Origin of the sequence: Aquisalimonas sp. 2447, assembly GCF_012044895.1 — a bacterium.
Lineage (GTDB): Bacteria > Pseudomonadota > Gammaproteobacteria > Nitrococcales > Aquisalimonadaceae > Aquisalimonas.
The window spans coordinates 1985153-2041758 of sequence record NZ_CP050695.1; the positions used below are offsets into that span (position 1 = coordinate 1985153).

The 56606-nt window shown below is 65.4% G+C and carries 50 protein-coding genes and 1 riboswitch (2 of these 51 running past the window's edge); of the genes, 22 read left to right on the forward strand and 28 right to left on the reverse strand.

Going from position 1 to position 56606, the window contains the following annotated elements; all coding sequences use genetic code 11:
* On the forward strand, positions 1-1115 hold the 3' portion of the coding sequence (locus tag KU884_RS09375; protein ID WP_167782397.1) for an HD-GYP domain-containing protein. 121 nt of this gene lie to the left of the window's left edge; 1115 of the gene's 1236 nt are visible here — the last part of the coding sequence; its start codon lies beyond the left edge, outside the window; it ends in the stop codon at positions 1113-1115.
* Here the strand turns inward: KU884_RS09375 and KU884_RS09380 are convergent.
* Together KU884_RS09380 and KU884_RS09385 are read right to left on the reverse strand one after the other, a co-directional pair.
* Positions 1109-1333, reverse strand: a complete 225-nt coding sequence (locus KU884_RS09380; protein WP_167782398.1) for a SlyX family protein — start codon at positions 1331-1333, stop codon at positions 1109-1111. The two genes, KU884_RS09375 and KU884_RS09380, sit on opposite strands and share 7 nt — an antisense overlap.
* Positions 1330-3237: an ATP-binding cassette domain-containing protein gene (locus tag KU884_RS09385; RefSeq protein WP_167782399.1), complete on the reverse strand. Its 1908-nt coding sequence runs from the start codon at positions 3235-3237 to the stop codon at positions 1330-1332. Before KU884_RS09385 ends, KU884_RS09380 begins: the two co-directional genes overlap by 4 nt.
* Positions 3238-3336: 99 nt before the next feature.
* Here KU884_RS09385 and KU884_RS09390 point away from each other — a divergent pair, with 99 nt between their 5' ends.
* Entirely contained in the window at positions 3337-5367 is a 2031-nt protein-coding gene (locus tag KU884_RS09390; protein ID WP_167782400.1) for an NADPH-dependent 2,4-dienoyl-CoA reductase, read from the forward strand.
* A 29-nt stretch (positions 5368-5396) separates the two neighbouring features.
* Here KU884_RS09390 and KU884_RS09395 read toward each other — a convergent pair whose 3' ends face one another.
* A complete protein-coding gene (locus KU884_RS09395) occupies positions 5397-6053 on the reverse strand; it encodes a cation/multidrug efflux pump (protein ID WP_167782401.1) in 657 nt (218 codons plus the stop codon).
* Between the two features lie 77 nt (positions 6054-6130).
* Between KU884_RS09395 and recQ the strand changes: the two genes are divergently transcribed.
* Positions 6131-7969 carry a DNA helicase RecQ gene (gene recQ / locus KU884_RS09400; RefSeq protein ID WP_167782402.1) on the forward strand — a complete coding sequence of 613 codons (1839 nt, stop codon included), beginning with the start codon at positions 6131-6133 and terminating at the stop codon, positions 7967-7969.
* On the opposite strand, the gene KU884_RS09405 is transcribed toward recQ, so the two are convergent.
* Genes KU884_RS09405 through KU884_RS09420 form a run of 4 tightly spaced genes read right to left on the reverse strand, consistent with a single transcriptional unit; the run spans position 7959 to position 11501 of the window.
* Positions 7959-8576: an ABC-type transport auxiliary lipoprotein family protein gene (locus KU884_RS09405; protein ID WP_167782403.1), complete on the reverse strand. Its 618-nt coding sequence runs from the start codon at positions 8574-8576 to the stop codon at positions 7959-7961. The genes recQ and KU884_RS09405 overlap by 11 nt on opposite strands.
* A gap of 22 nt (positions 8577-8598) precedes the next feature.
* Positions 8599-9540, reverse strand: a complete 942-nt coding sequence (locus KU884_RS09410; protein ID WP_167782404.1) for an MlaD family protein — start codon at positions 9538-9540, stop codon at positions 8599-8601.
* A gap of 9 nt (positions 9541-9549) precedes the next feature.
* Positions 9550-10374 carry an ABC transporter ATP-binding protein gene (locus KU884_RS09415; protein ID WP_167782405.1) on the reverse strand — a complete coding sequence of 275 codons (825 nt, stop codon included), beginning with the start codon at positions 10372-10374 and terminating at the stop codon, positions 9550-9552.
* Entirely contained in the window at positions 10371-11501 is a 1131-nt protein-coding gene (locus KU884_RS09420; protein ID WP_167782406.1) for an ABC transporter permease, read from the reverse strand. The genes KU884_RS09415 and KU884_RS09420 overlap by 4 nt, the downstream gene beginning before the upstream one ends.
* Before the next feature lie 56 nt (positions 11502-11557).
* Between KU884_RS09420 and KU884_RS09425 the strand changes: the two genes are divergently transcribed.
* On the forward strand, positions 11558-12430 hold the full coding sequence (locus KU884_RS09425) for a PHP domain-containing protein (protein WP_167782407.1): 873 nt from the start codon (positions 11558-11560) through the stop codon (positions 12428-12430).
* Positions 12431-12432: 2 nt separating this feature from the next.
* Here the strand turns inward: KU884_RS09425 and KU884_RS09430 are convergent, their stop codons facing one another.
* Positions 12433-12741 (reverse strand): hypothetical protein, encoded by a 309-nt coding sequence (locus KU884_RS09430; protein ID WP_167782408.1) that lies wholly within the window; start codon positions 12739-12741, stop codon positions 12433-12435.
* 183 nt (positions 12742-12924) lie between these two features.
* Here KU884_RS09430 and KU884_RS09435 point away from each other — a divergent pair, with 183 nt between their 5' ends.
* The 4 genes from KU884_RS09435 to KU884_RS09450 all read left to right on the forward strand — a co-directional run bounded on the left by KU884_RS09435 (position 12925) and on the right by KU884_RS09450 (position 15960).
* Positions 12925-14556: a methyl-accepting chemotaxis protein gene (locus tag KU884_RS09435; protein ID WP_167782409.1), complete on the forward strand. Its 1632-nt coding sequence runs from the start codon at positions 12925-12927 to the stop codon at positions 14554-14556.
* 86 nt (positions 14557-14642) lie between these two features.
* Positions 14643-15062, forward strand: coding sequence for a DUF2750 domain-containing protein (locus KU884_RS09440; protein WP_167782410.1), 420 nt, complete (start codon positions 14643-14645; stop codon positions 15060-15062).
* Positions 15049-15486: a PaaI family thioesterase gene (locus KU884_RS09445; protein WP_167782411.1), complete on the forward strand. Its 438-nt coding sequence runs from the start codon at positions 15049-15051 to the stop codon at positions 15484-15486. Before KU884_RS09440 ends, KU884_RS09445 begins: the two co-directional genes overlap by 14 nt.
* Before the next feature lie 21 nt (positions 15487-15507).
* Entirely contained in the window at positions 15508-15960 is a 453-nt protein-coding gene (locus KU884_RS09450) for a PaaI family thioesterase (RefSeq protein WP_167782412.1), read from the forward strand.
* A 12-nt stretch (positions 15961-15972) separates the two neighbouring features.
* On the opposite strand, the gene KU884_RS09455 is transcribed toward KU884_RS09450, so the two are convergent.
* From KU884_RS09455 to KU884_RS09465, 3 genes are read right to left on the reverse strand one after another with little or no spacing between them, the layout of a single operon-like run.
* Positions 15973-16254, reverse strand: coding sequence for a hypothetical protein (locus tag KU884_RS09455; protein WP_167782413.1), 282 nt, complete (start codon positions 16252-16254; stop codon positions 15973-15975).
* 43 nt (positions 16255-16297) lie between these two features.
* Positions 16298-16468, reverse strand: a complete 171-nt coding sequence (locus tag KU884_RS09460) for a hypothetical protein (RefSeq protein ID WP_167782414.1) — start codon at positions 16466-16468, stop codon at positions 16298-16300.
* The gene (locus KU884_RS09465) at positions 16465-17490 is read right to left on the reverse strand and encodes a hypothetical protein (RefSeq protein WP_167782415.1); all 1026 of its coding nucleotides are present in this window, start codon (positions 17488-17490) and stop codon (positions 16465-16467) included. Before KU884_RS09465 ends, KU884_RS09460 begins: the two co-directional genes overlap by 4 nt.
* Before the next feature lie 134 nt (positions 17491-17624).
* Between KU884_RS09465 and KU884_RS09470 the strand changes: the two genes are divergently transcribed.
* Together KU884_RS09470 and KU884_RS09475 are read left to right on the forward strand one after the other, a co-directional pair.
* Positions 17625-18629, forward strand: a complete 1005-nt coding sequence (locus KU884_RS09470; RefSeq protein WP_167782416.1) for a TAXI family TRAP transporter solute-binding subunit — start codon at positions 17625-17627, stop codon at positions 18627-18629.
* Positions 18630-18631: 2 nt separating this feature from the next.
* On the forward strand, positions 18632-21403 hold the full coding sequence (locus KU884_RS09475) for a TRAP transporter permease (protein WP_167782417.1): 2772 nt from the start codon (positions 18632-18634) through the stop codon (positions 21401-21403).
* On the opposite strand, the gene KU884_RS09480 is transcribed toward KU884_RS09475, so the two are convergent.
* On the reverse strand, positions 21374-21625 hold the full coding sequence (locus KU884_RS09480; protein WP_167782418.1) for a hypothetical protein: 252 nt from the start codon (positions 21623-21625) through the stop codon (positions 21374-21376). The genes KU884_RS09475 and KU884_RS09480 overlap by 30 nt on opposite strands.
* Positions 21626-21768: 143 nt before the next feature.
* Complete coding sequence (thiC, locus tag KU884_RS09485; RefSeq protein WP_167782419.1) at positions 21769-23646, reverse strand: phosphomethylpyrimidine synthase ThiC; 1878 nt, start codon at positions 23644-23646, stop codon at positions 21769-21771.
* Positions 23647-23717: 71 nt separating this feature from the next.
* A riboswitch (TPP riboswitch) is annotated at positions 23718-23845 on the reverse strand.
* A 304-nt stretch (positions 23846-24149) separates the two neighbouring features.
* On the opposite strand from thiC, the gene KU884_RS09490 reads away from it, so the two are divergent.
* On the forward strand, positions 24150-25988 hold the full coding sequence (locus tag KU884_RS09490; RefSeq protein WP_167782420.1) for an L-lactate permease: 1839 nt from the start codon (positions 24150-24152) through the stop codon (positions 25986-25988).
* 92 nt (positions 25989-26080) lie between these two features.
* Here KU884_RS09490 and KU884_RS09495 read toward each other — a convergent pair whose 3' ends face one another.
* From KU884_RS09495 to KU884_RS09505, 3 genes are read right to left on the reverse strand one after another with little or no spacing between them, the layout of a single operon-like run.
* Positions 26081-26743, reverse strand: coding sequence for an LUD domain-containing protein (locus KU884_RS09495; RefSeq protein WP_167782421.1), 663 nt, complete (start codon positions 26741-26743; stop codon positions 26081-26083).
* The gene (locus tag KU884_RS09500; RefSeq protein WP_167782422.1) at positions 26736-28169 is read right to left on the reverse strand and encodes a LutB/LldF family L-lactate oxidation iron-sulfur protein; all 1434 of its coding nucleotides are present in this window, start codon (positions 28167-28169) and stop codon (positions 26736-26738) included. Before KU884_RS09500 ends, KU884_RS09495 begins: the two co-directional genes overlap by 8 nt.
* A complete protein-coding gene (locus KU884_RS09505; RefSeq protein ID WP_167782423.1) occupies positions 28169-28957 on the reverse strand; it encodes a (Fe-S)-binding protein in 789 nt (262 codons plus the stop codon). Before KU884_RS09505 ends, KU884_RS09500 begins: the two co-directional genes overlap by 1 nt.
* A gap of 146 nt (positions 28958-29103) precedes the next feature.
* On the opposite strand from KU884_RS09505, the gene KU884_RS09510 reads away from it, so the two are divergent.
* Entirely contained in the window at positions 29104-29436 is a 333-nt protein-coding gene (locus KU884_RS09510; RefSeq protein WP_167782424.1) for a 4a-hydroxytetrahydrobiopterin dehydratase, read from the forward strand.
* A gap of 41 nt (positions 29437-29477) precedes the next feature.
* Here the strand turns inward: KU884_RS09510 and ppk1 are convergent, their stop codons facing one another.
* Positions 29478-31553, reverse strand: coding sequence for a polyphosphate kinase 1 (gene ppk1, locus KU884_RS09515; RefSeq protein WP_167782425.1), 2076 nt, complete (start codon positions 31551-31553; stop codon positions 29478-29480).
* A 189-nt stretch (positions 31554-31742) separates the two neighbouring features.
* Here ppk1 and KU884_RS09520 point away from each other — a divergent pair, with 189 nt between their 5' ends.
* From KU884_RS09520 to KU884_RS09530, 3 genes are all read left to right on the forward strand, one after another.
* Positions 31743-33158 carry a TMEM198/TM7SF3 family protein gene (locus tag KU884_RS09520; RefSeq protein ID WP_167782426.1) on the forward strand — a complete coding sequence of 472 codons (1416 nt, stop codon included), beginning with the start codon at positions 31743-31745 and terminating at the stop codon, positions 33156-33158.
* 74 nt (positions 33159-33232) lie between these two features.
* Positions 33233-33847 carry a TetR/AcrR family transcriptional regulator gene (locus KU884_RS09525; protein ID WP_167782427.1) on the forward strand — a complete coding sequence of 205 codons (615 nt, stop codon included), beginning with the start codon at positions 33233-33235 and terminating at the stop codon, positions 33845-33847.
* A 44-nt stretch (positions 33848-33891) separates the two neighbouring features.
* Complete coding sequence (locus KU884_RS09530) at positions 33892-34464, forward strand: chalcone isomerase family protein (protein WP_167782428.1); 573 nt, start codon at positions 33892-33894, stop codon at positions 34462-34464.
* Positions 34465-34479: 15 nt separating this feature from the next.
* Here KU884_RS09530 and KU884_RS09535 read toward each other — a convergent pair whose 3' ends face one another.
* The 7 genes from KU884_RS09535 to KU884_RS09565 all read right to left on the reverse strand — a co-directional run bounded on the left by KU884_RS09535 (position 34480) and on the right by KU884_RS09565 (position 42672).
* Positions 34480-35097 carry a DsbA family protein gene (locus KU884_RS09535; protein WP_167782429.1) on the reverse strand — a complete coding sequence of 206 codons (618 nt, stop codon included), beginning with the start codon at positions 35095-35097 and terminating at the stop codon, positions 34480-34482.
* A gap of 64 nt (positions 35098-35161) precedes the next feature.
* Positions 35162-36274 carry an OmpA family protein gene (locus KU884_RS09540; protein WP_217351342.1) on the reverse strand — a complete coding sequence of 371 codons (1113 nt, stop codon included), beginning with the start codon at positions 36272-36274 and terminating at the stop codon, positions 35162-35164.
* 163 nt (positions 36275-36437) lie between these two features.
* Positions 36438-39170, reverse strand: coding sequence for an aconitate hydratase AcnA (gene acnA, locus KU884_RS09545; protein WP_167782430.1), 2733 nt, complete (start codon positions 39168-39170; stop codon positions 36438-36440).
* A gap of 219 nt (positions 39171-39389) precedes the next feature.
* Positions 39390-40010, reverse strand: a complete 621-nt coding sequence (gene hflD / locus KU884_RS09550) for a high frequency lysogenization protein HflD (RefSeq protein ID WP_167782431.1) — start codon at positions 40008-40010, stop codon at positions 39390-39392.
* Positions 40010-41122: a tRNA 2-thiouridine(34) synthase MnmA gene (mnmA, locus tag KU884_RS09555; RefSeq protein ID WP_167782432.1), complete on the reverse strand. Its 1113-nt coding sequence runs from the start codon at positions 41120-41122 to the stop codon at positions 40010-40012. Before mnmA ends, hflD begins: the two co-directional genes overlap by 1 nt.
* A gap of 36 nt (positions 41123-41158) precedes the next feature.
* Entirely contained in the window at positions 41159-41611 is a 453-nt protein-coding gene (locus KU884_RS09560) for an NUDIX hydrolase (RefSeq protein WP_167782433.1), read from the reverse strand.
* Between the two features lie 71 nt (positions 41612-41682).
* Positions 41683-42672: a LysR family transcriptional regulator gene (locus KU884_RS09565; protein ID WP_167782434.1), complete on the reverse strand. Its 990-nt coding sequence runs from the start codon at positions 42670-42672 to the stop codon at positions 41683-41685.
* A gap of 550 nt (positions 42673-43222) precedes the next feature.
* Between KU884_RS09565 and aceA the strand changes: the two genes are divergently transcribed.
* The 3 genes from aceA to clpA all read left to right on the forward strand — a co-directional run bounded on the left by aceA (position 43223) and on the right by clpA (position 47595).
* Positions 43223-44500 (forward strand): isocitrate lyase, encoded by a 1278-nt coding sequence (aceA, locus tag KU884_RS09570; protein WP_167782435.1) that lies wholly within the window; start codon positions 43223-43225, stop codon positions 44498-44500.
* A gap of 399 nt (positions 44501-44899) precedes the next feature.
* Positions 44900-45223, forward strand: coding sequence for an ATP-dependent Clp protease adapter ClpS (gene clpS, locus KU884_RS09575; RefSeq protein WP_167782436.1), 324 nt, complete (start codon positions 44900-44902; stop codon positions 45221-45223).
* Positions 45224-45312: 89 nt separating this feature from the next.
* Positions 45313-47595 (forward strand): ATP-dependent Clp protease ATP-binding subunit ClpA, encoded by a 2283-nt coding sequence (clpA, locus tag KU884_RS09580; RefSeq protein WP_167782437.1) that lies wholly within the window; start codon positions 45313-45315, stop codon positions 47593-47595.
* Between the two features lie 159 nt (positions 47596-47754).
* On the opposite strand, the gene infA is transcribed toward clpA, so the two are convergent.
* The 4 genes from infA to KU884_RS09600 form a co-directional block, all read right to left on the reverse strand.
* On the reverse strand, positions 47755-47973 hold the full coding sequence (infA, locus tag KU884_RS09585; RefSeq protein WP_167782438.1) for a translation initiation factor IF-1: 219 nt from the start codon (positions 47971-47973) through the stop codon (positions 47755-47757).
* A gap of 117 nt (positions 47974-48090) precedes the next feature.
* The gene (locus KU884_RS09590) at positions 48091-48822 is read right to left on the reverse strand and encodes an arginyltransferase (RefSeq protein WP_254432009.1); all 732 of its coding nucleotides are present in this window, start codon (positions 48820-48822) and stop codon (positions 48091-48093) included.
* Positions 48819-49547: a leucyl/phenylalanyl-tRNA--protein transferase gene (aat, locus tag KU884_RS09595; protein ID WP_167782439.1), complete on the reverse strand. Its 729-nt coding sequence runs from the start codon at positions 49545-49547 to the stop codon at positions 48819-48821. Before aat ends, KU884_RS09590 begins: the two co-directional genes overlap by 4 nt.
* Positions 49548-49590: 43 nt before the next feature.
* Positions 49591-50730: a GNAT family N-acetyltransferase gene (locus KU884_RS09600; RefSeq protein WP_167782440.1), complete on the reverse strand. Its 1140-nt coding sequence runs from the start codon at positions 50728-50730 to the stop codon at positions 49591-49593.
* A gap of 321 nt (positions 50731-51051) precedes the next feature.
* Here KU884_RS09600 and KU884_RS09605 point away from each other — a divergent pair, with 321 nt between their 5' ends.
* From KU884_RS09605 to serS, 4 genes are all read left to right on the forward strand, one after another.
* On the forward strand, positions 51052-53313 hold the full coding sequence (locus KU884_RS09605) for a DNA translocase FtsK (RefSeq protein WP_305793260.1): 2262 nt from the start codon (positions 51052-51054) through the stop codon (positions 53311-53313).
* A 54-nt stretch (positions 53314-53367) separates the two neighbouring features.
* On the forward strand, positions 53368-53994 hold the full coding sequence (gene lolA, locus KU884_RS09610; protein ID WP_167782442.1) for an outer membrane lipoprotein chaperone LolA: 627 nt from the start codon (positions 53368-53370) through the stop codon (positions 53992-53994).
* Positions 53995-54029: 35 nt separating this feature from the next.
* The gene (locus tag KU884_RS09615; RefSeq protein WP_167784195.1) at positions 54030-55301 is read left to right on the forward strand and encodes a replication-associated recombination protein A; all 1272 of its coding nucleotides are present in this window, start codon (positions 54030-54032) and stop codon (positions 55299-55301) included.
* 86 nt (positions 55302-55387) lie between these two features.
* Positions 55388-56606, forward strand: the 5' portion of a protein-coding gene (gene serS / locus KU884_RS09620) for a serine--tRNA ligase (RefSeq protein WP_167782443.1). The gene runs 56 nt beyond the window's last position; the window shows 1219 of its 1275 coding nt (coding positions 1-1219); its start codon is at positions 55388-55390; its stop codon lies beyond the right edge, outside the window.

Below are 56606 nucleotides of genomic sequence, written 5' to 3' on the forward strand. Positions count from 1 at the left end.
ACCTGCAGACCCTGCGTTCCCTCTGTCGGGAGGTCGTGGTAGACGCCGAGCGCTCGCGGGTTCAGGTGCCGGCCAACGGTGCCGCCCCGCGTCGCGCCGACGCCAAGCGGACCAGCAAACCGGTGTTCCGGGAGGCGGTGCAGGCCGCGGCCAGGACGCGGGGACGGGGACATCGTTTGATCAAGCGCCTGTTCCAGGACATCCGCCTGGGGCATAGTGTTGACACCGCAGAGGCCCGGGCCGTGGTCGCCGAGATGGTGGACAACATCACCCGGGATGCCGATGCCAGCCTCTGGATCACCAATCTCAGGAACCGGGACGAGTACACCTCCCTGCACTGCCTCAACGTCTGCGTACTGACGCTCGCCTACTGCCGCCATCTGGGGTATGAGCGGGAGGAACTGGAGCGTATCGGTCTGGGCGCGCTGCTGCATGACGTGGGCAAGGCGCGCGTGCCCAAGGAAATCCTCAACAAGCCGGGGCGCCTGACCGATGAGGAGTTCGCGGTCATGAAACGCCATACGGTGGATGGCTACGACATGCTGTCGGCGACAGGCACTCTCCCGGATCTGACGCTTCGCATCGTGCGCTCCCATCATGAGCGGGTCGGCGGCCACGGCTATCCGGACGGGCTGGCGGCGCGGGACATACCCGAGCCCGTGCTCGCGGTGGGCATCGCCGATGCCTACGATGCTCTGACCAGCGATCGCCCCTACAAGGACGGGCTGCCGGCGGAGAAAGCGCTGGGGATTCTCCACAGGGAGGCGCCGGAGGAATTCGGTGAGGAGCTCATGGAAGGGTTTATTCGCTGCGTGGGCATCTATCCCGTGGGGAGCCTGGTGGAACTGGACAGCGGGGCTCTGGGGCTGGTGATCTCCGCCGAGCCTGCGAACCGGCTCTCCCCGCGGGTGCTGCTGGTACGGTCCCCGGACGGGCAGATGGTGGAAGAGCGCCGTATCATTGACCTGGCGGCGCAGCGGGAGACGGCCCGAGTGCGGCGGGTGGTGCAGCCCCGAGAGGTGGGCGTGGACGTGCAGGCGGTCATGCTCATGGAGTCCGGCCTCGTACGTGCCGGCAGTCTCCCGGTGGATCTCCCGGGCACGGGGGATCAGTAGTGGGGTGGCGGTGGGTCCGTTGACTCGCCGCCGTCACCCTCTGTGTTCGGTTCCTCCAGGCCCTGCAGTCGCCGGCGGAGCTGTTCGATGTGCTCGTGGAGCTGGTCCATGATGCGCTGTTGACGCACCAGCGACTCTGTCAGGGCGTCGATGGTGTCCTCCTGGTGCATCAGGCGGATTTCCAGATCCGCGAGACGGTCGCTCTCCTCGTTGCTCATGCCGGGTCGTTCTCCGCGTTCTCCAGACGTTCCAGCGCTTCCATCCACTCGCTCTCGGCGTCCTGCATGCGACCGCGCAGCTCCCCCTGCTGTTGCAGCACCCGCTGGAGTTCCTCGCTGGCGTCGGTCTCGTACAGCCCGGGATCAGCCAGGGTTGTCTCGATGGCCTGCAATTCGGCGGTGAGTTTGTCGACGGCCTTCTCCAGCCGCTGTACCTCCCGCCGCAGTGGCTGGAGCTCCTTGCGCTGCTGCGCCTTCTGTTTCCGTTGTTCGCGGCGCCCCGTCGCGGGGCTGGTGCTGGCGCCGCGGGACGGCGCGGGTTTGTCCGCGGCAGAGCGGCGCTGCGCCAGCCAGCTGGCGTAGTCGTCCAGGTCACCGTCGAAGCTGTCCACCGAGCCGTCGGCCACCAGCACGAGGCGGTCGGTGGTGCTGCGCAGCAGGTGCCGGTCGTGGGCGATCACCACCAGCGCACCGGTAAACTCCTGCAGCGCCAGGGTCAGGGCATGGCGCATGTCCAGATCCAGGTGGTTGGTGGGTTCGTCCAGCAGCAGTACGTTCGGGCGCTGGTAGACCAGCATGGCGAGCACCAGTCGCGCCTTCTCGCCACCCGAGAAGGGGGCCACCGGTGCCAGCGCCATGTCCCCCTGAATGCCGAAGCCACCGAGGAACTTGCGCAGGTCCAGTTCCCGGGCGGCCGGGTCGAGCCTTTGCAGATGGACCACCGGCGAGGCACCCAGGTCGAGCTGTTCCAGTTGGTGCTGGGCGAAGTAGCCGAGCTTGAGTTGCTGCGCCGGTTTACGCTCGCCCCTGAGCAGTGGCTGGTCACCGGCGAGCAGGCGCACCAGTGTGGACTTGCCGGCGCCATTGGGCCCGAGGATGCCAACGCGATCACCGGGGGACAGGGACAGGTTGATGTTGTCGACCACCGGTGTCTGGTCGTAGCCGGTGGCGGCGTGTTCCACCACCATCAATGGCCGCGGCAGGTGCTGGGGTGACCGGAACGAGAAGTTGAACGGGGAATCCACATGGGCCGGTCCCAGCTCCTCCATGCGCTCCAGGGCCTTGACCCGACTCTGCGCCTGGCGCGCCTTGGTGGCCTGAGCGCGGAAGCGATCGATGAATCGCTGGATGCGAGCGATCTCCTCCTGCTGCTTTTCGTAGGCGGCCTGCTGCTGGGCCAGGCGGACGGCGCGCTGGCGCTCGAAATCGGAGTAGTTGCCGGTGTAGCTGTTCATGGTGCGCTGTTCCAGGTGCAGAATGCGCCCGGTAACCGCGTCCAGGAAGTCGCGGTCATGGGCAATAAGCAGCAGGGTGCCGCCGTAGCCGCGCAGCCAGTCCTGCAGCCATAGCACCGCGTCCAGATCCAGGTGGTTGGTGGGCTCGTCCAGCAGCAGCAGGTCCGAGCGGCACATCAGCGCCTGGGCCAGATTCAGCCGCATGCGCCAGCCCCCGGAAAACGCCGCCACGGGTGTGTTTTCCTGTTCCGGGCCGAAGCCCAGTCCGTGCATCAGCGCACCGGCCCGGGCGCGTGCGCTGTAGCCATCAATGGCATCGATGCGGCTGTGTAGCGCCCCCATGCGTTCGCCGTCGCCGTCCTCTTCGGCCCTGGCAAGGGCGGTTTCTATCTCCCGCAACTCGGCGTCGCCATCCATGACGAATTCCACCGCAGGGCGGTCCGTGGCCTCGAGTTCCTGGGCAACGTGGGCCATGACCAGGTCGGGGGGCATGGAGCATTCGCCGGCATCCGGTTGCAGCTCGCCACGGATCAGCGCAAACAGGCTGGATTTGCCGGTGCCGTTGGCACCCACCAGGCCGACGCGCTCGCCGGTGCGGATGATGGCGTTGCCGTCTTCGATCAGGGCCTCGCGGCCGCGACGCAGGGTGAGATTGACCAGGTTGAGCATGGGAGCGGAGTGTACCAGTCCGCTCCCGGCCCGGCACGGGGTCACTGTTCAATACGGTACCGAATGGTTATGGTAGTGGCTTTTCCGGCAGGGGCGCCCATGAGCCAATACTATCCCCACCTGATGCAGCCGCTGGACCTGGGTTTTACGCGACTCAGCAATCGAGTGTTGATGGGGTCCATGCATACAGGGCTCGAGGACCGGCGGCGGGACTACGAGAAACTGGCGGTGTACTTTGCCGAGCGCGCCCGTGGTCAGGCCGGGCTGATCGTGACCGGCGGTATCGCACCCAACCTCCGTGGCTGGCTGGCGCCGTTCTCGTCCAAAATGACCAGCCGCATGGAAGTGGGCCGGCACCGGCTGGTGACCCAGGCGGTGCACGACGAGGGCGGCAAAGTGTGCATGCAGATCCTGCACGCCGGACGGTACGGTTATCACCCCCTGAGCGTTGCCCCTTCCGCCATCAAGGCACCCATTAACCCGTTCACGCCGAAGGCCCTGAGCCGGGCCGGCATCGAACGCCAGATCCGCGCCTTCACCCGCTGCGCGCGGCTGGCCCGGGAGGCCGGTTATGACGGTGTCGAGATCATGGGCTCCGAGGGCTACCTGATCAATCAGTTCGTGGCCCCGCGCACCAATCACCGTACCGACGAGTGGGGCGGCAGCTTCGACAACCGTGCCCGCTTTCCGCTGGAGATCGTGCGCCGGGTACGGGAAGCGGTGGGGCACGACTTCATCATCATCTTTCGCCTGTCCATGCTGGATCTGGTGGAGGGTGGCAGCACCTGGGAGGAGGTGGTCCAGCTCGGTCAGGGCATCGAGGCCGCGGGCGCGACGCTGATCAATACCGGCATTGGCTGGCACGAGGCCCGGGTGCCCACCATCCAGACCAGTGTGCCCCGCGGCGCCTTTAGCGGGGTGACCGCACGCATGAAGGAGCATCTGTCGATCCCTCTGGTGACCGTCAACCGCATCAACATGCCCGACGAGGCCGAGACGATTCTCGCCCGGGGCGAGGCGGACATGATCTCCATGGCGCGGCCGTTCCTGGCGGATCCCGACTGGGTAGAGAAGGCCGCCGAGGGGCGCAGCGACGAGATCAATACCTGCATCGCCTGCAACCAGGCTTGCCTGGACCACGTGTTTGAGCGCAAGCGCGCCAGCTGTCTGGTCAATCCCCGCGCCTGTCGCGAGACGGAGCTGAACTACATTCCCACGCGGGTTCCGAAGCGGGTCGCGGTTGTCGGTGCCGGACCGGCGGGGCTGTCCTGCGCCACGGTGCTGGCGGAGCGCGGCCATGAGGTCAGCCTGTTCGACGCCGCCGAGAGTATCGGCGGCCAGTTCAACATGGCCCGCCGGATCCCCGGCAAGGAGGAGTTCAACGAGACCCTGCGGTATTTCCGTACTCGTATCGGCACCACCGGGGTGGATCTTCGTCTCGGCCGCCGTGTTACGGCGGAGGAACTGCTTCAGGAGGATTTCGAGGAGATCGTGCTGGCAACGGGGGTGACACCGCGCATCCCGGAACTGCTGGGCATCGATCATCCCAAGGTCCTGTCGTATGCGGATGTACTGTTACGCCAGCGCGAAGTAGGTGCGCGGGTGGCGGTCATGGGGGCCGGCGGCATCGGGTTCGATGTAAGCGAGTACCTCACCCACGGCGACAGCCGCGCCAGCGAAGAGCCGGACGCGTTTTTTCGCGAGTGGGGCGTTGATGTCAGCGCGCAGGCGCGGGGCGGTGTCGAGGGGGTGCAGCCGCAGCCGGCGCCATCGCCACGGGAGGTGTACCTGCTCCAGCGCAAGACGGAGAAACCGGGCCGGCGGCTGGGCAAGACCACCGGCTGGATCCATCGCGGCAGCCTGCGCGCCAAGGGCGTTCACATGCTCGCCGGTGTCAGCTACGAGCGGATCGATGATGACGGTCTGCATGTCACCATCGACGGGGAAGCGCGACTCCTGGACGTGGATCACGTAGTGGTCTGCACCGGGCAGGAATCCCTGCGCGAACTGGAGGCACCACTGTCCGGGAGCGGGCGGCCGGTGCACCTGATTGGCGGCAGCAACGTGGCCGCGGAACTCGATGCCAAGCGCGCCATCGACGAGGGAACCCGACTCGCGGCCCGGCTCTGAGTCCCAGGCTGCCTGTTGGCTCTGTGGTCCTACTCCCAGCTCGACGGGACGACTGGTGCGTCTTCGTCCGCCGGGCGGGCCAGCAAACCGGTCTGGCTGACGCGCACGCGATAGCGGGCGCCATCCTCCATGGGCAGGTAGGTGGCGCTGCCGTAGACGGCGTCCACCCAGGGTACATACTGATCGCGGTCCCGCAGCAGCCCCCAGATATCCAGGCCGCGGTCGCCCCCCAGGGAGTGGACGCTGCGCGGCGCATCGCGCTCCTGGTCGATGTCGCGGTAGCGGCCGCTGAGCCGCTCCAGCCGGTAGCGACTGTCCATGCCGACAAGGGTGGCCGGACCCTTCCACTTGAGCATGCGCGCGTCTACCTGCCACTCGTCGCCGAGTACGGGGAAACGCTCGACCACCGGGCTGTCCGCGTACTGGACAATCGCGATGTAGCGCTGGTCGTCCTCCTGGACGAAGCGGATTTGCAGGACATCCCGCTCCTGGGTCAGGCGGTCATAGGTGTAGAGATTGGCGCCGACGGTGCCCACCAGCGCGCCACTGCCCACCAGTGCGGCACCCAGCAGGCAGTGTCCGCAGCCGTTGGCGAACCGCAGGCGGCACAGTCGCACCAGCCCCAGTACGACGCCGGCAACGCCCAGCGCCCCGAGTGCAAGGGCTGCGATACTCGTGTACGCCATTCCTGTTCTCCCGTTCCCTGTGCGGCTATCATCCCCCGCACGACCACCGATGGCGAATGCAGGTTTTCGAGAAGAAGATGATTAACACGCCAGACCCTGCAAGGGAAATGCACAGGGATCCCGGGCAGATTCTCCATAGCGTATTCGGTTTCGAGCATTTCCGGCCGCTCCAGAGACAGGTTGTCGAGCAGGTCATGGGTGGCGGCGACGCCCTGGTGCTCATGCCCACCGGCGGCGGCAAGTCGCTGTGCTACCAGATTCCCGCCATTGCGCGGCCGGGGACCGGGATCATCGTATCGCCCTTGATTGCGCTGATGAACGACCAGGTGGCCGCCCTGGTGCAAAGCGGCGTTAATGCGGCGTGCCTGCACTCCGGCCTGGAAGCGGGTGAAGCCAGGGCCATCGAGCAAGCGCTGGTGGAGGGGGAGCTGGATCTTCTCTATGTAGCCCCGGAGCGGCTGCTTACGCCGCGGATGCGGGATCTGCTGCAGCGGGTCCGCCCGGCGTTGTTTGCCATAGACGAGGCGCACTGTGTCTCCCAATGGGGGCACGATTTCCGCCCGGAGTATCTGCAGCTGGCGGTGCTGGGCCGGGACTGGCCGGAGGTGCCGCGTCTGGCGCTCACCGCCACCGCTGATCCACGCACCCGGGAGGAGATCCTGGAGCGATTGGACATGCCGCGGGCGGAGCGTTTCATCTCCAGCTTCGATCGCCCGAACATCCGCTACCGGGTTGCGGAGAAACGCAATGCCAAGCAGCAACTGAAGAATTTCCTGGAACGGGAGCAGGGCGGTAACGCGGGTATTGTCTATTGTCTGTCACGGCGGAAGGTCGATGACATGGCTGCATGGCTGCGGGATCAGGGCTGGCAGGCACTGCCGTACCATGCCGGGCTGTCGGCGGAGGAGCGCCGCCGCAACCAGGAACGGTTCGTGGGCGGCGACGGCGTCATCGTGGTGGCCACCATCGCCTTCGGCATGGGCATCGACAAACCCGACGTGCGCTTTGTTGCCCACATGGACTTGCCCCGCAGCCTGGAGGCCTATTACCAGGAAACCGGCCGTGCCGGCCGTGATGGACTGCCGGCGGATGCCTGGATGGTCTACGGATTGCAGGACGTGATCACCCTCAGGCAGATGATCGAGGGTTCCGGCGCGGACCCGGAGCGCCAGCGGGTGGAGCGGCAGAAGCTGGAGGACATGCTGGCCTTCTGCGAGCAGCTCAACTGCCGTCGGCAGATTCTGCTGGCACACTTCGGGGAGCAGGATCACCCGGCCTGCGGCAACTGTGATACCTGCCTGGAGCCGCCGGAGAGCTGGGATGCCACCGAGGCGGCCCGCAAGGCGCTGTCCTGTGTCTGGCGGACTGGTCAGCGGTTCGGGGTAAGCCATCTGGTGAGCGTGCTCCAGGGCACCGACAGTGAGCGCATCCGCGAACTTGGGCACCATCACCTCAGCACCTGGGGAATCGGCGACGACATGGGGACCGGAGAATGGCGGGCGATCTTCCGCCAGCTGGTGGCGCGCGGCCTGCTCACCGTGGACGCGGAGGGCTATGGCAGCCTTCGCCTGACTGAGGCTTGTCGGCCGGTACTGCGGGGCGAACAGTCACTGACCCTGCGTCGTGACCGCAAGCCGGCCCGCACCGGGCGACGCCAGCGCCAGCCCGGCGAAGGGTTGATGGATGGCGCCAGCCATGCCCTGTGGGAGGCGCTGCGGGAATGTCGGCGGAGGCTTGCGGCGGAGCAGGGCCTGCCCCCGTACATGATCTTTCACGACAGCACACTCATGGACATGGTCGCTGCGCGACCGGAGACCCACGAGGCGCTGGCGGCCATCAATGGCGTCGGCGAACACAAGCTGCAGCGCTACGGTGATGACTTCCTGGAGGCCATCCGCAGCGTCGTCACGAGCTGATGCTCTCGCCGATTTCCGCGTTCAACCAGCGCACCATGTCGTGCAGCAGGTCGCCGACGGCCCGGTTGGTCGCGGCGACGCCCGGGGCCGGCCCGGCTTCGCGGCTGTCCACCTCCGCGCGGAAACGCTGTGTGGACAACACCTGCCCGCTGCCGGCTTCCACCAGCCTGGCGCGAAGCACGACCCGCGCCACGCCGGCGTCACGCCGGGTGTAGTCGTGTTCGAACTCCAGTAGTTCGCTCTCCAGGCGGTAATCTGCCGGCGCGGAGCCGCCGGAGCCGACCACGGTGGCAAACAGCCCGGCGCTTTCCACCGCGTCGATGAACAGTGGGTGCAGCAGGCGTGCCGGCGCGTCGATCCATTGATTGCGGGCGTAATAGCGGCGCTGGTAGGCGGACTCCCGGTAGGCCATGTCGTTGGTGGCCAGGGCGGAAATCGCCGTGGGGCGGGCCACATTCAGGGTGGTATCGCTGCTGGCGAACATGCCGCTGGGGAGCTCCGGATTCAGCTCCCAGGTGCTGCGGGCATCTTCCCGGGGTGGCTGGAAAGGCGTACAGGCGGCCAGCAGGGCGCTGGCAAGCAGCAGGGTCTTGGTCAGGTGTCGCACCACGGGTCTCCGTTCAGTGGTCTCAGTCCCGCTCGCCGGGGCCCGGCACACGCCGGGGCGGGCCAAAGAGCAGCTGGTTGGGGTGGTCGGAGAGATCCTGTCCGAACCGGTCCAGGGTGTGCGTCAGTCCGCGCACGTCCAGCAGCAGGCGGTTGAGCTCCGGAAGTGTCTCGCGATTGATGCGGTCCAGCGTGTGGCCACCGCGCTCACCCGTGTTGCGCAAGGAGTCGGCCAGTTCTTCGACGCTGGCGGCGGCGGTGTCGAAGTTCCCCAGGGTGGCGTCGAAGCGGTCCATGCTTTGCTCCATGCGCGCAAACGTCTCCGGCGTGCCCTGGACCACGTCGCGGATATCCCGAATCAGCATTTCCGTTGCTTCCAGCGTTCGGCTCAGTTCGTCCGCGTCGTCCGCCAGCGTGCCGCTGAGCCGCTCCAGGTGGCTCACCGTTGCCGCGATGGTGCGCACGTTGTCCTCGCTGAGCAGACGTTCCATGCGATCCGCCATGCGGTCGATGCTGGCCATGCCATCCTCGGCGGCGCGTTCCAGACGCGTGCGCAGGGAGGGTGCCGGCCGCAGTACAGGATGTTCATGGTCCTCACGGGATGGCGGTCCGGCCTCGGCACTGCCGGGGACCAGTTCCAGATGCCCCAGGCCGGTGAGCCCCTGGCTGGCGAGCCGGACGCGGGTATCCGCGTAGACGGGGACGTTTTCCTGCACGGTGAGCACCACCCGCACCCGTCCCTGATCGTCAAGGCCCATGTCCCGCACCCGACCTACATCGAGACCCTGGTATTTCACCGCCGAATTCCGGCTCAGGCCGGTCAGGGGCTCCTGGGGGAACACCAGGTACTGCTTGCCGTCCTCGCGCCCCACATCGGCGCTGAACCACAGCCCCGCCGCCAACAGGGCGATGCCCAGGATGACCACGAACAGGCCGACAACGGTGTAGTTCACACGACTGAACATGATGCTTTGCTACTCTCCCTTGATCCGGGCGGCGTTCCCCGGGGCTGACGCCGGGCGGGCACGGGCGCCCTGGAAATAGGCACGAATGACAGGGTCCTCGCTGGCCAGCAGTTCCTCCATGGGTGCCAGTGCCCAGACGCGCCGGTTTGCGAGAAACGCCACCCGGTCCGTAGCCTGGCGCAGGGATTCCGGATCGTGGGTGATCATGACCACGGTCAGGCCCAGAAGATCCCGCAATTCCACGATCAGATCGTCGAAATCCGCCGCACCCACAGGGTCGAGCCCCGAGGTGGGTTCGTCCAGGAACAGCAGTTCCGGGTCCAGCGCCAGGGCTCTGGCCAGGGCTGCGCGTTTGACCATGCCACCACTGAGTGTATCCGGATACTTGTCGGCGGCGCTCGCGGGCAGGCCGGCGAGAGCAATCTTCAAGCCGGCAAGCTCCTGGCAGAGTTCCCTGTCGAGCCGGGCGTGTTCCCGGATCACCATGGTGATGTTCTCGCGCACGGTCAGCCCGGTGAACAGCGCCCCGTGCTGGAACAGGACCCCCATGCGGCGTCGAAGCTGACGCAACTGCCGGCGATCGACTGCGGTCGCATCCGTGTTCAGCACCCGGATGCGACCGGCCTGCGGCGCATGCAGCAGCATGATCTCCCGCAGCAGAACCGTCTTGCCGGTGCCACTGCCTCCGACCAGTCCAAGAATCTCGCCGCGGCGAACGTTGAGATCCAGGTCCTGATGGATGGTGGTATCGCCGAACCGCGTGCACAGACCCTCCACCCGGATGATCTGCTCCGTGGTGATGTCGGCATTGGCTGTCGCGGCTGAGGAGGTCATAAGTTCAGCTGGCTGAAAACCACGGAGAAGGCCGCATCGGCCACGATGACCAGGAAAATCCCCTGGACGACGCTCTGCGTGGTTGCCCGCCCCACGCTCTCGGTGCTGTTCTGCACATGAAAGCCGTGGTAACAGGCTACCAGGGCGATGATGACTGCGAACACCGGTGCCTTGATGATGCCCACCCAGAAACTGCTGGCTGCCACGGCTTCCGGTACACGCTGGATAAACTCGCGCACGCCGATGTCGAAATACGCGGTGGCCACCGTCATGCCACCCAGCATGCCGAAAATGTCAGCAAAGATGGTCAGCAGCGGCATGACGATCACCAGCGCCAGGATCTTGGGCAAGACCAGCATCTCGTAGGGGGTAACGCCGATGACGCGCAGGGCGTCCACCTCCTCGGTGATCCGCATGGTCCCGATCTGTGCGGTAAAAGCGGAGCCGGTGCGGCCGGCGACAATGATGGCCGTCATCAGTGGTGCCATTTCGCGGAGCATGGTCAGCGTAAGCAGGTCCACCAGAAAGATGGTGGCCCCATACTGCTGCAGCGGTTGGCCACCCTGGAAGGCGATGACCACGCCGGTGAGGAACACCAGCAATCCCAGAATCGGCAGGGCGCGGACCCCCGCATTGTCCATCTCGCCAACGACCTGGCGCCAGCGCAGCGTGTGGGGATGCAGCAGCCGCGGCACACTGTCTGCGCTCACCTCGCCGACAAAGGCGAAGAAAGCCGCCAGCCGGCGAACACCGTCCACCGAGGCTTCCCCGATCCGGTAGACTATACCGGGACGGGGTGCGGTCGGTGACGGCGGCAGCCGGTGTTCGGTGACCATGTCCAGGAGTTCCCGGTGGGCGGGCTGGATACGGGCGCGGTCCACGGCGTGTCCCCGGGATTCCAGGCTTTCCAGGTGGCGACGCAGGGTCACCGCACCCGCGGTGTCCAGGCGCTGCATGGCGCTGGTGTCGACGGTCACGGCGCCCGTCTCCGTGCGGGGGAGTGCAGGAACCCGCTGTGAGAAGCCTTGCCAGCTCCAGTCGCCCGTGTACGCGAGGATCTGCCGCTCGCCGTCCCAGGTGATCAGCGGTGGGTCAAAGGAGCCTGGCGTGGCGTCTCCACTGGCCATTCATTCATCCGGCGATAGCGTTGCGTCGAGGCAAGGATCGCGGGACCATCGGTCAGATGCAAATCCCGCAAGCGCCCGTTGCCAACCTCTGCGTCGACCTCCATGCCCATACCACCGCCTCGGACGGCGCCCTGTCGCCGCAGGAGCTGGTGGAAAGGGCCGCAGTTCGGGGCGTGACTCACCTGGCGGTGACGGATCACGATACCACGGCCGGGGTCGCGGCGGCGCAGGAGGCCGCGCAGCAGACAGGCCTGCGCGTGATTCCGGGGGTCGAGGTCTCCACCTTGTGGCAGGGGCGGGAGATCCACCTGGTGGGCCTGGGTCTCCGGGGACATCCGGTGCTGGAACAGGGGTTGGCGTATCAGCAGGCCCAGCGCTGGGAACGGGCCGAGACCATCGTGACACGGCTGGCGCGGAACGGCGTTGCTGGCGCCGAGGCAGTGATCGATCAGCGCGGCGCAGATGCACCGGGACGAAGCCACTTCGCCGAATGGCTGGTCGCGCAGGGCGCTGTCAGGGACCGTCAGCAGGCGTTCAAGCGTTATCTCGGTCGCCAGGGGCGGGCCTGGGTGCGCCCCGGATGGGTGAGCCTGGAGACCGCCGTGCGCTGGGTTCATGTTGCCGGAGGCCGCGCGGTGCTCGCTCACCCCTACGCCTACGGCATGACCGGCGCCTGGCTCCGGCGCCTTTGCGAAGCGTTCGCCGGCGCCGGTGGTGAAGCCATTGAAGTGGTGACGGGGCGGACTACACCGACGCAGGTCCGCGATGCCCTGGGTCTGTCTTTGCGGCACGGGCTGGCAGCGTCGTGCGGATCGGATTTCCACGCACCGGGAACCGGCCTGGAACCCGGCCATCTGGCACCCCTGCCCGTTTCCGCCCGCCCCGTGTGGGACCACGCTCCGGAATTGCTGGCACCTGATGGTCCCTAGTGTCAGTCCTTTGAACCATCCTGGCGCTGCTCGTCTTCGCGGGTCCGTCTGACCTCGCGGAACTCACCCTCGATGATTGTGTGCGGGCGCTTCCGGGCCTGTCCCGGAGTCGGAGTGGTGCGGTCTGCCCTGGCGCGGGACAGACCCCGCATGAGCCAGAAACGGACCCATAACACCACTGCCAGAATCGCCCCGACGCCGAGAAGAACGGCCAGTAGCACGGCACCGAAAATCAGCGCCGCGCCCAGGATCGCCAGGCCTCCCAGGACCAGAAGAACGTGGACGAACGGATTGGTGCTGCGGTAGTGCATGGGCAATGTCCCGGATTCTGCGACACAGCCGACAGAGCGGCGTGGACCGAATCGTTATTGTGCCTCAAGTCACAGGCGGTTGGGCCGATACCTCTCAACAACGCCACGAAAAGACAATACGAGCGTGCGGGTTGGCGGCAACCGCCATTGCTGGACGATTGATTCACTGAAGGAGAGTTTCCCATGGGCCGGTTCATTATGGGCAGTATCCGCAACAAGCTGTTGCTGATTACAGGGGGCGGTACTGCCCTGGTGCTGATCGCGACGCTGTTCGGGTTCTATCAGCTCTTCGACAGTATTCAGGGGTATCAGCGCCTGGCGACGGTGGAATCCCAGCAGGAGCGACAACTGCAGGTGATTCGCGCTCAGTTTGCGGCACAACAGGAGGAATGGCTGACCCTGCTCCTGCGGGGCGACCAGGGGCACCGCCGCGAGGAACACTGGGAGCGGTTCCAGGACTATCAGACCGACATCCAGGAGATGACCCAGGAGCTACTCGAGGAGGTTCAGCACCCGCAGGTGGTCGAACCGCTCGAGGCGTTCCGTGAGGAACATGCCGCGATGTTGCCGGAGTATCAGGAGGCTCTGGAGATATTCGAGGACACCTTCGGTGATCCGCTGGCCGGCTATGAGTGGGCAGAAGGCGTGGAGCAGACGAGCCTGACCTCGCTGCGTGAAGCCCGTGACACCATGGTAGACGTCGCGGCCACGGAGACGGACCGCAATCTGGAGCGGGCTAACCAGGCAGTGTTGCTGAGCCTTGGGCTGCTGGCCGCTGCGGTCCTTGTGGCCTTCATCGGGTTCCTGCTGCTTCTTCAGCGCGGGCTTCTGCGCCCGGCCGCCGAGCTGCGCGAGGACCTGGATCGCCTCTCCCGGGGCGATTTCACCCAGGCCGTGCGTAAGAGCACTGACGATGAGCTGGGCATGATCGCCCGCAGCGCCCAGCAGATCCAGCAGCAGCTGGGCAACATGATCGGCCAGGTGCGCGATGCCGTGAGTCAGCTCGCGTCCTCCGCGGAGGAGATGTCCACGATTTCCGCGCAGACGTCCGCAGGCGTGGAGCGGCAGCGGTCCGAGACCAACAGCGTGGCCACGGCCATGAACGAGATGACCGCCACCGTCCAGGAAGTGGCCCGCAACGCCACTGAGGCGGCGGAAGCCGCGCGGGACGCCGACGCCCGCGCCAACGAAGGCCAGGCGGTGGTGGAAGAGACCGTCTCCGCGGTAAACCGCCTGGCCGCGGAGATGGAGCGTGCGGCGGACTCCGTGGGCCGGCTCAACGAGGAAAGCGAGTCCATTGGCTCCGTGCTGGACGTCATCCGAGGTATCGCCGAGCAGACCAACCTGCTTGCACTGAACGCGGCCATCGAGGCCGCGCGGGCCGGGGAGCAGGGTCGTGGCTTCGCCGTGGTGGCGGACGAGGTGCGCAGCCTGGCGCAGCGGACGCAGCAGTCCACCCAGGAGATTCAGGACATGATCGAACGGGTGCAGTCCGGCACCGGCGATACGGTCAAGGTCATTGAGGAGAGCCGCAGCCAGACGCAGACGGTTGTGGATCGAACCCAGAGTGCCGGCGAAGCCCTTCAGGGCATTGCCGGGGCTGTGGGACGAATCAATGAAATGAACACCCAGATTGCCAGCGCTGCAGAAGAGCAGAGTTCCACCTCCGAGGAAATCAATCGGAACGTGGATACCATCAACCAGGTCGCCGAGGAGAGCAGCGAATCGGTGGAAAGCAGCCGCAAGGCCAGCGAGGAACTGGCGCGCCTGTCCGCGGAACTGCAGGAACTGGTGCGCGCGTTCAGGATCAACTGAGGCCGGCGGCCGTGGAGCCAACCTGGCAAAGCGGCAAAGAGTACTAGTAGACTGCCGCAACCCCGGGTGAGTTGAGGTAATCGGCGATGATGGATGCAACACCAGAGGGTGTGGATCCCGCCTACGCAGCGTTTCTCGACGAGGTCGTCGAGGCAGGAATGGTCTGGGGCCTGAGCGACGACGAGGGTTGGGCTCTGGCACCGTCTGCCGATGATGACCAGGTGATGGTCATGCCGTTCTGGGCCTCGGAGGAGGGCGCCCGGGCCTGCGCTTCCGGAGAGTGGGAGCAGTTCGTGCCGGAGCCGGTGGTTCTGGACTTCTTCATGGAAGAGTGGCTGCCGGGCATGGACGGCGACGAGCTACGTGTCGGCGTGGCGTGGGATGCGGAACTGGAAGGCGTGGAAGTGCCGCCTCTGGAACTCCAGGCGGACCTGGAGGCCGCCATCCTGGACCGCAGCGAGTCAGACGTCGATGGCGAGGCCGCCGCTGACGATGACGATGCCTGACAGCGTGGTGCGCCGCGCTCACGCTTTCCCCGCGTGGCTGGATGCACTTCTCGACGATCCGTTGCATCCTGGCCTGCTCGCGGAACGCCTGGACCAGCGCGGCGTGACGCTGTACCAGCCCTGGCATGAGGGCCTGGTGGGCAACCCCTGGCGGGGCCAGATTCACGGCGGTGCATTGACAGTGCTGCTGGACAAGGCGACCCGCGCCGCGGCGCTCACGGTGATGCCTTCGACTGAAGGCGTTGTGCCGCTGGATCTGCGAGTAGACCATCTGTCGCCAACCCTGGGTCGCGAGGGCCTGCGCGTGCGCGCCGCCTGCCATCACCTGACCAGGACCGTGGCCTTTGTCGAGGCCACGGTGACGGAACTCAACTCCAGTCTTCCCGTAGTCGTCGGCACGAGCAGCCTGTTGAGAAATCCATGAACGCCTTCCCGCAGGACTCCAATGACTGACTTTCGCGCAATGGTGCTGGCGGCCCGCGAGCAGCGCGATTACCGCAAGCTGGTGGAACTGATTCCCTACGCACGCATGCTGGGTATCGATTTCCATGAAGATGCCGGCGGCGAGCTGCTGTTTCGCCTGGCGTTCGGCCGGCACAATATCGGCAATCCGGCCATGCCTGCGCTGCATGGCGGAGCCGTGGGTGCCTTCATGGAACATGCGGCGATTTTCGAGCTGCTCTGGCGCATGGAGGCCTCCATGCTGCCCCGGGTGGTGGATTTCTCCATCGATTATCTGCGCCCGGGCAAGCCGGAAGACACCTACGCCTGCTGCCGCGTATGGCGGCAGGGGCAGCGTATTGCCAATGTGGCGGTGGAGACATGGCAGTCCGACCGCGATGCAACCATCGCCACGGCACGCGGCCATTTCCTGCTGTCCGAGCCGGGGGCGGCGTAGGGCGCGACCGAATCAGCGTTCGTCCACGCTCCAGGACTTGACGAACAGGATCGCGGCCGCCGGCACATGGACGATGCCGATGCTGGTAACGAACACCAGAACGATGTTGAGTTCGGTGAGTACGCCATAAAGCCGCGCCATCACCCAGCCGAACGCGATCCCCGTACTCAGTAGAACAATCCGCGCCACACGCAGATGCCTGATATTGGGAACCCGTCCTGGGAGCTCATGGTGCACATAGGCAGCCGCGGCGAGGGCGAATACGGCAATGGCCCCGAGCAGTAGATTCAGCATGTTTCCTCCAGGAAGGCAGCGAGCGGCGCGGGGAGCGGTTCGCTCAGGCGGCTCCCGGCTCCACCAGCGCCATGCCGGTCCAGACCAGGGCGACCAGCAGCGCCACGGCCAACGTCGCCAGACCGAGACGGCGGCGTCCGCTGCTGCCATACATGGCCCAGCCCAGGGCCACGAAAGCGATGGATCCGGCGAGCAGAAGCACAAGCGTGATCATTGCACCCCGCCAACCGCGCACTTGACGCCGTGGATCCGGTCGAGGCGATCCACAACGATGGTGGCGTCGACAAAGCCGGTGCGTTCATGGCCGTCCTGATCCCGGGCGACAATGTAGGCACTACCCTGTATTCGTTCCACGGCATCCGCCCGGTGTTGTGCCAATGGCGTGCCAGTATCCTGCCATTGCCAGCTGCGGATGTCGTCCACCGGGACGCGGTCAAGACTGGCTTCGGACTGCAGGCGTCCCTCGATTTCCCCGGGAAGGCGCAGGGGGACCTGTACCACCGTGCGGCTGCCCGCGGCAATGGTGCCCGCCTGGTCGGAAGCCATGCTCAGTAGCTCGTTGTCGAGGCCGGCGCCGCTGCGGTGGGCGTCCAGCGTGTAACGGTTGTTGCCGGTATTCCGGATCTCCACGTCCAGATAGCGCGTGGCAGTGAGCTCACCGTCGATCATGGCGCGGCCGGGCTCGCTGCTGATGCCGGTGACCCGGGCTTCCAGGTCACGGTGCAGGCTGGCACCGGCGCCGCCGGCGCGCACGCGCCAGCGGCTATCGCCCTCGACGGGTGCGGCGTCACCACTGAAATGCAGCGTCACCGCCAAGCGCTCGGAGCCCTGCGTCTGCTCCGGCAGGGCCATTTCCGCGAGATCGGACCAGACTACCGGGTCGTCGTCCGGGTCCACCAGGGTGGCGACCGTTTCGCCGTTGTCCATCAGTCGGGCGGAGCTGACGGTCCAGGCGTCCGCCGGCCGGGAGTCCGCGCAGGCGTCGGCCACCCGCTCGAAGATGGGGTGGTCGAACCGGTGTTGTGCCTCCCAGGGGGTGTCCACATCCAACTCCACCCGGTCGTCACTCCAGTAGACCGCCTGGGCGCCCAGGGAAGTGGAAACCACGGTGGCGGATTCCACGTCAACGTCCAGTGAGCGTTCATCGGTGACTGTAGGGGCGTCCGGTGTGCCGCCGCAACCGGCCAGGAAGAGCGCACCAGCGCAGGACAGGGTGGCAAGTTGGTGGTGTCGCATGGCAGGTCTCCGTGGCTTCGGCCAGCATCATACGGCGCCGGGCATGCCGCGGGAAGGGTGTCGGTGCTGGGAGTAGCGTATTGAGCGTGTATCATTGGGAGCCCACTCCCTGTGGCGTTGATGGAGCTGCTGTCATGCTGGCGAAAAACTCGACTGTTCCCGGGCGCGCCTTTCTGGGCGCAGCGGTGCTGATACTGGTGTTGCTGGGCTGGACGCTGCCGGCCTCTGCCGAGCAGCGGTTCATGACCGTCGGCACTGCAGGGGTCACCGGCGTCTACTACCCGGTTGGCGGCGCCCTCTGCCGCCTGGTGAACCGTGGCCAGGATGACCATGGGCTGCGGTGCTCTGCCGAGAGCACCGAAGGTTCCATTTTCAACATTAATGCCCTGCGGGGCGGCGAGCTGGATGTCGCCATCGTTCAGTCCGACTGGCAGTACCATGCCTACCACGGCAGCGACCGGTTTGCCGACGCTGGTGCCTTCGAGGATCTGCGCTCGCTGTTCTCGCTGCAGGTGGAGGCGTTCACCGTGGCGGTGCGCCCGGACGCGGACGTTGAGACGTTCGCTGATCTCCGCGGCAAGCGGGTGAATATCGGCAATCCGGGTTCGGGCCAACGGGGCACCATGAACGTGGTTATGGACGCTCTGGGCTGGGACTACGACGAATTCGCCCGCACCGCGGAACTGCCGTCCAGGGAGCAGGCCCAGGCCCTGTGCGACAACGAAGTCGACGCCATCGTGTTCGTGGTGGGCCATCCCACGGGCTCCATCCAGGAACCCATCAGCACCTGTGACGCCCGCCTGGTGCCGGTGACCCATGAGGACATCGACCAGCTGGTCGACGACACGCCCTATTACCTGTCCACGGAAATCCCGGGGGGGATGTATCCGGGGCACGACGAGCCAGTGCGGACCTTCGGCGTGGGCGCCACGCTGGTCACCACGGCGGACGCCTCGGATACCCTGGTGCGGGCGGTGATGTCGGCGGTGTTCGACAATCTCGATACCTTCCGCGAGCTCCATCCGGCGCTGGAAATCCTGGAGCCGGCGACGATGCTCCGGGAAGGCCGCAGCGCGCCCGTGCATGACGCTGCGCGCGCCTATCTCGAAGAAGCGGGTTACGGCGAGTACCTCGACTGACCATGCCGGAGGCGGGCGCGACGCCTCCAGCGGCGGAAGCCATCGAACAGGGCGGTGCCCGGGCAGCCGGGGTCGGAAAGTCCTGGCTGCTCTATGGCGTGGCGGTTGCGTGGTCCCTGTTCCAGCTGTGGATTGCGTCGCCCCTGCCGGCCTGGCTTGACTGGGGTGACATCAGCAGCACTCACGCCCGGTCGGTCCACCTGGGGTTTGCCCTGTTCCTGGCCTTCGCCCTGTTCCCGGCTCGCGCCCTTGTCTTTTATGTCGGAGGGTATCGCCACCAGGGGCGTGTCTGGGCGTTACTCTGGCTGGCAGCAGCAGCGCTGCTTATCGTCTGGGCCGGCAACCACTGGCTGGCTGGCCGGACTGACTGGCCTGCATTCGTTGTCATGGCGGCCGTGGCGATGGTGCTGGCCGCCATGACATGGACGCGCCCGGCCACGGAGCGCGTGCCCGCCATGGACTGGGTCCTCGGCCTCCTTGCCATGGGCACCTCCGTGTATCTGTACATCTTCCACGGCGAACTGGCCATGCGCCCTGGCAGTCCGCTGGTCGTGGATCTGGTGGTGGCGGGTGCCGGCATGGTGCTTCTGCTGGAGGCCGCGCGCCGGAGCATGGGCGCGCCACTGGTGATCATTGCGGTGGTGTTCCTCGTCTATGGCATTGCCGGCCCCTGGATGCCGGATCTCATCGCCCACCGCGGTGCCTCGTTTGCCCGCACCATGTCGCAGCAGTGGCTCTCCAGCGAGGGCGTGTTCGGCATTCCACTGGGTGTGTCCACCAGCTTCGTCTTCCTGTTCGTGCTGTTCGGGGCATTGCTGAATCAGGCTGGCGCCGGGGGCTACTTCATCCGCGTCGCGTTCGCATTTCTCGGTCACATGCGCGGCGGCCCGGCGAAAGCGTCGGTGATCGCCTCGGGCCTCACCGGTCTGGTGTCCGGGTCGTCCATCGCCAACACCGTGACCACCGGCACCTTTACCATCCCGCTCATGCGCCGGGTGGGCTTCAGTGCCGAGAAGGCCGGCGCCATTGAAGTCTCCAGTTCGGTGAACGGGCAGATTATGCCTCCAGTCATGGGCGCTGCGGCGTTCCTGATGGCGGAGTACGTGGGCATTCCCTACCACGAGGTGATCCGCCACGCCTTCCTGCCCGCGGTGATCTCCTACATTGCCTTGATCTACATCGTGCACCTGGAAGCGTTGAAACACGGCATGGAAGGGCAGCCACGCTCCAACCCGTCGCCGCTCATGGTCATGCTGTTGCGCGCCGGGCTGAGCGTTTCGGGTTTGTTCATCCTCGCCGGCGTGGTCTATTTCGGTCTGGTCTGGCTGCAGGCGGTACTGGGCGATTGGTCGACACCGGTGATTGCTGCCCTGACCCTTGGTAGCTACGTTGCGCTGCTGGCGGTGGCTGTGCGCAGCCCCGACAGCTCCGCGGGTCCGGACGCAACGGCGGCACCGGAGATGAGCAGTTCGCCGTGGTGGGCGCTGATGGGCGGATTGCATTTCCTGTTACCGGTGGTGGTGCTGATCTGGGCCCTGGTTGTGGAACGGCTGTCGCCCGGTTTGTCCGCCTTTTACGCGGTGGCTTTCTTGATCGGCATCGTGCTCACGCAGCGTCCGCTGATGCGACTCATGGCCGGTGAGTACCGGTTCCTTGGCGGCGCGCTGCGGGAAAGCGTCCGTGATCTGTTCCTGGCCCTGGCCACCGGGGCACGCAACATGGTGGGGATCGCCATTGCCACGGCGACGGCGGGGATCATCGTGGGCACGGTGGGGCTGACCGGCATTGGCCTGGTCATGACCGAGGTGGTGGAGACCCTCTCCGGCGGCAATCTCATGCTGCTGCTTGCGCTGACTGCCGTGATCAGCCTGATCCTGGGGCTGGGTCTGCCCACCACGGCCAACTACATCATTGTCGCCACCCTCATGGCACCGGTGGTGGTGGAGCTCGGCGCCCAGGCCGGCCTGGTGGTGCCGCTGATCGCGGTGCACCTGTTCGTGTTCTACTTCGGTCTGATGGCGGATGTGACGCCACCGGTGGGCCTTGCGTCGTACGCTGCAGCGGCCGTCTCCCGGGGTGACCCCATTCGCACCGGCGTGCAGGCCATTGTCTACAATCTGCGTACTCTGGCACTGCCGTTCCTGTTCATCTTCAATACGCAACTGCTGCTTATCGGCGTGGAGGGTGGCGGCGAGCTGGCCCTGGTGGTTGCCTCCGCAGTAGCGGCCATGCTGCTGTTCGCCGCCGGCACCCAGGGGTGGTTCGTGACCCGCAGCCGCCTGGTCGAGTCGGCCGTATTGCTGCTGGCGGCCTTTACCCTGTTTCGCCCGGATTTCTGGATGGATCGGGTCGCCGCACCCTACGAGCATCTGGGTCCCGAGGAATTTACTGAGACGGTGGAGGCGCTGGGCGAGGGGGAATTCCTGCGCTTTCGCGCCGAAGGCCTGGACATGCAGGGGCGGGAAGCGGAACGTACCGTCATGCTGCGGCTCGGAGACGCGGAGCGGGAGATGGAGTCCCGGCTGCGTGATGCCGGCGTTGGTGTGATGGCACTGGCGGGGCAGGTGCGTGTCACCGACGTCCGCCATGGCAGCCCCGCAGATCGTGCCGGTCTGGAGTCCGGCTGGCAGATCACCACTGTGCTGGTGCCGGCGCAGCGGCCGGCGGCGGAGTGGTTTTACCTGCCTGCGCTGGCGCTGGCGGCGCTCGTCTGGCTGATCCAGCGGCGCCGGGTCACACGGAGATCAGAGCAGACCACGCCTGCGCAGGAATAACGCGCGACCCCACTCGGCGATATGACAGCCGAGGGTGATGGAGGCGATCAGCATGATGCCGCCGCTCACCTCGTAGCCGTTGGTTGTCACCAGATAGCCGATGTAGCCGAGCAGCCCGATTCCCAGTACGCCCACTACCAGGGTCAGTACATTGGTCTGCAGCCAGACGTTCCAGGACTTCTCCGGTTCATCGAGCACGCTGCTCGTCCCTTCGCTACTCATGGGTATTCCTCCTCAGCTTGTTATCGCGCGGTTCGCCGCTGCTGCGACAGGATAGCGAATCGTTACGTTCGTGTCCCGCCCTCCGCGCCGATCAGCGCAACACCGCCTGCTGTTGCGCTGATCGGCCGGGCACGCGTGAACGGTTAAACCGGACGGTAGACGTCGTTTCCCGCCTCCCGGAATTCCGCCGCCTTCTCTGCCAAGCCCTGCTGCAGTGCCTCCTGTGTGTCGAGGCCGTGGGCGCGAGCATAGTCGCGGACTTCCTGGGTGATCTTCATGGAACAGAAGTTGGGCCCGCACATGGAGCAGAAGTGGGCGAGTTTATGGCCCTCCTTGGGCAGGGTCTCGTCGTGGTACTCCCGGGCCCGCTCCGGATCAAGTCCCAGGTTGAACTGGTCCTCCCAGCGGAACTCGAAGCGCGCCTTGGACAGGGCATTGTCCCGCACCTGGGCCGCCGGATGGCCCTTGGCAAGATCGGCGGCGTGCGCCGCGATGCGGTACGCGATGATGCCCTCGCGGACATCCTCCTTGTTGGGCAGCCCCAGGTGTTCTTTGGGCGTCACGTAACAGAGCATGGCCGTGCCGTACCAGCCGATCTGGGCGGCGCCGATGGCGGAGGTGATGTGATCATAGCCGGGGGCGATGTCCGTGGTCAGAGGCCCCAGGGTGTAAAAGGGCGCCTCGTCGCAGATGGCGAGTTCCTTGTCCATGTTCTCCTTGATCTTCTGCATGGGCACGTGCCCCGGCCCCTCGATCATCACCTGGACATCGTGGGCCCACGCCAGCCGGGTGAGTTCCCCAAGTGTCTCCAGTTCCGCGAACTGGGCCGCGTCGTTGGCGTCGGCGATACAGCCGGGGCGCAGCCCGTCACCCAGGGAGAAGGCCACGTCGTAGGCCTTCATGATTTCGCAGATGTCCTCGAAGTGGGTGTAGAGGAAACTCTCCTGGTGGTGCGCCAGACACCACTTGGCCATGATGGAGCCGCCACGGGAGACAATGCCCGTGACCCGGTCGGCGGTGAGTGGCACGTACTGCAGACGGACGCCGGCGTGAATGGTGAAGTAGTCGACTCCCTGTTCCGCCTGCTCGATGAGGGTGTCGCGGAACAGCTCCCAGGTCAGTTCCTCCGCCTTGCCGTCGACTTTCTCCAGAGCCTGATAGATAGGCACCGTGCCAATGGGCACCGGGCTGTTGCGCAGGATCCATTCTCTGGTCTCGTGAATGTGCTTGCCGGTGGAGAGGTCCATCACCGTGTCCCCACCCCAGCGGATCCCGCGGACCATCTTCTCCACTTCTTCCTCGATGGAGGAGGTCACCGCCGAGTTGCCCAGGTTGCAGTTGATCTTCACCAGGAAGTTGCGGCCGATCACCATCGGCTCCAGCTCCGGATGGTTGATGTTACAGGGAATGATGGCGCGGCCACTGGCCACTTCGTCGCGGACGAACTCGGGGGTGATCGTTTCGGGGATCTGCGCCCCGAAAGCTTCTCCCTGGTGGCGGCGCAGCAGCCGCTTATCGGTGAGCTCCTGTCGCCGCTGGTTCTCGCGAATGGCAATGAATTCCATTTCCGGAGTGATCATGCCGCGACGGGCATAGTGCATCTGGCTGACATTGGTGCCGGACCGGGCACGCCGTGGGGTGCGGATATGCTCAAAGCGCAGCGCCGCGGTGGCCGGGTCGCTGGCCCGCTCCCGGGCGTGGACGGAGCTGGGTCCGGACAGTTCCTCGGTGTCGCCGCGCTCGCTGATCCATGCCTCCCGCACCGCGGGCAGGCCCCGCGCCAGATCCAGGGTGGCGTCGGGATCGGTATACGGGCCGGAGGTGTCGTAAATGGTGATGGGGGGATTGGTCTCGCGACCATCATCGCCCACCGTCTCGGCCTGGGTGACTTCGCGCATGGGCACCCGAAGATCCGGACGGGAGCCGGTGACGAACACCTTGCGTGAAGCCGGAAAGGCACGGGTGATTTCCGGATCGAGCGGACGCGGACTGGCGTCGAAGGCAAATCGTTTCGAGGACATCGTGTTTTCCCCTCAGCACGGGCGGGTCGCCGCAGCGACATGAAAAACACGAAGCGAGAGCGCATTCGATGAGGTAGGTCATCAAAGCTTCCCTACGCCGGTGCGAGCCGGGTCAGGTTCAAAGGGTATTTCTCAGCGCCCGGCTTATGTCGTGTAGCCGTTACACAGGACACTCGCCGGGGCACCCCCGCTTCGGACTGCTGGCGGCACGGCATTGGTGCCACCCTGGCAAGCCTACGTCACACACGCCCCTGCCGCCTACCCCTGGCGGATACGGCGGCGAATTGATGCGCTGCGTCTAGGGTTTGGCGGTTCTATGGGCTAGGGTCACTAGATCTCCGGGGCAGGCCGCACCGTGCGCCGGTCTGTGCGGGGTGGAACACGGACAGCGAACGTGCAGGGAGCCGGAAATATACGACACGATCTTGGGTCGTGACTCACGGGCGGGTGGGCGACACCGCTCGCCTTATCAGTGACCGTTATCGTTCCACGGGGGGAGAAGAATGAATCTGGGTCTACTGGCTTTCCTGGCCCTGTTGCCGCTGGCAACGGTGGGTCTGTTCCTGGTGGTGCTGCGCTGGCCGGCGAAATACGCCATGCCGCTGGCCTATGCGGTTGCCGTCGTTATCGCCCTGGCGTTCTGGGGGACGGAGTTCGCGGTGGTTGCCGCGGCTTCGGTAAACGGCGTCGTGGTCGCACTGAACATACTGTTCATCGTCTTCGGCGCCATCCTGTTGCTCTACACGCTGCGTGAGAGCGGTGCCATATCGACCATCCAACGTGGGTTCGCTGACATTTCACCTGACCGCCGTGTTCAGGCCATTATCGTGGCCTGGTTGTTCGGTTGTCTGATCGAGGGCGCCTCCGGTTTCGGTACCCCGGCCGCCATCGCGGCGCCGCTGCTTGTGGCCCTGGGTTTCCCGGCCATGGCTGCCGTTGTCTCGGCCATGATCATTCAGTCGACGCCGGTTTCGTTCGGGGCCGTGGGGACGCCGATCCTGGTGGGTGTGGACCAGGGCCTTGCCGGCCAGAGCGTGACGGAGCGCATGGTCGAAGCGGCGGGCATGACCCACGCCGAGTTCGTCAACCAGATCGGCATGCAGGTGGCCATGATCCACTCCATTGTCGGCTTCCTGGTGCCGCTGATCATGGTGGGCATGCTGACCCGCTTCTTCGGCAAGAACCGCTCGTTCATGGACGGTCTGCGCGCCTGGCCTTTTGCCCTGTTCGCCGGCCTGGCGTTCGTGATTCCCTACTACGCCGTGGCGGCGCTGCTCGGGCCGGCGTTCCCGTCCCTGATCGGCGGCCTGATCGGCCTGGCCATCGTGGTGCCGGCGGCCCGTGCCGGGTTCCTGGTGCCCAAGGACACGTTCCAGTTCGAGGAGCGCAGCAAGTGGGAGCCGGAGTGGATCAGCCGCTTCCAGGATGACACCCAGCCCGAGCGGGCCGAAGGGGCCAAGCAGCTCACGCAGGCCCAGGCCTGGGCGCCTTACGTGATTGTGGCCATCCTGTTGGTGCTGACCCGGACCATCGATCCGGTGGTGGCCGCGCTGCAGTCCGTGGAGTTCTCCTGGAGCAACATCTTCGGGACGGATATCAGCGCCTCCTCCACGCCGCTTTACCTGCCGGGCTTTGTGCTGCTAGTGACGTCGGTGATTACCTACTTCCTCCACCAGATGTGGAATCACGGCAGTTACCTGAATGCTTGGAAGACTGCGGGTAACACCATTCTTGCCGCGGGTGTGGCACTGATCTTCGCCGTGCCAATGGTGCAGGTGTTCATCAATTCCGCACCGGGTGGCTACGACGACGTCACCCAGATCCGTGAGGCACTGGAAGGTGGTGTTGCCATGGGAGCGGCGGCGCAGATCGCCAGCATGCCGGAGGTCCTCGCTCAGAGTGTGGCGACCCTGGCAGGCGGCCTGTGGCCCATCTTCGCGCCGCTGATCGGTGGTCTGGGGGCCTTCCTGGCCGGGAGCAACACGGTCAGTAACCTGATGTTCTCCTTCTTCCAGATCTCCACTGCCGAGCAGATCGGTCTCGGTTCCGCGGGCGCTTCCCTGGTGGTGGCACTGCAGGCCGTGGGCGGCGCCGGCGGCAACATGGTCACCGTGCACAACGTGGTCGCCGCGTCGGCCACGGTGGGCCTCATCGGTCGCGAGGGGGATGTGATCCGCAAGACCCTGATCCCGATGACGTACTACGTCCTGGGGGCCGGTCTGGTGGGCATGGCCCTTGTGCTCGGCGGCATGAACATCTGGTACCTGGTGTTCCTGCTCTGGGTGGCCTTCTGCATCGGCTTCATGGTCCTGAACAAGGGCCGTCACCCCAGCGAACGCTAGGGGGGACGCATCCCTGAAGCAACAAACCCGCCCTCCGGGCGGGTTTTTTTGTGGATAGGGAGGCGAGGGCCGCAGGCTGCCCGATGGTCAGCCTAAGGCATGTTCTCGACCAGGATCACATGCAGGCTGCGTGGGCCGTGGGCACCGAGCTGCAGGGTCTGTTCCACGTCGGCGGTGCGGGACGGGCCGGTGATGAAGTTGAAGCTCCGTGGCGGAAACCCCGTTCGCTCCCGCATGCGCTGCCAGACGTCCTCGAACCAGGGCACCACGTCGGCCGCACCGAGAACCACGATGTGGTAGTCGGGAAGAAAGGCGAGGGTGGCGGGGTTGTCCGGGCCCGAGAGCAGGGCCAGTGAGCCCGTCTCGGCGACTCCGGCCTCGGCGCAGCTCACCCCGGCCAGTGCCTGGCGACCGTCGGTGGCGTGTTCCACCGCCACGTGCTCAGGCCAGGCCACCTGGTCCAGGCGGGGATCCGGGGCCCGGTGAACGGTATCGCCAGCGTTGCGCTCCACCAGGTAGTCGGCGACGGCGGGGCCGACCTGGGCCAGAGTTGGCACGGACACCCAGGTGCCCGCGGCATCCTCGATACACCTGCAGAACCGCTCCAGATCGCTTTCGTCCCAGACGGGGCGCTGCGGCGCGCTGTCGCCCAGGGCGCCGATCCGGGCGGCGCGGACGTCTGCAGGCGTCGGCGTGGTGTCTCGGCCCATGGCGGCGCGGACCTTGCCCAGGATACGGCTGCGGGCATCATTCATGATTCGGTCTCCGGTTGCGGTTCTGCCGCCAGGCTGCCTGGAAGGTGGTGCGTTGCGGTGCGGGGAAGTCGCGTCCGGCGGTCCAGGCGCTGGCCAGGGGAAGCCGCCGGAAGCGACCACGACGCCGTCCGAGCCGTCCCAGCAGGCCAATCCCCAGGCGCGCGAGCGCGTTGTAGACCCGCGGTCGCCGCGCAAACCAGGACCACACCGACAGACCGTAGCGGGTCGTGCCCGGGGTGAGATGTTGATCGAACTGCGCTTCGCGGAGGTCGCGAAGCAGGTCCGGCAGTGGAATACGCACAGGGCAGACGCTCTGGCAGCGCCCGTTCAGGGTGCACGCGTTGGGCAGATCCTTGGTCTTGTCCAGACCGACGAAGATCGGCGTCAGCACCGAGCCCATGGGGCCCGGATACACCCAGCCGTAGGCGTGGCCGCCGATGGATGCGTACACCGGGCAGTGGTTCATGCAGGCCCCGCAGCGAATGCAGCGCAGCATCTCCCGGAAGCGCCCGGACATCATGTTGGTGCGCCCGTGATCCAGCAGCACGATGTGGAATTCCTCCGGACCGTCCGTGTCGTCGCCGCGCCGGGGGCCGGTGACCATGGTGGTATAGGCGGTCATCTCCTGGCCGGTGGCACTGCGCGCCAGCAGGCGGAGCAGTGTCGATGCGTCGTCCAGGGTGGGCACCAGCTTCTCGATGCCGGCAATGGCCACGTGTACCCGCGGCAGGGAGTGGGTGAGATCCCCATTGCCCTCGTTGGTCACCAGGAACATCGAGCCGGTCTCTGCCACCAGGCAGTTGGCGCCGGTAATGCCCACGTCGGCGCTCAGGAACTTCTCCCGCAGGATGCCGCGCGCCTCGTTCACCAGATCGGGCACTTCACGCAGCTTTTCCTTGAACGTGCCCTGGTGGTGGTGTTCGTCGAACAGATCGCAGATCTGCTGACGCGTCTTGTGGATGGCGGGAGCAATGATGTGACTGGGCGGCTCCTTGGCGAGCTGGATGATGTACTCACCCAGGTCTGTTTCCACGGTCTCCAGTCCGGCGGCATCCAGTGCCTCGTTGATGCCCACCTCTTCTCCGGCCATGGTCTTGCCCTTGGTGACCATGCGGGCATCCGCCTGGCGGCAAATGCGCGTCACGATGCGCTGGGCGTCCTCGGCGGTCTCTGCCCAGTGCACGTGGCCACCCGCCTCGTTCACCTTGGCCTCGAACTGCTCCAGGTAGTAGTCCAGGTGGGCAAGGGTGTGATCCTTCATGGCCTGGCCACGGTCCCGCAGGCCTTCGAAGTCCGGGAACTTGTCCACCAGGGTCCTGCGCTTGCCGACGAAACCCGCCTGGACGCGGGTCAGCGCCTGCTGGAGATCCGGGTTGTGCAGGGCCTCGCGGGCCGCGGGCTTGAACAGGTGTGCACGGGATTCCATCAGGAGCGCTCCCCTTCGCCGATGGCGGGTTCGCTGCGTGCGGTGCCAGCCAGAACCTCGGCCACATGGTAGGCCTGCACCGGCTTGTCCAGCCGGTGCAGGCGGCCGGCAATGTTGAACAGGCAGCCCAGGTCTCCGGCCACCACCATGTCCGCACCGGTGGCAGCGATATTGTCCACCTTATTGGAGACCAGGCGCTCGGAGATGTCCGGGTACTTCACGCAGAAGGTCCCGCCGAAGCCGCAGCAAACGTCCGTATCTGCCATCTCACGCAGTTGCAGCCCCTGCACCCGGCCGAGCAGTTGCCGCGGCTGAGAGCGGATGCCCAGCTCGCGCAACCCGGAGCAGGAGTCGTGATAGGTGGTCGTGGCCTCGTGCTCGACCGCCGCCAACTCCACCTGCGCGACTTCCACCAGAAAGCGCGTCAGCTCCCAGGTGCGGTTCGCCAGCTCCCTGGCTGCCTCAGCCCAGTCCGGTTCGTCGCGAAGCAGGTCGGGGTAATGGGCCGTGATGGTGCCGGCGCAGGACCCCGACGGGACCACCACGTAGACATAGTCGCGGAAGGTGACGATGACCTGTTTGGCGATGTCCCTGGCATGGGCCCGGTCACCGCTGTTGTAGGCGGGCTGGCCGCAGCAGGTCTGTGCTTCCGGGGCGTCCACCGTGTATCCGGCCTGCTCCAGTAACTGTGCCGTGGCAAAGCCCACGGAAGGGCGGAACAGGTCCACGAGGCAGGTGACGAAGAGGGCGACGGTGGGGCGCGGGACTGTGGACGACGCTGGCGACATGGAGAGGCTCCGTGAAGGTGATCGCGTCCGGTGCGGGGAGGGGTGGTGACGGACCCTTGAAAGGCTGCCCGACCACCCGCAGGCTATGCTGTACGGTAACGCAAATCCTGATGCATGAAACGTTGCGCGGCAACAAGGGAGCCAGTATGAGTCTGACCGAGCAGAAGTGCACACCCTGCCAGGGCGGCACCGAGCCGATGCCCCGGGAGCGTGCCGAGGGCTACATGAACCAGGTGCCGGGCTGGGAGCTGACCCATGACGCGACCCGCCTGCAGCGCAAGTTCAAGCTCAAGAATTTCGCCCAGGCGCAGGAATTCGTCAATAAAGTCGGTGACCTGGCGGAATCCGAGGATCACCACCCCGACATCACGTTCGGTTACGGGTACGCGGTGGTGGAGATCTGGACCCACAAGATCGGTGGTCTCCACGAAAATGACTTCATCTTCGCGGCCAAGACCAACGAACTCGCCGGAGAGTGATCGGTGGCCCGGGTGGTGCGGGCGCGCCACCCGGGGGTGTTTCAGGACGTTTCTGCCAGCGTCTCCAGGAGTTCCTGCTGGGAGCTGAATGGCGCCTCGCCATCGCCGGGCCGGGCGCGAAGGTAATTGCCGTCGGCCTGCAGTAGCCACGCCTGGGTATTGTCGCGGAGGTAGTACTCGAGATCGCGCAGTATCTGGTCGCGTCGATGGGGCGCCTCGATGGGGAACGCGGTCTCCACCCGCCGGAAGAAGTTGCGCTCCATGCAGTCGGCACTGGATGCCCAGAGCACCGGGTCGCCATTATTGCCGAAATAGAACACGCGGGTGTGCTCGAGAAAGCGCCCGACAATGGAGCGCACCCGGATGGACTCGGACACCCCCGCTACTCCCGGCCGCAGGCTGCACATGCCGCGGACGATGAGGTCAATGTCCACGCCGGCCGTGGAGGCGGCGTACAGTGCCTGAATGGTGCGCGGTTCCACCAGGGCATTGACCTTGATGATAATGCGACCGCTACCGCCTGCCCGCGCATGAGCCGCCTCACGGTCAATGGCCTCGATGAGACCGTCGAACAGGGTAAAGGGTGATTCCAGCAGCTTCTGCAGACGTGCAACCTTGCCGAGGCTGGTGAGTTGCAGGAAGACCTTGTGGACATCGTCACCAATGGCCGGATCCGCGGTGAGCAGGCCGTAGTCGGTGTACAGCCGCGCGGTGCGCGAATGGTAATTGCCCGTGCCCAGGTGGCAGTAGTTGCGTAGACGGCCGTTCTCCCGGCGCACCACCAGCACCATTTTGGCGTGGGTCTTGTGGCCCACCACACCGTAGACGACATGGGCGCCGGCGTCCTGCAGCCGGCTGGCAAGCTGAATGTTGGCCTCCTCGTCGAAGCGCGCGCGTAGCTCGATGATGACGGTGACTTCCTTGCCCGCCCGCGCCGCTTCCACCAGGGCATCGGCAATGGCAGAGTCCGGGCCAGTGCGGTAGAGGGTCTGCTTGATTGCCAGCACCCGGGCGTCCCGGGCGGCCTCACGGACGAAGTCCATCACCGGGGCGAAGGACTGGAACGGGTGGTGAAGCAGCAGATCCTGCTGGCGCAGGAGCGCGAACATGCTGCCACTGTGGGTGACCTCCGCCGGCACGCTGGGGGTGAATGCAGGGAATGTCAGTTCCGGGCGAGAGACGCTGTCGCAGACGGCCATCAGTCGGTTGACGTTTACCGGGCCGTCCACCTGGTAGAGATCATCGGCGGTAAGCTCGAACTCCTCCAGCAGGAAGCGCAGCATGTGTTCCGGGCAGTTGGCGGCGACTTCCAGGCGCACCGCATCGCCGTAACGACGCGACTGCAGTTCGCCTTCCATGGCCACCAGCAGGTCGTCCACCTCCTCCTCGTCCACGTAGAGATCGCTGTTACGGGTGACCCGGAACTGGAAACAGCTTTTCACGGCCATGCCGGGGAACATCTGGTGGACCTGGGCGTGGATCATGGACGACAGGAACACGAAGTCGTGGGGGCCGCCGGCGATGTCCCGCGGCACCGGGATAAGGCGGGGCAGGGAGCGCGGCGCCTGGACCACGGCCATGCCGCTGTTGCGACCGAAGGCGTCCTTGCCATCCAGTTCCACGATGAAATTCAGGCTCTTGTTGAGGATGCGGGGGAACGGATGCGCCGGATCCAGGCCGATGGGCGTGATCACCGGTTGCAGCGCCTGCTCGAAGTATTCCTGCACCCACGCTTGCTGGGCCGTGGTCCATTCGTCGCGGCGCAGGAAGCGAATTCCTTCCTCGGCAAGAGCAGGAATCAGCGTGTCATTGAGCACGGCGTACTGATCCGCCACCAGGCGGCGGGTGCGCGCGCCGATGATCTGCAGAATCTCCTGGGGAGTCCGGTTGTCGGCGCCCGCCTGGGTGGACCCCAGTTCCTCTGCCTGTTTCAGGCCGGCGACACGGATCTCGAAGAATTCATCCAGGATGGTGCTGACGATGCATAGAAAGCGCAGCCGCTCCAGCAGCGGCGTTTCTGCATCTCGGGCCTGCTCCAGCACGCGCTCGACGAACTCCAGCATGCTCAGGTGGCGATTGATGAACAGGTCCGGATGCCGGAAGTCGGAAGCAGTCATGATGCTCCTGGGCGAAAGGAATGGGGCGACACGCTACATTGCCAGTATGACGTTTCAGTGACAGAGCAGTGGCGCGATAACCGCCTTTTTTGCGATTTCACCACAGGCCACCGCATAATTGGCAAAAACAAGAGTGCCGCGTTCCCGAGCACCCGTGATGGGTCGTGGGGTCCGGCACGGGGAGGCAGGATGCTGGAAGGGGAAACGCTGGTGCTGGTGGGCAACCCGATGCTGAATGCGCTGCTCTGGGCGATGTTGGTGGTCGTTACTGGCTACTTCGCGCGGCGACAGGCGCACAGGGTCATCCGCGGGCTGTTCAGCGGCGTGCGGCGGTTCTGTCGGTTGCTGGCCCGCTATTGCGTGCATGCCGAGAGACACGTGCGCGCATGGACGCGCTCGCTGCTGGTGGCCCAGGCCCGACGTCGTGCGGTGGAGCGGACGGAGTGGGACCTCGGTCGGCTGCATGCGGAAATGCACGCCGAACTGGCGGATCTGCCCGCCCTGCAACAGCAGGCCCGGGATCACCTGTCCATGGTGGAGGAGGACCATCGCCGCAGTGGACCCATGCCTCCGGACGTGCCCGGCTGGCCGCGCATGTTGGAGCAGATGGGGCCGGAGCTCGGCGCTGCGGACCCGTCGGTGAAGCGCACACTGGAAGATCTCCGCGACGGCCTGGAGCTGCAAAGGGTGGACCTGCTGGATGCCTATCGCCGCGCCACCCGTCGTCGTTACCTGCTGTTGCACAGGACCATTCCCCACTGGCGACGTGCCAGGCGTGCGCTGGAGCAGTTGAGTGATCGGCTGGATCGTCTGCGGGAGCGTGCCGACCGGGTGCTGGGCAGCATCAGTGATTACCAGGCCCTGCGGGACGAGCACCAGGTGCGTGTCGGCGCACTGGTGGGGGCTTCCCTGTGGCGCTTTGTGTTCGCCGGTGCCGGTCTGGTGCTGGCCGCGATGGGGTTTACCGTCCTCGGGGTGTCCCTGCTTGAACCCATGAACCTGTTGCTGGGTACGGCACCCGCGGCGGAAGGCCTGCCGGGTATGGGGTTGCTTGCGACCGTGCTCCATGTGGCGGCGCTGGGGCTGGTGGGGCTGATGGTGATGGAGAGTGCACGGTTGACCACGCTGTTCCCGGGGATCGATGCCCTCGGCGACGGTCTCCGCGGCTGGCTGTTCTGGATCACCTTTGCCGCTTTGCTCGTGCTTGCCTGCGTCGCAGCGTTCCTGCGTCTCCAGTACGGTGGCATGACGTCCTCTGCGCTGGACAGCGCATGGGGTGCCGCGGCCGCTCCCGCCCTGCAGGCCGTGCTGGTTTTCCTGCTGCCGTTCGCGCTGATGTTCAGTGCCGTCGCGCTGGCGGCGGCAATGGCCCACGGTGGGATTGTTTTCGGGCTGGTGGTGGGGCTGGTACTCCAGATCCTGATGCTCGTGTTCCGGCTGCTCGGCAGCATGGCGGCGTTTGCCGGTGCGATCGTGGTGCAGGTGTACGATCTGGTGATCTTTCTGCCCTTGTGGATCGAGGACGCGGTGCGTCAGAAGGGTTGGCCTTCCGGCGGCGTGGCGCCCGGCCGCCGTCAACTGCCGTCGCCGCCGGTTGACCGTTGAGCAACCCTTGTCACGCGCGATGATTGACGCGGCCACCCGTTGCCGTACGCGTGCGTATGGTGTAAAAGAGCGGCATGAGTAAAGAGACTGGTCGTCGTTCCCTGAGTAGTGAAGACTGGGCTGATGCTGCCCTGGATGCCATCGCCGAAGGTGGTGTCGAGGCGGTGGCCGTGGAGCGAATCGCGCGCGCTCTGGGGGTGACCAAGGGGAGCTTCTATTGGCACTTCGCCAACCGCGAGGCCCTGCTCGCAGCGGCGCTGGATCTCTGGGAACGGCAACAGACCGAGGATGTGATCGCACGGGCGGAGATGGAACACGATGCCCGGCGACGGATCCACCGGCTGTTTCGCAACGCCAACGGGACCAAGCGGGCGGGGCAGCTCTACCTCGCTTTCGCCGCGGCGGCCAACGATGCGCTGGTCGGCCCGGTCCTGAAGCGGGTCAACAGCCGCCGCATCCAGTTCATGGTGGACTGCTACCTGGCCATGGGGCTGGATTTCGCGGAGGCCCGGCAGCGGGCGGTGCTGGCCTATTCGGTGTATCTCGGCACGCTGCAGATGCGTCGTGACGCGCCCGAGACCATTCCCGCCGGCCCGGAGTTCGAAGAGTACATGGATTACATCAGCATGGTCCTGATCCCGGGTTTCCTGCCGGAAGGCCACGGCCTGACGGGGCAGAAGACCGGCTGATCGACCGTCGGCAGGAACGCCGACGCCACACGGAGGAGAGAGACATGGTGTTCAGGATGCTGTTTCTGGCGTGCCTGCTGGTGAGCCCGAGTCTGGCCGCCGCCGAGGAGGCCCGGGAAGTTCGCGGGGTGGAACTGCCCCTGGAGTTGAGCGTCAGTGATACGCCATTGACCCTGAACGGAGCGGGCGTGCGTTCGCGGTTCTTCGTCCGCGTCTATGTCGGCGCTCTCTACACCGCAGAGCCAGTGAGCGATGGCGATACGGCCATCCATCTGGACAGCCCGCGCAGGATTCATCTGGCCATGCTCCGGGGTGTGGACCGGGAGACCATGGTCGATGCGCTGGAGGATGGCCTGGACGACGCCATGACCGATCAGGAGCGGGAGCGTCACGCTGACCACATCGAGGCCTTCAAGAACATGTTTCCCGGGGATTTCGAAGAGGGCTACCGGGGCGACATCGATGCCATCCCCGGCGAAGGGCTGGTCGTCAGCATGAACGGTGAAGAGCTTGGCCGTATCGAGAACGACGCCTTCGCGCGTTTTGTCCTGGCCATCTGGCTCGGTGAAAACCCTGCGGACAATGCGGTGAAGCGGGGTATGCTGGGCGACAGCTGACCCTGCCGGCGGCCTTCACCCAGGGCGCTCTGCCGCGTGGCGGAGCGCCTGTTCCAGGATATCCATGGATGCCGCGCCCGGGAAAACGCGGCCCGAAACCACCAGTGACGGGATGCTGGTGATCTCCAGTTCCTGGGCTGCCTCCACATGGGAGAGGAACAGTTCCACGGGCTCCGGCGTTCCCCAGGCGACTTCCACCATGTCTGCGACGCCGTGGTCCTGCGCGACCGCGCGAATGACGTCCGGGTCACCGAGGTTCCGCCCCTCACCGAAGACGGCATCAAACAGCCCCAGGTGCAGGCTCAGGAACGCGTCCCGGCGGTAGAGCTGGACTGCCTGTGCCAATAGCAGGGCACGGCGGGTGTTGACCGAGAGACGCCGCGGCTGCCATGGGAGCCCGTCATGGCGGATCATCTCCAGAAGGGTGTGATCGTCCTGCGTGGCCATCTCCATCTCGCCCAGCGCACGGCCGCCGGCAGGAACATCCGGGTGCAGTTCGAGAAAGCGCCAGAGGATGTCCAGGTCGTGCCGTCGACCGAGCTCCGTTAATCGGTGCGTGGCCACATAGCAGAAGGGGCAGTTGTAGTCGGCGAACAGGGTCAGGGGCACCGTGCCGGGGTTCGCTTGGCTCATGGTCAGGCGTCGCCTTGCTGGATTGGCGCGAGTGTACAGGTTTCGGCGTTGCCGATGCAGCCACTCAACGTTCCAGGTGCAGGCTGGCCCGGCGGTTGGCGGCCCGGCCGTACGCCGTTTCGTTGTCCTCCGATGGGTTCGCTTCGCCGCCGCTGGCAATAGTGATGCGATCCGGGGCCACACCCTGGTCGGCGAGGTAATCCCTTACTGCGGCTGCCCGTGCCTCGCCGAGCCGGCGGTTGTAGTCAGCATCGCCAGTGCTGTCAGTGTGGCCGGTGACTGTAATGGTACCGTGATCGTCCTCGAGGGCGTCCACGAACTCCTGCAGATGGTCTTTCTCGGTGCGGGTGAGGCCGGTATCATCGAACACGAAGTGCACTGGTCGGTCATCACCTTCGATGACCTGCCCGTTGTCCGGGCGCGCGTCCTCTCCGTCCGTGGTCGCCTCCGCGGGCGGGGGTGTCTGACCATGACGGGCCAGCACATCGCTGCCGGGTGGACTCGGGCGGTAGCCGGCGGACGGGGCGGGAACCACGATGGCTGCGGGGTCTCCAACCCGAGTGGCCGCCGGTGCCGCTGCGCCGGTACCGCTATCTTCCGCTGCCCGCTCTGCCGTAGGCCTCAGGTCGCCGGCGCAATCGAGATACCTCTGGTACACGGGCCGGAAGCCGGCGTTGCTTAATGCCAGCGCGACCGCTTCCCCGGGTGCGTGCCAGTCCTCGAAGGTGATCACCGGCCGTTGACCCCGCTCCAGCTCCTGGAGCGCCCGATTGGCCATGGCGTGATTCAACAGGAAGGTGCGCGGGTCTTCCAGCGCCCGGGTAAAGCCAACGCGGCGCAGGGAGCCGTTGTGCCACTCGGTGGGTTCTGACCACAGCTCCACGGTGCGGCTGTTGCGGGGCGGCCGGTGGGTATAGATACGCAATGCCTGGTCGCCGCCGGCGCTCCTGGAGAACACCGCCAGACCGAAACGGGGGAGGGGGTGAAGCAGATGGCAGGCGTCGTCGTCGCGCTCTACCGTCCACTGGGACTGTTGCAGTCCGGCATCGTAGCGGCGGTCCCACTGCAATTCGGCAGCCGCCGTGATGGTGGTCGCCAGACTGGCAAGAACCGCGATACAGCCGATCCTCAGCCGTCGGACGGATTGACGCGCGCACGTTGGACGAGTTCTGCGCATGAGATGTCCCGATTCAGCGATATGGCGATGTAGGGGCGTTTGCCCGTCCCGAATCGGGTATCGGCAAGAGCGTCGGGAGCTTGAGTGAAGGCCGGGCAAAAAGAAAGCCGGCCGGGTCAGGGACCCGGCCGGCTTTGGCTAAGGACGTTGCGGTCCGGTGAGCTCAGTTGCCCCGGGCCAGGTTCCGCAGAACATAGTGCAGGATGCCGCCGTTGCGGAAGTAATCCCACTCCTTCGGCGTATCCACGCGGACGTGGGCATCGAAGGTGGTTTCCTTGCCGTCCGGGCTGGTGGCGGTCACCGTCACCATCTTCGGCTCGCCTTCCAGCGATGAGATGGAGAAGGACTCGTCACCGGTCAGGCCCAGAGACTCCGCGCCATCACCATCCTGGAACTGCAGCGGCACGACGCCGAAGCCCACCAGGTTGGAGCGGTGGATGCGCTCGTAGCTCTGGGCGATGACGGCGCGCACGCCGAGCAGATTGGTGCCCTTGGCGGCCCAGTCACGGCTGGAGCCGGTGCCGTACTCCTTGCCGGCGAGGACCACCAGCGGCGTACCGGCGTCGCGGTACTTCATGGCGGCGTCGAAGATGCTGGTGACTTCGCCGGAGGGGACGTGGGTGGTCCAGCCGCCCTCGGTGCCCGGGGCCATCTTGTTGCGCAGGCGCACGTTGGCGAAGGTGCCACGCATCATCACCTCGTGGTTGCCGCGCCGGGAGCCGTAGGAGTTGAACTCCTTGGGTTCCACGCCCTGCTCCTGCAGGTACTTGCCCGCCGGGCTGTCCGGCTTGATGGCACCCGCAGGCGAAATGTGGTCGGTGGTGATGGAGTCACCCACGTAGACCAGGCACTTGGCACCCTGGATCTCCGGTACGCCCGGTTCATCCATGGACATGCCTTCGAAGTAGGGCGGGTTGGCGATGTAGGTCGAGGGCGCCCAGTCGTAGCGCTCGCCCTCCGGCACCTCGATGCCCTGCCAGTTGCGGTCCCCGGCGAAGACGTCGGCGTAACGCTGTTGGAACATCTCCCGGTCGAGGCTGCCGCCGACCACGTCCGCGACCTCCTGCTGCGAGGGCCAGATGTCCTTGAGGTAGACGTCCTGGCCATTCATGTCCTTGCCCAGCGGTTCGCGCACCAGATCCACCGTCATGGTGCCGGCCAGGGCGTAGGCCACGACCAGGGGCGGCGAGGCCAGCCAGTTGGTCTGCACCTCGGGGTGCACGCGGCCTTCAAAGTTGCGGTTTCCGGAGAGCACCGAGGCGACCATGAGATTGCCCTCGCGGATGCCTTCGCTGACCTCGTCGGGGAGTGGGCCGGAGTTGCCGATGCAGGTGGTGCAGCCGAACCCCGCCACCTGGAAGCCGAGCTCGTCCAGGTGGTGCTGCAGGCCAGCCCGCTGCAGGTACGCCGGCACTACCTGGGAGCCCGGGGCGAAGGACGTCTTCACCCAGGGCTGACTGCCCAGACCCCGCTCGCGGGCCTTCTTGGCCACGAGACCAGCGGCGACCAGAACATCCGGGTTGGAGGTGTTGGTGCAACTGGTGATGGCGGCAATCACCACGGAGCCGTGCTTGAGCAGCGTCTTCTGGCCGTTGATCTCGATCTGCACCGCGCCCTTGTCGTAGTCAACCTGACCGCCCACGGCCGTATCGCCGCCCTCGTTGAGGAAGCGCTCCTCGTCGGCGCCATGATGCTGATCCAGGTGCTCCTCCAGCGTATCCAGGAAGGTGCTCTTGGCATCGGTGAGGGCAACCCGGTCCTGCGGCCGTTTGGGCCCGGCCAGGCTGGGCACCACGGTGGAGAGGTCCAGCTCCAGCACGTCGGTGTATTCGGCCTCGCGGGCACCGTTCTCGCGCCACATGCCCTGTTCCCGGGCATAGGCTTCCACCAGCTTGATCTGCTCCTGGGAGCGGCCGGTGAGTTCCAGGTAGCGCAGTGTCTGCTCGTCGATGGGGAAAATGCCACAGGTGGCGCCGTACTCCGGGGCCATGTTGGCAATGGTGGCGCGATCAGCCAGGGGCATGTTGGCGAGACCATCGCCGAAGAATTCCACGAACTTGCCCACCACACCCTTTTTGCGCAGCTGCTGCGTGACCGTGAGCACCAGGTCGGTGGCGGTGGCGCCTTCGGGCAGCTTGCCGGTCATCTTGAAGCCCACCACCTGGGGAATCAGCATGCTGATGGGCTGACCCAGCATTGCGGCCTCCGCCTCGATGCCTCCCACACCCCAGCCAAGCACGCCCAGGCCATTGATCATGGTGGTGTGGGAGTCCGTGCCCACCAGGGTGTCGGGGTAGGCGCGGCGCACGCCGTCGACTTCCTTGGTGAACACTACTTCCGCCAGGTATTCCAGGTTCACCTGGTGCACAATGCCCGTGCCCGGAGGCACGACACGGAAGTTGGAGAAGGCGTTCTGGCCCCAGCGCAGGAACTTGTAGCGCTCGTGGTTCCGGTGGTACTCGAGCTTGGTGTTGAGGTCCAGCGCTCCGGCGGAGCCGGCGTGGTCCACCATCACCGAGTGGTCGATGACCAGATCGGCGGGTTCCAGCGGGTTGATGCGCTTGGGATCACCGCCGAGGCGCTGCATGGCGTCGCGCATGGCCGCCAGATCCACCACCGCCGGCACACCGGTGAAGTCCTGCATCAGCACGCGGGCCGGCGTGAAGGCGATTTCGGTGCTGGGTTTGGCGTTCGGATCCCACTGGGCCAGCGCTTCAATGTTCTCGCTGGTGATGTTGGCGCCGTCTTCCTTGCGCAGGAGGTTCTCCAGCAGCACTTTCAGGGAAAAGGGAAGGCGACCCAGGTCGAACTTGTCTTCCAGGGCCTTGAGTCGGAAGATCTCGTAGGAGTTGCCTTCGACGTCCAGCGTTGAACGCGCATTGAAGCTGTCTTTCATTCTGCCTCCCAGTGTTTACCAGTTGGTGGTGTTCCCGTCCGGTCCTGCCTGACGGCGAGCCGGGTCCATGGCGCCAAGTAGTCAAGGGGCACCGGGACCGCCCTGGACGATGCGGTGTTCTTTCGGGGCCAGAATCATACACGAAAAGACCGTGCAGTGCGGCATGCGAGGCTTCTGATCTCTGCATTGCGGCGACCCCGGAGGCCGCCTTGATTCCCTTTAATGTAGCAGTTCCCGGGACAGCTGCTCGGTGCTCTGGAGCATGCGGTTGCGCCCCAGAATCAGCCGCCAGCGGCTGCCTCCCGCGTTGCGCCAGAAGGTAATGGCGCGGATGGCGGCCAGCAGCAGAGACCGCACCTGATTGACGTTGCGGGTATCCTCCAGCCACTGCCGCTCGCCCTGGATCATGACCTGGGGGCGCAGGGTGCTGACGGTGTCGCTGTAGAGGTCAGCCAGGCGTCCCAGCACGTTTTCGTGGCCGGGGTGGAAATGTTCCGCCTGGCGTCGCGCCTGTTCCAGGCCTTCCCCCAGTTGACTCAAGAGGGCACGTCGGCGCATCAATTTGCGCTCCAGGTGGATCAGCAGCACGGCATACCGGGTCAGCTCGTTGTCCTGGGGATCGCTGAGCTGTGTGCGCAGGCGCTGGACGCCGGGAAGCAGGTGGACCTCGCCGCCGTAGGCGTCACCAACGCTGCCATCGAACGGGTTGAGCAGCCCGTTGATGCAGGTTTCGATGTCCTCGGGGTTGCCCTGGCCGTGTCGCGCGATGCGGCGTATCTCCGCCAGCGCCTGGAACAGGGCGGCCAGGGCAAGGGTCTGTTCCCGGGTCTTTGCGTCCATCACTTCGCCTCGTCGCCGCTCAGCCGATGGTCGATGATGCCGCCGCCCAGACACTGTTCACCCTGGTAGAAGACCACGGATTGCCCGGGTGTCACGGCGCGCTGGGGCTGGTGGAAAGTCACCACCGCCCGGTTGTCCTCCACGCGCAGGCTGCAGGGCTGATCCGGTTGCCGGTAGCGAATCTTGGCGGTGCAGCGCAGAGATGCGCCATCGGTGGGCGCCTCGCCGGCCACCCAGTGCAGGTCGGTGGCCACCAGGCCCGGTGAAAACAGGGCCGGGTTGTCGCCGCCCTGCGCCACCACCAGGGTGTTGCTGGTTGGATCCTTGTCCACCACATACCAGGGTCTGCCGGCGCTGTCCGCCCGGCCACCGATGCCGAGCCCCTGACGCTGGCCCAGGGTGTAGAAACTGAGGCCCTGGTGCCTGCCTATGTGCTGGCCCTCCGGGGTCACCATGGGCCCTGGCTCCGTGGCGATGTAGCGCTGCAGGAAGTCGCGGAAATCGCGCTCGCCGATGAAGCAGATCCCGGTGCTGTCCTTCTTCTCGAAGTTGTCGAACCCTGCTTCTTCGGCAAGGGCCCGGACCTCGTGTTTTTCCATTTCCCCGACGGGAAAGAGCGTGCGCGAAAGCGCCTGGTGGCCGACCATGTACAGGAAATAGCTCTGGTCCTTGCCCGTATCGACGCCGCGGAGCAGGGTGGAGCGTCCTTGCTCGTCCCGGCCGAGCCGCGCGTAATGACCCGTGGCGACATAGTCGGCCCCCAGGCGAACGGCGTGGTCCAGAAAGGCGCGGAACTTGATCTCGCGGTTACACAGGACATCGGGGTTGGGAGTCCGCCCCGCCCGGAATTCGCGCAGGCAGTCATCAAAGACCTGTTGGCGGTAGCGCTCGGCGAAATTCACCTGGTGCAGCGGGATGTCGAGTTGCGCGCAGACCTGGCGCACGTCGGCCAGATCCTCTTCGGCGGTACATACCGTGTCGCTGTCATCGTCTTCCCAGTTGCGCATGAACAGGCCCTGCACACGATAGCCTTCTTCCACTAGGCGCAACGCCGCAACCGAGGAGTCGACCCCGCCGGAGAGCCCGACAACTACGCTTTCCACCTGTCTCATAGTGCCTGTCAAGGATGATCCCGGTGTTTTCGGGAGTCAGGGTTCGATGATGTCGCGGAAAAGGTCCAGGGGATAGCGCCGGCCGGCGAGAAAATCATCGATCCCGTGCAGCACCAGCGGGCTGCGCAGGCGCTCCGGTCGAGCGCGCAGCTCCCTCTCCGGGACCCAGAGTGCCTGGTGAATGCCGTCGTCCAGTGGCTGTTCCGGGTCGTGGCCGTCCACAAACCCGCAGAAGCACACGCGGATGAAGGTCTCGTCCTTGACCGGGCTGTACCAGCGATAGACACCCACGACGCTCTGCGGGTGAAAGTCGCGGGCCGCCTCCTCGCGGGTTTCACGGATCACCGCGTCGATGAGCCCTTCGCCAGGATCAAGGTGACCGGCGGGCTGGTTCAGCACTAGCTCGCCACCCGCGCGCTCTTCCACCAGCAGAAAACTGTCGTCCTGGTGGGCGATGGCCGCAACTGTTACATGGGGTTTCCAGACCATGGCGGCAGACTATACCCGGGTTGGCGAAGGGATTGCCAGACCACGGCGATAGCGGCACGGCAAGCGGTGTTTCAGCTGCCTTCAGCGGAGGGCACGAACACGCGGTTGTTCCCCGCCGGTTCCCCGGTGGCGTCGTGTTCGGGGTCGTCGAAGAACCCTGGTTGCATGAGTTCCATGAAACGTTTCACCTGGGGCGACAGGAAGCGGCCGCGGCGCCACATAACCCCATAGGTGCGTCGCGGAAACACGCTGGGCAGGGATTTGACCACCAGGTTTTCCTTGCCGGTGAGGCAGATGTTGCTGGCGATGCCGATGCCGAATCCCCGCTCCACATAGGCCTTCATGATTTCCCAGCCGCCCACTTCCAGACGGACATCGTAGGGAATACTGTGCTGCTGCAGGACCAGGTTGACCAGACGCCAGGTGGTCAGGTGGCGGGGTGGCAGTATCAGCTCCTGGCTGGCAAGGTCGTCCAGCTTTATACGCTCGCGTTCGGCCAGTGGATGATCCCGGGGAAGAATCAGCGACGTATCAAATGAATAGATGGCTCGGTAGGTGATGTCGTCGGGAAGCTCCAGCATGGAGCCGATGGCGAAATCCACCTCGTCATTGCGCAGTGCATGGAGCATGTCACTGCCAACCAGGTTGTGCAGCTTCACCGGGCTGTCCGGGTACCGCTGCATGTATTCCTTGAGCAGGTCGGGAATCAGGTACAGGGTGCTGGATTCCCCCGCGGCAATATCCAGCCGGCCGCTCTGCAGGGTCTGATAGCGTTCGGCGAAACGCGCGGGTAGCGCATCGATGCCTTCCACCAGGGGCTGCGCCAGTTCGTACAGGGCTTTTCCGTCCGGTGTCAGAGTGATTTTCGGGCCGCGACGCTCGAACAGCGTAATCTCCAGCTCCCGCTCCAGAGCCTGGATTTGCAGTGACACGGAGGGCTGGCTCAGGAATAACCGCTCGGCTGCCCGGGAAATGCTGCCCGACTGGGCGGTGTAGCAGAAGGCGCGGAGTTGCTTGACGCGGTTGTTCTTGTAATACAGGCGGCCGGTGGGGTCAGTCATGGTGCCATCCCTGAGTATTGGGTAAACCAATATTCAAGATTGACGACTCGAAGTTGTCAAATGATGCGCCGCGGCAATACAATGCCCGCGCCTGCCCGGAAGTGGCCGAGTGTAATTCTGGCAATAACTGGCGCCAGACACGCGGGCAGGGGCTTCCCTGGTGGCGCCCAGGACGCGGCGACAGGCGGAGATGACGGAGCCGGCACACGGTTCGGCTGCGTTGGCGTTCACAGAACGACGAAAACGCCGCACGCCCCGAAATCCGGGGACGTGGAGGTTTACAGCATTGCGGGGCGGGAAGGGCAACAGGCCTCCGAAGCGCTTCGCACTCGCGGCAGCGGGCCGGATTGCCCGCAGCTGGCGTGAGCCCTGTCAGATGATCCTGATCTTCGGCCTCAAGAGGGCCCTTTCAGTCTCGGCGGCTCGCAAGCGATGGGGACGAACGAACCGGTCCCGTCGTCCGGCATGTGTTGAGTGCCATGGTCGACGCACCGGTGCGTCATGATTTCAGCAAGGGCGAAGTGATCGCCCGGATTCAGGAGGCAATTCCATGAGCAACGATCAGGCGAAGATCGAGAAACTCAAGAAGGACTGGGCGGAAAACCCGCGCTGGAAAGGCGTGCAGCGTGGCTACAGTGCCGAGGAAGTGGTGCGGTTGAGCGGCACCGTGCCGGTGGAGTACAGCCTCGCGCGCCAGGGTTCCGAGAAGCTGTGGAATCTCATGCACGAGATGCCCTACGTCAACGCGCTGGGCGCCATGACCGGTAACCAGGCCCTCCAGCAGGTCAAGGCCGGCCTCAAGGCCATCTATCTGTCCGGCTGGCAGGTTGCGGCGGACGCCAACGAAGCCCACACCATGTACCCGGACCAGTCCCTGTACCCGGTGAACTCGGTGCCCTCTGTGGTGGACCGCATCAACAACGCGCTGCTGCGCGCCGATGAAATCACTCACGCCGAGGGTGATGACAGCGTCGACTGGATGGCGCCCATCGTGGCCGACGCCGAAGCCGGTTTCGGTGGCGTGCTGAACGCCTTCGAACTGATGAAGGCGATGATCCGTGCCGGTGCCGCCGGTGTGCACTTCGAGGACCAGCTTGCCGCGGTGAAGAAGTGCGGTCACATGGGTGGCAAGGTGCTGGTGCCGACTCAGGAGGCGGTGCAGAAGCTGATCGCCGCACGTCTGGCTGCCGATACCATGGGCACGCCGACGATCCTGGTCGCCCGCACCGACTCCCTGGCCGCGGACCTGCTCACCAGCGATGCCGACGAACGGGATCACAAGTTCATCACCGGCGAGCGGACCTTCGAGGGCTTCTACCGCGTCAAAGCCGGTGAGGAGCAAGCCATCGCACGTGGTCTGGCCTATGCGCCGTACGCCGATCTTATCTGGTGCGAGACGGGCACGCCGGATCTGGACTTCGCCAAGCGTTACGCGGAAGCCATCCGCAGCGAGTACCCGGACCAGATGCTGGCCTACAACTGCTCGCCTTCGTTCAACTGGGCGAAGAATCTGGACGATGCCACCATCGCCAAGTACCAGCGCGAGCTGGGTGCCATGGGCTACAAGTACCAGTTCATCACGCTGGCCGGTTTCCACGCGCTGAACTACTCCATGTTCACCCTGGCCAAGGGGTACAAGGAGCGGCAAATGAGCGCGTACTCCGAGCTCCAGCAGGCCGAGTTCGCCAGCGAGAAGGACGGTTACACTGCGACGCGCCACCAGCGCGAAGTGGGTGCCGGCTACTTCGACTCCGTGACCACGACCATCCAGGGTGGCGAGTCCTCCGTGACTGCCATGACCGGATCCACGGAAGAAGAGCAGTTCTAACGAGCTGTGTAGCGAGCAAGCCCGCTCACAAGGCGGGTTCGCGCTGAGCGACACGGGCCCGGTCACGATAGTGGTCGGGCCTTTTTCATGGTCCGGAGACCGTCCATTGTTGCTGCCCCGGCGGCGCACATTTATCGGTACGCCCTTGAAGAAGAGGGGCAAGGACCCAACTTCCAACTCAGAGCTTCGTCCGTCCCGCGCCCCATCGAGACGTGTCCCTGGCATCATCGAGGTCTATTGCCGGATCCGCACCAACCGATTGGCTGCTCTCATAAGCTTCCTTAAAATGGAAGTAGGGTTCCCGAACCGGTTGTGCCCACCGACATGACACCCTGGTGTGAGGCGGCCCTGTGGCGCGGCGGTCTGGACGAGCATGGCGAATCTGTGGGATGAGATGGTATGAGCGACGAGCATCCTGAGCGGGAGGGTGACGACGGTCTGTCGGTAGAGGAGGCGAAGCCCGGCCTCAAGCGCCCGCCCCTTTACCGCGTTCTGCTGCTGAACGATGACTACACCCCGATGGAGTTCGTGGTGGACGTGTTGCAGACGTTCTTTAACATGGACCGGTCGCGGGCCACACAGGTGATGCTGCAGGTGCACACGCAGGGCAGCGGGATCTGTGGGGTATTCAGTCGGGATGTGGCGGAAACCAAGGTCGAGCAGGTGAACGACTATTCCAGGGAACACGATCACCCGTTGCTGTGTACTATGGAGGAGGCCTGATCGCACTGGTGGAGGAACTCTCCGCCACTGGCGCCAGTCCACTGGACAGGCGGCACTACGCTGGAAGTCTTAATGAGAGGTGAGCACGCATGCTGAGCAAAGAACTGGAGTTCACTCTGAATCTCGCGTTCAAGGAAGCGCGGGAAAAGCGGCATGAGTTCCTCACCGTCGAACACCTGCTCCTGGCGCTGACGGACAATCCGACCGCCGTCAACGTTTTGCGGGCCTGCGGTGCGGACCTCGAGGGCCTGAAGAAGGACCTGGAAGCATTCCTCGACGAAACCACGCCGTTGTTGCCCCCCAATGACTCGCGGGAAACACAGCCGACTCTTGGTTTTCAGCGGGTGCTGCAGCGGGCAATCCTGCATGTGCAGTCGGCGGGCATCAAGGAAGTTACCGGTGCCAACGTGCTGGTGGCGATCTTCAGTGAGCAGGAGTCGCAGTCGGTCTACTTCCTGCACAAGCAGAGCATCACCCGGCTGGACGTGGTGAACTACGTCTCCCACGGGATCTCCAAGGTCCCGGGGGATCAGGAGCCGAGCAGCAACGACCCTGGCAGCGCCGAGGCGGACGACGATGCCGCGGTGGAGTCGGGGAGCAAGTCCCCGCTGGAGAGCTTTGCCACCAACCTCAACGAGAAGGCCCGTCGTGGCCGTATCGACCCGCTGATCGGCCGGCGCCAGGAAATCGAACGCACCGTGCAGGTGCTCTGCCGGCGCCGTAAGAATAATCCACTATTCGTGGGCGAAGCGGGTGTGGGCAAGACGGCGATTGCCGAGGGGCTGGCCAAGCTCATCGTCGACGGTCAGGTCCCGGACGTGCTGAAGAAGAGCACCATCTACGCGCTGGACTTGGGCGCGCTGGTCGCCGGCACCAAGTACCGCGGTGACTTCGAGAAACGTCTCAAGGGGCTGCTCAAGCAGCTGGAGAAGAGCCCGGGGGCGGTCCTGTTCATTGACGAGATCCACACCATCATCGGTGCCGGATCGGCGTCCGGGGGTGTCATGGACGCCAGCAACCTCCTCAAGCCCATGCTGGCCAGCGGCGATCTGAAATGCATCGGGTCCACCACCTACCAGGAGTACCGCGGTATCTTCGAGAAGGATCGTGCGCTGGCGCGGCGGTTCCAGAAGATCGACGTGCCCGAGCCGACGGTGGAGGACACGTTCCGCATCCTGCGTGGCCTGAAAACGCGGTTCGAGGAACACCATGGGGTCAAGTACAGCGACCGTGCGCTGCGCTCAGCCGCCGAACTCTCCGGCAAGCACATCACCGACCGCCGCCTGCCGGACAAGGCCATTGACGTCATCGACGAGGCGGGGGCACGGCTACGGCTGATGCCGCCGTCGAAGCAGAAGAAGAGCATCGGTGTTCTGGACATCGAACAGGTGGTCTCCAGCATGGCCCGGATTCCGCCAAAGCGCGTGTCCACCTCGGACATGAAGGTTCTGGAGACGCTGGAATCGGACCTCAAGGAGGCCATCTACGGGCAGGACGAGGCAATCACTACCCTGGCCTCCACCATCAAGATGTCCCGCGCCGGACTCGCCGCCGGCGACAAGCCCACCGGCTCATTCATGTTTGCCGGCCCCACCGGTGTAGGCAAGACCGAGGTGACCAGGCAGCTCGCCCGGCTCCTGGGCGTGGAACTGATCCGTTTCGACATGTCCGAGTACATGGAACGGCACACGGTCTCGCGGCTCATCGGGGCGCCCCCGGGCTATGTAGGCTACGATCAGGGCGGCCTGCTCACCGAGGAAGTGATCAAGCACCCGTACTCGGTGGTACTGCTGGACGAGATCGAGAAAGCGCACCCGGACGTGTTCAATCTCCTGCTTCAGGTGATGGATCACGGCACGCTCACTGACAACAACGGTCGGCATGCGGATTTCCGCAACGTCATTCTTGTGATGACCACCAACGCCGGGGCCGAGGAGATGAACCGGCGGTCCATCGGGTTCACGCCCCAAGACCATTCCACGGACGGGCTGGAGACGGTGCGCAAGTCGTTTACGCCGGAGTTCCGCAACCGGCTCGACGCCATCATCCAGTTCGCGCCCCTGGACGGCGTTACCATCCGCCGGGTGGTGGACAAGTTCGTGGACGAGCTGGCGGTTCAGCTCGCGGAGAAGAACGTGACCCTCAAGGTGGACGAAACCGCTAGGGACTGGCTCGCGGAGCGGGGCTACGATCCCCTGATGGGCGCACGCCCCATGTCGCGCCTGATCCAGGACAAGATCCGCAAGGAACTCGCCGAGGAACTCCTGTTCGGGCGTTTGGCCAACGGTGGCGAGATCATAATTCGTGCCGAGGGCGATGAACTTGGGTTCGAGTTCGCCGGCGCCGCCGGCAGGGAAACGGTCACCGAGTAATGCCGGGGCCCGGGTCACGGCCCGACAGGGCCGTGACGGATTCCGTCCGGGCATGACGGCGGTCACGGCGAGCTGCTATGCGGGCGTTATGCAGTCGTGCCGCTGGTGGTGCGTACCGGGGCGGCACGGTCGGGTCGGGCCGGATTGGCGAGGAGTGGATTAGCGGGCGCGGTAGGTGATTCGCCCCTTGGATAGATCGTACGGCGTGAGTTCCACGGTGACGGTATCGCCCGTCAGAATGCGGATGTAGTGCTTGCGCATCTTGCCGGAGATGTGCGCGGTCACGATGTGCCCGTTCTCCAGCTCAACGCGGAACATCGTGTTGGGCAGGGTTTCAATGATCTTTCCCTGCATCTTGATGTGATCGTCTTTCGCCATGCAGTTGTTGTCTCCTGGTGGAAGCGTCTGATTCAAATGCCCGATGTGTCCTGGTGCGTACCGCCCCGCGCAGGGTTCCGCCACCGCCGGTCCGGGCCGCCACGATACCGCCCGGGTTCAGTCCGTGTTGCGGCATAGAGGCTGCCAGCTACGTTCCCGGTAGACCTCGCAGGGCGAGAAATCCGCCTTGTAGCGCATCTTCTCCGACTCCGCGATCCAATATCCCAGATACACGTGGTCGAGCGCGTAGCGGCGAGCCGCGTCAATCTGCCATAAAATTGCGTAAGTACCAAGGCCGCGACGCGTGAATTGCGGATCGAAGAACGTATAAACGGCGGAAAAGCCGTCCTCGACCACATCAATGACGGCGACGGCAAGAAGGGTTCCATGCAGACGGAATTCCACGAAACGGGTGTCGGACCAGGGTGCAACGAGGAAATCCAGGTAGTCATCCGGGCCGTGGTCGTCCATGCCATCGCCGGGATGGCGTGCCAGAAGGTAGCGGCGATACAAGGAGAAGTGTTCGACGGAGAAACCGGGCGTGACCATGCTCGCGGTCAGGTCAGCGTTGTGTTGCCAGCAGCGCCGCTGGCGTCGCCGTGGCTGGAAGGTGTCCACCGGAATACGCAGGGACTGACAGGATCTGCATGACGGACAGGCGGGCGAGTAGATGTGGCTGCCGCTGCGCCGCATGCCACGGCGGAGAAGCTCGCTGTAAGCCCGGTTGTTGATCGGAAAGCCTGGGTCCACAACCACGGTCCGTGCGGTGCGGTCCGCCAGGTAAGCGCACGGATGAAAACCGCTGGCCAGGAGCCCGGGCGAGATCCTTTTCCGGGAATCGCCTGTCACGATGCCTCCGGCAGCGGTGTGAAATCCTGATCAAAGGACCAGGGACCCGGGCGGTCCGGATGGGCCAGCGCAGCCTCGAGGTCGGCCAGAAAACTGCGGCGTGGCCGCTCCATTGCGCCCAGCGAGGCCAGGTGCGGGGACAGGATCTGGCAGTCGAGGAAATCAAAGCCCCAGTTCTGTAACTGCCGGCTCAGGTGAACCAGGGCGATCTTGGAGGCGTCCGGTTCACGGCTGAACATGGACTCGCCAAAGAAGGCCTGGCCCAGCGAGACACCGTACAGGCCGCCCACCAGGCGGAAGTGATGCCAGACCTCCACCGAGTGGGCCAGCCCGCGCTCGTGCAGATGGCAGTAGGCATCGTGCATGTCCTTGGTGATCCAGGTCCCCGTGTCCCTGCCCCGCGGTGCGGCACAGGCGGTGATCACCTCTTCGAAGGCGGTATCCAGGGTGACGTTGAAGCCAGAGCTGCGCATCCGTTTACGCAGGCTGCGGCGAAGACGCAGGTGCTCGGGAAACAGTACACCTCTTGGGTCCGGTGACCACCAGAGCACCGGCTGGCCTTCCTCATACCAGGGGAAAATACCGCGGCGGTACGCCGCCAGCAGGCGCCGCTCCGACAGCGAGCCACCAATGGCAACCAACCCGTTGGGCTGCGTGAGTGCCTGTTCCGGAGGTGGAAACAGGGTCTCTTCGAAATCGTCCAGCCAGTGAATACGGCGCTGCATGACCTCCCTCGACAGCCCGGCGGGCAGTCCTCGATATGTTCCGCTATTGTGCCATTCTATACGGGCTGTGTTGTCGCATTTCGGCCATGTAGGCTTCCACCAGCGGCGTCTCCCGGCGTAGAAAGTCAGCGATGGCGTCCCGAAAGACAGGTTCGGCAATCCAGTGGCGGGAGTGCGTGGCCACCGGCAGGAAGCCGCGGCTGATCTTGTGCTCCCCCTGGGCACCGGGCTCGAACGTCTGCAGCCCGTGGGCGATGCAGTACTCGATGCCCTGGTAATAGCACGTCTCGAAGTGCATGCCGGGGATGTCCTCGGCACCGCCCCAGTACCTGCCGTACAGGGTGTCGTCGCTGCGGAAGAGCAGGGCGGCACCGATCATGATCCCCTCCCGCCGGGCCTGGACCATGACCACGCCATCGCCAAGGGTCTCACCGCAGTGGCGGAAAAACGGCAGAGTCAGCAGCGGAATATTGCCGTGCTCATGAAAGGTCTGCCGGTAGAAGCCGTGGAAGGCCTCCCAATCGGCCTGGGTGATTCCCCGGCCGCTGCGCACCTCCATATCTACCCCCGCCTCGGCGGTCTGGCGTCGCTCCCGCCGGATGCTCTTGCGGCGCTTGGAGGTGAGCGTATCCAGGAAGTCCTGGAAGTCCCGGTAGCCCGGGGCATTGTGCCAGTGAAACTGGCAGCCGCGCCGGGACAGCAGATCCTGTGTCGCAAGGCGCTCTGCCTGACCCGGCTCCGGGAACAGCCAGTGGGCAGAGGACAGCGCCTGGCGCTGGGCCGCGGCTGTGGAGGCGTTCACCGCGGCGGCCACGGCGTCACCCGTGGGCATGTCGGAGCGGTGGAGTACGCGGGGGCCGGTGGCCGGTGTGAACGGGACCGCATGGACCAGCTTGGGGTAGTAGGGCAGGCCGTTGCGCTCATAGGCATCCGCCCAGGCCCAGTCGAAAACGAACTCTCCCCAGGAGTGGCCCTTGAGGTACCCGGGTACGGCGACGGCCAGGCCCGCCGCGTCGTGCAGCGCCAGATGACAGGGCTGCCAGCCGATGTCCGGGGACACGCACCCGGTTCCTTCGAGACCGGCCAGGAATTCGTGTCGCAGGAACGGGTTGGTGGTGCCCTCCAGGCTGTTCCATTGTGCTGCGGGGATGGTGGTCAGGTCAGTGAGTACGGTGGCATCCATGGCGCGATGTTAGGGTGGCACGGCGGTGGTGTCGAGCGCCGTTGTCGGTGTGCGGGAACAGGCGGCGGGACAGTTCCGGATCCGGTAGACTACGGGCTCTGGACCTCTGCAATGATTCCGGTCGTGAATCGGGAAAATAATGGTGATATAGTCACTTGCGTACACTATTTGACGTTGCACCTGATCATTATTGCTGGTTTGCCGCCGTCGAGGCCGGCGGTGTACCCGTTCGAGCGCAATAGGCTGACTCCTGTGGCAAGCTCTGATTCCCGTTCGTCATCTTCCGAGCGTGACCCGCTCCCTTCGCCCCTCGGGCATCATGTGAGTCGTGGGCTGCGCGAGGCCTCGCTTTACATCCTGTTGGCGGTGGCCATTTACATGGTGCTGGCGCTGGTGACCTACCATCCCAACGACCCGGGCTGGAGTTTTACCGGTGGCCACGGCGCCGTGCAGAACGCCGGCGGCGAAGTGGGCGCGCGTTTCGCGGACGTGTTCTTGTACCTGTTCGGGTACCTGGCTTATCTGTTCCCGGTGATGGTGGCCTTCTCCGGCTGGCTGACCTGGCGCTGGCAGCGCCGTGATGGCGCCTTCCACTGGGGCGTGTTCGGCCTGCGCGGCCTCGGTTTCGTATTGACGCTGGCGTCCGGTGCGGGCCTGGCCACCATGCACGTGGAGGCGCTGCCGCAAACGGTGCCGCTGCATGCCGGAGGCGTGCTTGGCGACGTCATTGCCGGTTCCCTGGAAGGCGCGTTCAGCTTCCTCGGTGCCACGTTGCTGCTGCTGGCGGTGTTCCTGGCCAGCGTGACGCTGTTCACCGGGCTGTCCTGGTTGAGCCTGATGGACCTGATCGGGCGGTTCTGCCTGATGAGCGTCAGCGCTCTGGGGCGTGGTTTGACCGCCCTGCGGGACGGCTGGGCCGGGCGCCGCGCCCGACGGGCACGGCGGGAGACACTGGTGGCGGACAAGGAAAAGCGTAAGCACCGGACACCGCCGCAGATCGAGGCCAGCAAGCCGGCGCCGAAACCGGGCAAGAAGGTCAACAAGGAAAAGCAGATGCCGCTGTTCCGCGCCGAGCAGACCGCCGACGGGTTGCCGCCGGTGTCGCTGCTGGACCAGCCGCCACCGCAGGCCGGGGGCTATTCCCGGGAGGCACTGGAAGCCATGTCCCGACAGCTGGAGATGAAGCTGGCGGATTTCGGCGTCCAGGTGGAGGTCGTTGCCGTCCACCCGGGGCCGGTGATTACGCGCTTCGAGGCGCAGCCGGCCGCCGGGGTGAAGGTGAGCCAGATCAGCAACCTCAGCAAGGATCTGGCGCGGGCCCTGTCGGTGGTCAGCGTGCGCGTGGTGGAGGTGATCCCGGGCAAATCGGTGGTGGGCCTGGAGATTCCCAATGAAAACCGTCAGGTGATCGCCTTCAGCGAAATCGTCCGCGCCGACGTTTGGGAGAAGGCCCAGTCGCCCCTGTCCATGGCGCTTGGCAAGGACATCGGCGGCGAGCCGGTGGTGGTGGATCTCGCCAAGATGCCCCACCTGCTGGTCGCAGGCACCACTGGGTCGGGCAAATCCGTGGGTGTCAATGCCATGATCCTGAGCCTGCTGTACAAGAACAGGCCGGAGGACGTGCGGCTGATCATGGTGGACCCGAAGATGCTGGAGCTGTCCATCTACGATGGCATCCCGCACCTGCTGGCCCCGGTGGTCACGGACATGAAGGAGGCTGCCAACGCCCTGCGCTGGTGCGTGGGCGAGATGGAGCGGCGCTACCGCCTGATGGCCGCGCTGGGTGTGCGCAACATCGCCGGCTACAACCGCAAGGTGCGCGAGGCCGCGGAGCGGGGTGAGCCGCTGAAGGATCCGCTGTGGAAACGCCCGGAGGAGGATCCGCAGGCGGAGGCGCCGGAGCTGGAGACGCTGCCCTTCGTTGTGGTGGTGGTGGACGAGTTCGCCGACATGATGATGATGGTTGGCAAGAAGGTGGAAGAGCTCATCGCCCGACTTGCGCAGAAAGCGCGCGCCGCCGGTCTGCACCTGATCCTGGCCACCCAGCGTCCGTCGGTGGACGTCATCACCGGCTTGATCAAGGCCAACATTCCCACGCGGATCGCCTTCCAGGTGTCCTCCAGGGTGGATTCCCGCACCATCCTCGATCAGATGGGCGCCGAAGCGCTGCTCGGACACGGGGACATGCTGTACCTATCGTCGGGCAGTGGCATGCCGGATCGCGTCCACGGCGCCTTCGTTTCCGACAACGACGTCCACCGGGTGGTGAACCACCTCAAGGAGCAGGGCGAGCCCGAGTACATCGACGGTATCCTGGACGAGTCCAGCGGCAGCGCGCCGCTCCCGGGTGTGCCCGGTGAGGACAACGGTGGCGATGGCGAGCAGGATCCACTCTACGACCAGGCGGTGCAGGTGGTCACCGAATCGCGCCGGGCTTCCATCTCCGGGGTGCAGCGTCGCCTCAAGATCGGCTACAACCGTGCGGCGCGACTGGTAGAGGAGATGGAGAACAGCGGTGTGGTCGGGCCGCTGCAGTCCAACGGTGCCCGCGAAGTGCTGGCACCACCACCGCCCAAGGATTGAACCGCAGCCACGTGCCGTGGTCGACCGGGTACCCGAACACAAGCAGGAGAGACAATGTTGAGGCGACTCGCGTGGATGCTGGCGTTGCCGGTGCTGGTTGTAGCCTCCATGGCAGCGGCAGACGACCCCAGGGCGGAGCTGGAGGCCTACTTCAGCGACACCGACAGCATGGAAGGCAGCTTTACCCAGGTCGTGCGCGACGAGGACGGCAGAGTGCTGGAAGAGAGTCGTGGCACCATGGCGATCCAGCGCCCGGACCGGTTCGACTGGCTCTACAATGAGCCTTTCGAGCAGCGGATCGTCGCCGACGGCGAACGGCTCTGGATTCACGACCCCGATCTGCGCCAGGTCACCGTGCGTCCGCTGGAGGATACCCTCGGCACCGGGCCGGCCATGTTGCTCAGCGGGCGCATGGAGACGCTGGATGAGCACTTCGACATGGAGGTGGACGACGGTTGGCTGGTGCTGATCCCGCGCACCGAAGACTGGAACGTGGAAGGCGTGCGGCTGCGCATGAGCAATGGTGTACCCTCCGAGGTGATCGTCCGCGACGGCCTGGGCCAGGAGAACCGCCTGACCCTGGAGGATGTCACCACCGGTGTGGCATTCGACGGCGATCGCTTCCGTTTCGAGCCGGATGGCGATACCGATGTGATCGAGCAGGGAGAGGCTGCCCCTTGACCCTGGATGCGCCGGTGCGGCCGCTGGCCGATCGCATGCGGCCGCGCTCGCTGGACGAGTTTCTCGGCCAGGAGCATTTGCTCGCTCCCGGTCGCGCACTGCGCCGCAGCATCGACGCCGGTCATCCCCATTCCATGGTGCTCTGGGGGCCGCCGGGCACCGGCAAGACCACGCTGGCGCGCATGATCGCCGCGGCGAGTGGTGCGCGGTTCATCACCCTCTCGGCGGTGATGAGTGGCGTCAAGGATATCCGCGCCGCCGTGGAGGAGGCGCAGGGCCTGCGCGGGCAGGGACAGCCCACCGTGCTGTTCGTCGATGAGGCCCATCGCTTCAACAAGGCGCAGCAGGATGCGTTCCTGCCTTACGTCGAGGACGGCACGCTGCTGTTCATCGGTGCGACCACTGAAAACCCCTCTTTCGAGTTGAACAACGCGCTGCTGTCGCGGGTCCGCACCTATGTGCTGCGGGCCCTGAGCCGGGACGCCCTCAAGGGGCTCTTGCAGTCAGCGCTCGCCGACAGCGAGCGGGGGCTCGGTGCCAGCGGACTGGCCATGGAGCCGGAGGCCCTGGATCAGCTGGTCGAACTTGCCGATGGTGACGCCCGGCGCGGGCTGACCCTGCTGGAGGTCGCCGCGGACCTGGCGGATACCGGCGTGATCGGCACGGAAACCCTGCAGGAGGCCGCCGCGTCCGGGATGCGGCGCTTCGACAAGGGCGGAGACGCCTTCTACGACCAGATCTCCGCGCTGCACAAGGCGGTGCGGGGGTCGGATCCGGATGCCGCGCTGTACTGGTACTGTCGCATGCTCGACGGCGGCTGCGACCCTCTCTACATTGCCCGACGCGCCGTCCGGATGGCATCCGAGGACATCGGTAATGCCGACCCCCGCGGTCTGCAGATCGCGCTCAATGCCTGGGATGCCCAGGAGCGCCTGGGTAGCCCCGAAGGCGAACTGGCCATCGCCCACGCGATCGTCTATCTCGCCAGCGTGCCCAAGAGCAATGCCGTCTACAGTGCCTATAACGCGGCCATGGAGGCGGCTCGCCGTAACGGCTCCCTCGACGTGCCGTTGCACCTGCGCAATGCCGCCACGCGGCTCATGAAGGAACTGGGCTACGGCGAGGAGTACCGCTACGCCCACGATGAACCTGAGGGCTATGCCGCCGGCGAGGACTATTTCCCGGAGGATATGACGCCGCAGCGTTTCTATCAGCCCGTCTCCCGCGGTCTGGAAACGAAGATCCGCGATCGCTTCGAGCGCCTGCGCCATCTGGACCGGCAATCCGGCTGGCAGCGCCGTCACTGAGGCAGTCTAGTGTCCTGTAACCGACGGCTGATTTTCCGGTGGCGCTCCGGCTACAATGCGCGTCTTCGTGATCACAAGGACCCGAGATGCTCGACCCCAGAGAACTCCGCAACGACCCCGAGGCCATCGCTACCGCGCTCGCCCGGCGCGGTTACACCCTGGACGTGGACGCCTACCGTCAACTGGAAGGGCAGCGCCGCGAACTGCAGATGCGCGTTCAGGAACTCCAGAACGAGCGCAACCGGCGCTCCAAGGCGATCGGCAAGGCGAAGGCGCAGGGTGAGGACATCCAGCCGCTACTGGACGACGTGGCCAGCATGGGCGATCAGCTGGACGGCGCGAAGAAGGAGCTGGACGTCGTCCAGGCGCAGCTGGAGGCGCTGCACATGGATATGCCCAACATCCCGCAGACGGATGTCCCCGATGGCGACGACGAGGATGACAATGCCCTGGTGCGCCACTGGGGTGAGCCACCGACGTTCGATTTCAAGCCCCGGGATCACGTGGACCTGGGTGCCCGGGACGACCTGCTGGATTTCGAAACCGCGGCGCAGCTCACCGGCGCCCGTTTCGTGGTCATGCGCGGCGCCGTGGCGCGGCTGCACCGCGCCCTGATTCAGTTCATGCTCGATCGGCAGACGGCCAAAGGGTACGAGGAGGTCAACGTCCCCTACATGGTCAACGCGGAGAGCCTGCGCGGCACGGGGCAGCTGCCGAAATTCGGGGACGACCTGTTCGCCATCGCCGGCGAGCAGGACTACTACCTGATCCCCACGGCGGAAGTGCCGGTGACCAACCTTGTGCGCGAGTCCATCGTCGAGGCGGAGCGCCTGCCCCTGCGGTACGTGGCTCATACACCGTGTTTCCGCGCCGAGGCCGGCGCCTACGGCAAGGATACCCGCGGCATGATTCGCCAGCACCAGTTCGAAAAGGTCGAGCTGGTGCACATTGTCCGCCCCCAGGACTCCGACGCCGCCCTGAAGACGCTGACGGCGGACGCCGAGGCCATTCTCCAGGAACTGGGTTTGTGTTACCGGGTGGTGCTGCTGTGCACCGGCGACATGGGTTTTGCCGCGGCGCGCACCTACGATCTCGAAGTCTGGCTTCCCGGGCAGGAGCGCTACCGGGAGATTTCCTCCTGCAGCAATCTACAGGCGTTCCAGGCGCGGCGGATGCAGGCGCGCTGGCGTAACCCGGAGACCGGCAAGCCGGAGCCTCTGCATACTCTGAACGGCTCGGGACTGGCCGTGGGCCGTTGCCTGGTGGCGATTCTGGAGAACTACCAGGAAGCCGACGGCCGGGTGC

Bases quoted from the DNA above. Each gene is read 5' to 3' on its own strand.
- KU884_RS09520 (WP_167782426.1), top strand. From the start codon at position 31,743: ATGCTGGAAGGGGAAACGCTGGTGCTGGTGGGCAACCCGATGCTGAAT.
- KU884_RS09525 (WP_167782427.1), top strand. From the start codon at position 33,233: ATGAGTAAAGAGACTGGTCGTCGTTCCCTGAGTAGTGAAGACTGGGCT.
- KU884_RS09530 (WP_167782428.1), top strand. From the start codon at position 33,892: ATGGTGTTCAGGATGCTGTTTCTGGCGTGCCTGCTGGTGAGCCCGAGT.
- mnmA (WP_167782432.1), bottom strand. From the start codon at position 41,122: ATGAGACAGGTGGAAAGCGTAGTTGTCGGGCTCTCCGGCGGGGTCGAC.
- clpA (WP_167782437.1), top strand. From the start codon at position 45,313: ATGCTGAGCAAAGAACTGGAGTTCACTCTGAATCTCGCGTTCAAGGAA.
- KU884_RS09510 (WP_167782424.1), top strand. From the start codon at position 29,104: ATGAGTCTGACCGAGCAGAAGTGCACACCCTGCCAGGGCGGCACCGAG.
- thiC (WP_167782419.1), bottom strand. From the start codon at position 23,646: ATGTCCTCGAAACGATTTGCCTTCGACGCCAGTCCGCGTCCGCTCGAT.
- KU884_RS09600 (WP_167782440.1), bottom strand. From the start codon at position 50,730: ATGGATGCCACCGTACTCACTGACCTGACCACCATCCCCGCAGCACAA.
- KU884_RS09410 (WP_167782404.1), bottom strand. From the start codon at position 9,540: ATGTTCAGTCGTGTGAACTACACCGTTGTCGGCCTGTTCGTGGTCATC.
- KU884_RS09445 (WP_167782411.1), top strand. From the start codon at position 15,049: ATGACGATGCCTGACAGCGTGGTGCGCCGCGCTCACGCTTTCCCCGCG.
- KU884_RS09470 (WP_167782416.1), top strand. From the start codon at position 17,625: ATGCTGGCGAAAAACTCGACTGTTCCCGGGCGCGCCTTTCTGGGCGCA.
- aat (WP_167782439.1), bottom strand. From the start codon at position 49,547: ATGCAGCGCCGTATTCACTGGCTGGACGATTTCGAAGAGACCCTGTTT.
- KU884_RS09455 (WP_167782413.1), bottom strand. From the start codon at position 16,254: ATGCTGAATCTACTGCTCGGGGCCATTGCCGTATTCGCCCTCGCCGCG.
- KU884_RS09430 (WP_167782408.1), bottom strand. From the start codon at position 12,741: ATGCACTACCGCAGCACCAATCCGTTCGTCCACGTTCTTCTGGTCCTG.
- KU884_RS09380 (WP_167782398.1), bottom strand. From the start codon at position 1,333: ATGAGCAACGAGGAGAGCGACCGTCTCGCGGATCTGGAAATCCGCCTG.
- acnA (WP_167782430.1), bottom strand. From the start codon at position 39,170: ATGAAAGACAGCTTCAATGCGCGTTCAACGCTGGACGTCGAAGGCAAC.
- KU884_RS09450 (WP_167782412.1), top strand. From the start codon at position 15,508: ATGACTGACTTTCGCGCAATGGTGCTGGCGGCCCGCGAGCAGCGCGAT.
- infA (WP_167782438.1), bottom strand. From the start codon at position 47,973: ATGGCGAAAGACGATCACATCAAGATGCAGGGAAAGATCATTGAAACC.
- KU884_RS09420 (WP_167782406.1), bottom strand. From the start codon at position 11,501: ATGGCCAGTGGAGACGCCACGCCAGGCTCCTTTGACCCACCGCTGATC.
- clpS (WP_167782436.1), top strand. From the start codon at position 44,900: ATGAGCGACGAGCATCCTGAGCGGGAGGGTGACGACGGTCTGTCGGTA.
- ppk1 (WP_167782425.1), bottom strand. From the start codon at position 31,553: ATGACTGCTTCCGACTTCCGGCATCCGGACCTGTTCATCAATCGCCAC.
- KU884_RS09465 (WP_167782415.1), bottom strand. From the start codon at position 17,490: ATGCGACACCACCAACTTGCCACCCTGTCCTGCGCTGGTGCGCTCTTC.
- KU884_RS09560 (WP_167782433.1), bottom strand. From the start codon at position 41,611: ATGGTCTGGAAACCCCATGTAACAGTTGCGGCCATCGCCCACCAGGAC.
- hflD (WP_167782431.1), bottom strand. From the start codon at position 40,010: ATGGACGCAAAGACCCGGGAACAGACCCTTGCCCTGGCCGCCCTGTTC.
- KU884_RS09475 (WP_167782417.1), top strand. From the start codon at position 18,632: ATGCCGGAGGCGGGCGCGACGCCTCCAGCGGCGGAAGCCATCGAACAG.
- KU884_RS09540 (WP_217351342.1), bottom strand. From the start codon at position 36,274: ATGCGCAGAACTCGTCCAACGTGCGCGCGTCAATCCGTCCGACGGCTG.
- KU884_RS09565 (WP_167782434.1), bottom strand. From the start codon at position 42,672: ATGACTGACCCCACCGGCCGCCTGTATTACAAGAACAACCGCGTCAAG.
- KU884_RS09495 (WP_167782421.1), bottom strand. From the start codon at position 26,743: ATGAATGATGCCCGCAGCCGTATCCTGGGCAAGGTCCGCGCCGCCATG.
- KU884_RS09505 (WP_167782423.1), bottom strand. From the start codon at position 28,957: ATGTCGCCAGCGTCGTCCACAGTCCCGCGCCCCACCGTCGCCCTCTTC.
- KU884_RS09440 (WP_167782410.1), top strand. From the start codon at position 14,643: ATGATGGATGCAACACCAGAGGGTGTGGATCCCGCCTACGCAGCGTTT.
- KU884_RS09615 (WP_167784195.1), top strand. From the start codon at position 54,030: ATGCGGCCGCGCTCGCTGGACGAGTTTCTCGGCCAGGAGCATTTGCTC.
- recQ (WP_167782402.1), top strand. From the start codon at position 6,131: ATGATTAACACGCCAGACCCTGCAAGGGAAATGCACAGGGATCCCGGG.
- KU884_RS09490 (WP_167782420.1), top strand. From the start codon at position 24,150: ATGAATCTGGGTCTACTGGCTTTCCTGGCCCTGTTGCCGCTGGCAACG.
- KU884_RS09535 (WP_167782429.1), bottom strand. From the start codon at position 35,097: ATGAGCCAAGCGAACCCCGGCACGGTGCCCCTGACCCTGTTCGCCGAC.
- lolA (WP_167782442.1), top strand. From the start codon at position 53,368: ATGTTGAGGCGACTCGCGTGGATGCTGGCGTTGCCGGTGCTGGTTGTA.
- KU884_RS09500 (WP_167782422.1), bottom strand. From the start codon at position 28,169: ATGGAATCCCGTGCACACCTGTTCAAGCCCGCGGCCCGCGAGGCCCTG.
- KU884_RS09415 (WP_167782405.1), bottom strand. From the start codon at position 10,374: ATGACCTCCTCAGCCGCGACAGCCAATGCCGACATCACCACGGAGCAG.
- KU884_RS09425 (WP_167782407.1), top strand. From the start codon at position 11,558: ATGCAAATCCCGCAAGCGCCCGTTGCCAACCTCTGCGTCGACCTCCAT.
- KU884_RS09480 (WP_167782418.1), bottom strand. From the start codon at position 21,625: ATGAGTAGCGAAGGGACGAGCAGCGTGCTCGATGAACCGGAGAAGTCC.
- KU884_RS09460 (WP_167782414.1), bottom strand. From the start codon at position 16,468: ATGATCACGCTTGTGCTTCTGCTCGCCGGATCCATCGCTTTCGTGGCC.
- KU884_RS09395 (WP_167782401.1), bottom strand. From the start codon at position 6,053: ATGGCGTACACGAGTATCGCAGCCCTTGCACTCGGGGCGCTGGGCGTT.
- KU884_RS09435 (WP_167782409.1), top strand. From the start codon at position 12,925: ATGGGCCGGTTCATTATGGGCAGTATCCGCAACAAGCTGTTGCTGATT.
- aceA (WP_167782435.1), top strand. From the start codon at position 43,223: ATGAGCAACGATCAGGCGAAGATCGAGAAACTCAAGAAGGACTGGGCG.
- KU884_RS09390 (WP_167782400.1), top strand. From the start codon at position 3,337: ATGAGCCAATACTATCCCCACCTGATGCAGCCGCTGGACCTGGGTTTT.
- KU884_RS09385 (WP_167782399.1), bottom strand. From the start codon at position 3,237: ATGCTCAACCTGGTCAATCTCACCCTGCGTCGCGGCCGCGAGGCCCTG.